Origin of the sequence: Streptomyces sp. NPDC058637 (assembly GCF_042717325.1) — a bacterium.
Lineage (GTDB): Bacteria > Actinomycetota > Actinomycetes > Streptomycetales > Streptomycetaceae > Streptomyces.
On record NZ_JBHXRD010000001.1, the window covers coordinates 1 to 49,471 of the forward strand.

Genomic DNA, 49,471 nt, shown 5'->3' on the forward strand with positions numbered 1-49,471 from the left:
CGGCTCCCCCCCCGCTCCGGCGCCCCGGGCCCCCCCCACCCTGCGGGGGCTCCGCCCCCCCGCCGCTCGCGGGTCCCGGGCCCCACCCGGTTTCGCCACTCAAGGGGGGTGGAGCGACTGGCGGCCGGAGCAGATCGCCCTCCTCGCACCGATGTCCTGCCGCTGCACGTCGACGCGTGCTCGGCCCGCTGCCTCGACGCGCTCCCCGCTCCGGCGCAGGGCTACGTCCCGCACCGTGGCGGGCCGGAGGCCGTCCAGCCCGCCACCCGCCACCCGCCACCCGCCACCCGCCAATAGTGTTCCGGCATACCTTTCGGAAGGGGAGAGCGTGCCGCCCGCACCGGAACCGGTCAGCAAGCCCGACTACTTGACCGAGGAGCAGTGGGCCCGCCTGACCCTGGCCGTCCTCGTCGGCGTCGCCGAGGGCACGGACCAGGCCGGGCTGCGGTGGGCCTCGGATCTGGGGGTGACCGCGGTGAGTGCGGTTCGGACGCGGCTGGACGAACTGTGGGCGGCGGAGGGCGCGCCGGAGGGATGAGCCGGTCCGGAGCCCACGGGCGCGGCGAACGGGCGGGCGGCGAGCTGAGCCCGAACGGCCGCTCGGCGCCCGTCCGTTGTCAGCTCAGCCCGCCAGTAGTTCGCGCAGTTCCGCGACGGCCTCGCGGAGGCGGTCCACGAAGGCGTGCATCTGGTCGGCGACCGGCTGCGGGGTGCTCAGGTAGAGGTTGAAGCGGTCGGGCAGCAGGACGTAGGCGATGCCGATGCACTTGCTGCTCGTGGAGCCGAAGCCGAAGTACTGGATGTTCTCCGACGGCGCCGAGCTGGTGCTCAGGTAGTCGTCCCGCATCGTGACCCAGCCCGGTGAGCGGTACAGGGCGGGCTGTCCGGTGATCCCGAGCTCGGCGCCCCGGCGGCGCTGGATGAGTTCCAGCTCCCACAGGTGCTGCTCGGGGGCGTTTCCGGCCTGGCATTCCTTCGCACGGGTCACATGGGCGGTCGCGGCGGCGCGGAAGGCGGTGCGGCGGGTGTCGCGGTCGGCGGCGGGGTCGTCCATCGCCGCCACGAAGGCCGTCATCCCGGGGGTGACGACACGCATCGCCTCGGTGCGGCCGTGCCGGAACTGGCGGGTCGCGATCGACTCGTACGTGGCGCCGAGGTGGCCCTTGGCGCGCTGGTGGGCCAGCTGGTAGGCGGCCTGGACGAACGCGTCCGGGGACACCCCGAGGGCCTTGGCCGCGGTGCTGCCGAAGTCGTCGAAGGAGACCGTGCTGGTTGCCGTGGCGGCACCGTACGCGGCGAACGACTCGGCGGCGGACCGCACCTGGGCGCGCAGGGTGTCGTCCAGCTCGAACGCGAGGGGCCGCGGGACGGGCTGTCCCTGCGGGCGGGCGCCGGACAGGCGGGCGTGCTCCTCGGGCTCCGTGCCGAGCAGTGCGTCGGTGAAGCTGAGGATGGTGGTCCCGTCCAGCTCGCAGTGCTCGACGTTGATGCCGGCCCGGCCGTTCGCGTAGACGACGAAGGAGACGGCCTTGTCGAACCAGCGGTTGCCCCGGTCCCCGTACAGCAGTTCGTCGCAGGTGGCCTTGGTGTCCTCGGGGGCGAGGTCCTCCAGGCAGACGCAGAAGAGCGCGGTCTCGATGTCGTCCAGCGTCCCGGCGTTGCGGGGGTGCCGGGCGATGAGGGCGTCCCTGGCCGCCGCCCATTCCGCGCGCGCCATCGTGGTGAGGTGGCCGGCCCGGTCGGCCTCGTCCGTGTGCACGTCGGCCTTGGTCACGGCGCGCAGCCCGGCCTCGATCTCGTCGAGGCTGTGCGGGGCGCCGTCCTCACCGAGCACGTCAAGCCGGAACATGCTTCCCCGGAAGAACACCACGATGTGCCGGGCCGTGGACGGGCCGGGCGCACGGTCGCCGTAGGGGGCGCGGACGGTGTCCAGCGGGACGCCGGGGATACGGGTCGTGGAGAACAGGTACTTGTTCTGCACCATCGACTGGGGCACTCCGCGCTGCTCCACCGGCGCGATGAGGCCCTCGTCCAGCTGCCGCTTGTAGTGGAGCGCCCCGGCGACCAGTCCGGCCGCCCGGTCCAGCTGCCCCTGGCCGGTGTCCTGGAAGAGGAAGAAGAAGTTGGCGTTGAGCGCGATCCGGTCGCGGCGGCCGAGGTAGCGGTACGGCCAGAAGGTGTCGAGCCAGCTGTGCACGCCCTTGGTGGCGTCGTACTCCTCCAGCGCCGCGTGCAGGACGCGGCCGGGGCCGTCGGGCTGGAGGAAGGCCGCGACCTCGGCCTCGGTCGCGGCCCGTTCCTCGGCGGTCAGCAGCGGTGCGCACCAGGCGAGGAACCTCTCGCAGCTGGCTTCGAGCGTGGGCAGCGGCACGCGTGGCAGATCACCCTCCCGGGCGAAGGTGGCGCTGACCGCTGCTTCCTGGCTGACGTTCAATTCGGCTCTGCTTTCGGTCGGTGGGTGCGGGTGCTCGGGCGGGCTGGGGTCAGCGGGCGGGGTCCTGGTGCGGGCGGGAGACGTACAGCTGGGCGTACATCCAGCCTTCCTCCTCCAGGCCCCGCGCATCCACTCCGGCCGCCGCCATCCTGTCGAGGACGAGTGCCTGTTCCTGCGGGTCGGCGAACCTGCGCTGCTTGAAGACGTCGTCGACCCGCACGGTGCGGTATCCGAGTCCGTCGAGGGCTTCCTCGACGGGGTCGAACGAGAACATCCTGAGCACGAAGTGCGCCATCCAGGGGCGGCGTTCGCCCTGGGCGTGCACGACGCGGGTGAGGGTGCGTTCGGTGACGTAGCCGATGCAGCCCGTCGAGATCACGAGGTCCGTCCCGGTGAGCAGGGCGTGCTGCTCCGGTGTGGGGTCGTCCGCCTCCAGGTCGGCGTGGACCGTGTCGTCGAGGAATCCGGCCTCGCGCGCGTAGGCCAGGGCGCCGGTGGAGGCGTCCAGGCCGGTGAAGCGGAGGCCGTGCGCGGGTCTGCGCGAGCGGGAGAGCTCGCGGTCGCGGGCCAGGAGTTCCTCGCGGGACATCCCGGCGGCGTCACCGTAGCGGGCGTACAGCTCGTCCATCGTCGCGTCGTACTTCAGGAGGGCGGCGTTGATCCCGTAGGAGCAGCCGATGTCCAGGATCCTGGGGGCCTCGACCTGTTCGGACTCCCGGTACTCCTTGACGATCTTCTCGAAGTAGGGCTTGGCCTGCTGCGGGACGCAGTAGCCGAGGGGGCGGAGCACCTCGAAGTACGTGCGCGGGTCGGGCGCGGTGTAGATGTGGTCGAGGGAGACTTTTCCGGTCGCGTCGAAACGCAAGGGGCCTACTCCTTGGTGGATGGCGTGCGGGGCAGGATCTGTCTGCGCGGGCCGCCCGTCAGTCCAGCAGGCGGTCGCTCCGTACGGCCCGGCCTTCGGCGGCCAGGTGTTCGGGCAGGACGCGGCCGAAGAGCTGCCTGGTCCGTGCCACGCTTCCGATGACGCCGGGGCGCTCGCTGTAGGCGAAGATCGCGGAGTGGCGTGCCACGTCGCCCTGTACGGGGCTGACGCGGTGCAGTGAGTAGCGGCCCTTGAACAGCTGCAGGTCGCCCGGTCTGAGCGGCAGCCGTTCGCCCCGGGCGGTGCCGTCGAGCACGTCGCGGACGGCGTCGAAGCGCTCGTCCTCGGCGGACCTGATGTTCGGGCAGTACTCGAACTCGCCGCCGGTGTCGGCCCGCTGGGTGAGCATGCTGACCGTGTACTCGTTGGTGTCGAAGTGCCAGGGGTGCTCCATCCCGGGGCGTACGACGTTGAGCACGAGCCCGGAGAGCGGGTCGGCGAGCTCGTGCAGCCGAGGCAGCCCGAAGCAGTCGGCGACGAAGCGCTGGAACATCGGGTGCCCGTGGAGCCGGGCGATGAGGGCGCCCTCGGGGATGCGGTCACGTGCCACGAACGCGTTGCCGCGCCGGAGCGTGCGCCGGCCCGGATGGCCGTCCGGGAGGTCCGCGTCCACGGCGATGTTGTAGACGTTGACCGTCTCGACGTCGTAGTACGCCTGGGGGGCGAGGGCCGCGCACTCCTGGCGCAGCATCTCGTGGAGCGACGGGCGGACGAAGTCCGGAAGGACGGTGCAGCCGACCGTGGCCAGTTCGTGCCCGGCCCGTGCCACCACGGCCCGGGCCTCGTCGCTTCCGGGGTCCGACAGGGGGTAGCGGTCGGTGTCGACCACCTGGTCGAGCGTGATGGCTTGCAGAGTGCTCATGACGACCCTCTCCACGCGCGCGTCGGTAACTCAACTGAGGAGTAGCAGAGTTGAAGTTCCCACAGTGACGCTGTGTTGTCTGTGACACGTCACACTCGGTGTGCCGGTCACTCCAGATCGATGACCGGGCGGACGTTGAAGTCCTCGAACACGTCCTCGCCCTCCGGGCCGTCGAGGAAGTCCGCCATGGACGGGTTGTGGTTGGCGGTGGCCAGTGGCAGCCACTCCAGGAAGGTGCCGTAGCCGCCGCAGACCGCTTCGCCGCCGTCGCCGCCGTATACGGAACCCGGGTCGGACGTCATCTCGGCGGTGTCGTAGACGTCGTAGGCGATGTGCAGTCCGAAGGCGTTCGGGGCGTGGTGCGGACCTGTTCCCTCCGTGCCGTACGGGGCGCCGGGCGGGCAGTGGTTCCCCCAGCGGAACAGCGTCGTGGCGCCGGCACCGCAGGCGTGCTCCCAGGCGTCGGGGTCCGGCAGCCGCAGTCCGCGCCCGGCCAGCAGGGCGGGGACCAGTGCGGGGAGATCGGGGAGCTTCAGGGGCTCGACCGCCACCAGCACGGCGGGCAGCGGGACGGTGCGCCGCGGGGTCAGCGTCTGCGCCAGGTGGGCCCGCGGGTCCTCGTCGAAGCCGAAGCCGCCGGCGACACCCTCCTCGCGGTACGAGGCGAGCTGGCCGGGCAGCGGCTGCCAGGCGTCGGCGTCGAAGCCGATGGTCACCTCGCCGCCGGGTATCAACGCGTAGTGCGCACCGGCCCGTTCGACGAGCGGCCGGTACGGGGCGCCGGCCTGCCGGACGAGCCTGCCGTCCACCGTGCGGGCGGCCTCCTCCACGTACCGCGCGGCGGTGTCGCGGCCGAGGGTGCGCCAGTGGTCGAGGGTCAGGTCTGCGAGTGACATCCGGGCAGTCTGGCACCGCCCTCCGACATCACCGGACGCGCCTGTGCCCCCGGGCTTCCCGGAGGCACAGGCGGCGGGTGTCAGCGGCCGTAGCGGATCAGCGCGCGGACCATGCGGCAGGTGGTGTCGGACGGCGGGTGGATGGCGAGGCGGTCGGCTGTCGCACGGATCCTGTGGTTGTCGGCGCTCGACGGCTGGTAGACGCCCGTGTCGAGCAGGGCGATCGCCAGGCGCATGGCCTTGAGGCGGCGGTTGTGCGAGACGTACCACTCGCGGGGCCGTCCCGCGGGCAGCGGCTTCTTCCGCAGGGGCTGGTGGAGCGGCTCGGTCGTGGCTGTGGCAACGGCCATCGGCAAACCTCCTGGCACAGTGGTGGAACCCTCACGAACTCCCTCCATTTTACTGCCCCCCGCTGACAATCACCCCTGGCCAGAGGCTATTTCGGAGATCCCTCCCGTACCCTTGGCCCCATGGAGATCTGGATCGATCCCGCCTGTTCCAAGTGCCGCGGCGCGGTGGATCTGCTCGATGCCGAGGGCGCCGAGTACACGGTCCGCCGCTACCTGGAGGACGTGCCCTCCCCGGACGAGATCCGGGCCGTGCTCGACCGGCTGGGGCTGGAGCCGTGGGACATCACCCGGACCCAGGAGGCGGACGCGAAGGAGCTGGGGCTCAAGGAGTGGGCGAAGGACGCGGGTTCGCGCGAGCGGTGGATCTCGGCACTGGCGGAGCACCCGAAGCTGATCCAGCGGCCGATCATCACCGCGCAGGACGGGACGGCCGTGGTGGCCCGGTCGGAGGAAGCCGTACGGGACGCCCTCGGGCGGTGACCCGGCGTGCGCCGGACGCCGGGACACGCGGGTGCGTACCCGGCGGGATCAGGGCCCGCCGCGCCGCGGGGTTCAGCGCTCGTCCGTGCCCGCGCGCTTCGCCGTGGCGAGGGCGATGCGGTTCCAGGTGTTGATCGTGAGGATCAGGGCCAGGAGCTGGGCCAGTTCCCGCTCGTCGAAGTGGGCCGCGGCGCGCTCATAGACGGCGTCGGGCACTCCGGCGTCCGCGACGCGGGTGACGGCGTCCGTGAGGGCGAGGGCCGCCTGCTCCTTCGGCGTGAAGAAGTGTGCCGCCTCCTGCCACACGGCGACCATGTGCAGCCGCTCCTCGCTCTCCCCCGCCTTGCGGGCGTCGGTGGTGTGCATGTGGAGGCAGTACGCGCAGTGGTTGAGGTGCGAGGAGCGGATCTGGACCAGCTCCACCAGGGCGGGGTCCAGGCCCTCGCGGGCCGCCGCGTCCAGTCCGATCACGGCGCGGAAGACCTTGGGCGCGGCCTGGGCGAAATTGAGCCGGACGGTGGAGGCGGCGGTGGCCGTGTCGGTGCCGGACTTGATCTCTGTCGTCGTCATGGGTACGAATCTAGAAGGTTCGGTGACCGGCGACGGGGTGCATTGCAGTGACGGATTCATGGGTCAATTCGGCAGAGATCCTGGGCAGTGACCTGCAGCTGGAACTCTCCGGCACGGGCAGTCGGCGGGCCGTCCTGATGCGGGCGCTGCGCGACGCGATCAGGAGCGGACGGCTCGCTCCGGGGACCCGGCTGCCGCCGTACCGTTCGCTCGCCGCCGACCTCGGGCTGGCCCGCAACACGGTGGCCGACGCCTATGCCGAACTCGTCGCCGAGGGCTGGCTGGCCGCCCGCCAGGGTTCGGGCACCCGGGTCGCGGAGCGGGCCGCCCCGCTCGCCGGCGCCCACCGTCGGCGCACCCCGGAGCGGGCCACCCGCCCGGTCCACGATCTGGTGCAGGGGAAGCCCGACCCGTCCGCCTTTCCCCGGAGCGCCTGGGTGGCCTCGGCCCGGCGGGCGCTGGCCCGGGCCCCGCACGACGCGTTCGGGCCCGGTGATCCGCAGGGGCGGCCGGAGCTGCGGGAGGCGCTGGCCGGCTATCTGGCCCGGGTGCGCGGTGTGCGGACCTCGGCCGAGCGGATCGTGCTCTGCTCGGGCGCCGCGCACGCGCTGCGGCTGCTGGCCGAGGTGGTGGGCGGGCCGTGGGCGGTGGAGGCGTACGGGCTGCCCTTCCACCGGGAGCTGCTGACCGGCCTGGGGGTCCGGACCCGGCCGGTCTCCGTCGACGGGGACGGGGCGCTGGTACGGGAACTGGGGCGGGCGGAGCGGGCGGCGCTGCTCACCCCCGCGCACCAGTTCCCGACCGGCGGCCCGCTGCACCCGGAGCGCCGTGCTGCCGTCGTCGACTGGGCGCGGGCGACGGGCGGCCTGGTCGTGGAGGACGACTACGACGGGGAGTTCCGCTACGACCGGCAGCCGGTGGGCGCCGTGCAGGGGCTCGATCCGGAGCACGTGGTGCTGCTGGGTTCCGTGAGCAAGAGCCTCTCGCCGACGCTGCGGATCGGCTGGATGGTGCTGCCCGAACGGCTGGTGGACGGTGTTCTCGCGGCGAAGGGCGAGCGGGAGCAGTGGTCGAGCGCCACGGAACAGCTGACCCTGGCGGACTTCGTCGAGTCGGGCGCGTACGACCGGCAGGTGCGCCGGATGCGGCAGCGTCACCGGCGGCGCCGCGACCAGCTCGTGGCGGCGCTGGAGCGGCGCGCCCCGCGGGTCAGGGTGTCCGGGATCGCCGCGGGGCTGCACGCCGTGCTGGAACTGCCGCGTGGCACGGAGCGTTCCGTGGTGCGGGCCGCGGCCTGGCAGGGGCTGGCGGTGGAGGGGCTCGCCGGGTATCTGCATCCGGCCGCCGTCACGGCCGGGGCCGCGCGGGACGGGCTGGTCGTGGGGTACGCGACCCCGGCCGAGCACGCGTACGCGCCGGCCCTGGAGGCGCTGTGCCGGGCGCTGCCCCCGGAGTGACACGCGGCAGGAACGCCCGTCGGAACGAAGCGGCCCGTCACCGGTCTCAGGCCCGCACCGGTCCCAGGGCCGCCTCGGCCCGCGCCAGGACCTCCGTGAGCCGCAGCCCGAACCGTACGTCGCAGGGGTGCGCCACCCCCGTACGCGCCGCGTCGATCAGCGCGTCCAGCGCCACCCGGAACGCGGCGAGCGCGTCGTCGTGGCCCGTGGGCAGGAGGCTCGTCCCCCGCTCGCCCCTGAATTCGACCTCCGTCCCCGCCGCGCCCACCGGCGCGTCCAGCGCGAGCGTCACCGTGCTGGACGCGCCGGAGGTGTGCCTGAGCAGCAGGTGCGTGGCGTCGGCCGGGCCGCGGGCCGCCGTCACCTCCGTCACGTCGCCCAGCACCGGGATCAGCACGGAGAGCGCGTGCGGGCCCACGTCCCACAGCGCTCCCCTCTCCCGGCGCCAGGGCGAGGCGGCGAACTCGTTGCTCGTGCCCGGTGCGTACAGCGCCCCGATCCACTGGGCGCGGGCCGTGAACCAGCCGCCCGACGCGGCCTGTTCGGCGATCCATCCGGCTGTCCCGGGCGCGAACCGGAGCGTGCAGAAGACCACGGAGGCGACCTGGGCCCGCTCGGCGGCCTCGGCGACCTCGCGCGCGCCCGCCACCGTGGTGGCGACCGGCTTGTCCATCAGGAGGTGGCATCCGGCGGCGGCTGCCCGCGCGGCCAGCGGCGCCTGGATGTCCGGCGGTACGGCGAAGGCCACCGCGTCGCTGGCGGCCAGGAGCGCGTCGAGGCCCGCCTCGCCCGTGCGGGCCCGGGTGCCGTGGGCGGCGGCGAGCGCGTCCGCGGCCTCGGGCCTGCGGCCCCAGACCCCGCTCAGCTCGACATCGGGGTGGGCCGCGAGGGCGGGGGCGTGGGTCAGGCGGGCCCAGGGGCCGGCGCCGACGAGGCCGATCCGCATCGGGGTGCGGGAGGCAGCGGGTGTGGTCATGCCACAAGTGTCCCCCGGCCGGGTCCCGGCGCGGACCGTATCCGGTGCGCCGCAGGGTGAGACGCCCCGGGACCGCGGGGACCTGCCGTCCGACACTCCCGGGAAACCTCGGTAACACGGGGTTCACATTCGGGCAACGGACGGGAAATCGCGTCTTGCGAAGCTGCGCACCATAGACCGCAGCACCCGCAAAGGATGGCGTCCGTGACGTTCAAGGCTGAGTACATCTGGATCGACGGCACCGAGCCGACCGCCAAGCTTCGCTCCAAGACGAAGATCATGACCGATGGCGCGGAGCTGCCCATCTGGGGCTTCGACGGTTCGAGCACCAACCAGGCCGAGGGCCACGCCTCCGACCGGGTTCTGAAGCCGGTCTTCTCGTGTCCTGACCCGATCCGCGGCGGTGACGACGTCCTCGTCCTGTGCGAGGTCTTCAACATCGACATGACGCCGCACGAGTCCAACACCCGCGCCGAGCTCCGCCCGGTCGCCGAGCGGTTCGAGGGCCAGGAGCCGATCTTCGGCATCGAGCAGGAGTACACCTTCTTCGACGGCCACCGTCCGCTGGGCTTCCCCGAGGGCGGCTTCCCGGCCGCGCAGGGCGGCTACTACTGCGGTGCGGGCTCGGACGAGATCTTCGGCCGCGACATCGTCGAGAAGCACCTCGACAACTGCCTGAAGGCGGGCCTGGCCATCTCCGGCATCAACGCCGAGGTCATGCCCGGCCAGTGGGAGTTCCAGGTCGGACCGGTCTCGCCCCTGGAGGTCTCCGACCACCTGTGGATCGCGCGCTGGCTGCTGTACCGCACCGCCGAGGACTTCAACGTCTCCGCGACGCTGGACCCGAAGCCGGTCAAGGGCGACTGGAACGGCGCGGGCGCGCACACCAACTTCTCCACGAAGGCGATGCGCGAGGGCTACGAGGCGATCATCACCGCAGCCGAGTCGCTCGGTGAGGGCTCGAAGCCGATGGACCACGTCAAGAACTACGGCGCGGGCATCGACGACCGTCTGACCGGCCTGCACGAGACCGCCCCGTGGAACGAGTACAGCTACGGCGTCTCCAACCGCGGCGCCTCGGTCCGTATCCCGTGGCAGGTCGAGCAGGACCAGAAGGGCTACATCGAGGACCGTCGCCCGAACGCCAACGTCGACCCATACGTCGTCACGCGGCTGATCGTCGACACCTGCTGCACCGCGCTGGAGAAGGCCGACCAGGTCTGACCCGCGACACCGTTCCATCAGTGAGGGCGCCCACCGGCCGCGGTGGGCGCCCTCGTTGTTCGGCGCGGGATCCCTGTGGGCCGAGTGGCCACGGGCGAGCAAGTGGCAGGTGAGGAAGGTAACTCGGCAGGACCGTATCGACGGGTGAGAGGACTCTGACGCACAGCCACGATCTCTGCTTCAATGGGGACATGGCCAGCTTCCAGTACACCTCGTCGGGTCGCAGCGACCTCGAGCCGTTCTGGCCCTCTCGTCAGCATCATGACTTCGACCGGGTGTGTTGCCGCGCGTGGAACGCGCAGGCCCTCTAAAGCCGCCTCACCCCCGGCCTTCGGCCCGCGCGCACGACGTACGTCCCTCGACGACCTCTCGCGCGAAAGAGCTGACCCTCATGGCGAACACTCGCACCTTCTCCACCGCGTCCGCCGCCACCGCGGCGTCCACGGTGTCCGCTGCGGCCACCACCACCGCCCGTACCGCCCTGTCTCCGAACCGACCCCGGCTGCGCGCCGTCGAGCGTGACGAGGTCGCCGACCTGACCGACGTGGCCGGCTTCCTGCCGCCGGGTGCCACCTGGCTGCCGGCCCCGCAGCACACGCTGCCGGTGCTGCCGGGCCGGCCGCCGATGGTCGGCTACCTGGTGCTCGTCCCCGCCGACCAGCAGCCGGCTCTCGCCGGGGCCGTGGCCACCGCCCAGGACCGGCAGCTCGTGCCGGAGCCGGCCCCCGAGGCCCCGGCGGGCGGTCCCGTACGGATCGACTCGACCCGGCGCACCGCCGCCGTGGACGGTGTCGTGCTCGACCTCACGTACCTCGAGTTCGAGCTGCTGGCCCATCTGGTGGCGCACCCGCACCGGGTGCACACCCGTGATCAGCTGGTGACGACGGTCTGGGGTTACGGGCACGTGGGCGACGGGCGCACCGTCGACGTCCATGTCGCCCGGCTGCGCCGCAAGTTGGGCGCGGAGCACCGCCGCTCGATCCAGACCGTCCGGCGTGTGGGCTACAGGTACGCGCCCTGATCCTGTTCCGCGGACACGCGGGAGGCCCCGGGTACCGGGGCCTCCCGCCGTTCCGGGGTGGTTCCGCGTCAGCCGCGTGATCCCGCCTGCACCGGCTCGGCACCCGTCGTGTCCGTCGTGTCCGTCGTGACGGCCTCGCTGTGCTCCAGGCTCGGCAGCCGGGAGAGCATGCGCGGCACCCGCCAGTTCCGCTCGCCCAGCAGTGCCATGACGGAGGGCAGCAGGACCATCCGTACGACCGTGGCGTCCAGCAGTACCGCGACGGCGAGGCCGACGCCCATCTGCTGCATGTCCTGCATGGACAGGGTCCCGAAGACCGCGAAGACGGCCACCATGATCGCCGCGGCGCCCGTCACCGCTCCGGCGGTGCGCCTGATGCCCATGTCGATCGCCGCCCGGGTGTCCAGGCCGCTGTCCCGGGCCTCACGGATCCGGGAGACCACGAAGACGTGGTAGTCCATCGACAGGCCGAACAGGACGACGAGGACGAACAGCGGCATCCAGGACTCGATCGCGCCTACGCCCTCCGAGCCGATCAGCCCGGCGCCCCAGCCGTGCTGGAAGACGGCGGTCATCACCCCGTACGCGGCGGCGACGGAGAGCAGGTTGAGCAGGATGGACGTCACCGCGATGACGTAGCTGCGGAAGCAGAACAGCATCAGCAGGAAGGTCACGGTGGTGATGAACGCGAAGACGGGGACGATGCCGCGCTTCAGCTGGTCGTTGAAGTCGGTGGACGAGGCGAGCTCACCGGTGACGTAGGCCTCGGCGCCCGTGCCGTCGAAGGCGTCCGGCACCCGGTTCTCGCGCAGTTCGGCCAGGTCGTCCTCGCCGTGGGGCAGCGGGACCTCGATCTCCGCGATGTCCTGTGCCGTGTGGACGGTGACCCGGTCGAAGGTGCCGAGGGCCGTACGGATCTCCGGTGCGCCGATGTCGTCCGCCCGGACCACGACGCGGGCCGGGTCGGGGCCGCCGGGGAAGCTCTCGGAGATGGCGCGGTGGGCGGTCGCGAGCGGCGATCGGGAGCCGAACTGCTTCTCCAGGCCGAGCTGTTCGGTCTTCATCCCGAGTGCGGGCGCGGCCAGGGCGAGCAGCACGACGACGGAGCCGAGGGCGAAGAGCTTCGGTGCGGCCAGGACGGGCCCGATGACGGTGCCGACGATGCCGCCGCTCGCCTTCGTGCCCCGCTCGCCGCGGCGGTTCAGGAACGGTACACGGCCAGCGTCGATGCGGTCGCCGAGCCAGGACAGCAGCGCGGGCAGCACGGTCACGGAGCCCAGCATCGCGATGAACACGACGATGATCGTGGCGAGCGCGAAGCCCTTGAACAGCAGCAGCCCGGACAGGAACATGCCGGCCATGGCCACCATCACCGTGAGCCCGGAGACGAGCACGGCCCGGCCGGAGGTGGCCGCCGCGATGCGCAGCGCGGTCTCGGCGTCACGTCCCGCCGCCCGTTCGTCGCGTTCGCGCCGCAGGTAGAAGAGGCAGTAGTCGACGCCGACGGCGAAGCCCATCAGGAACATCACGGAGTACGTGGTCTGGAAGAGGTGCAGCTGGTGGCTGGCGAGCGAGAGGAGACCGAACGCGGCCATGCAGGCGGTCAGCGCGAGTCCGACCGGCAGCAGTGCGGCCACGACGGCGCCGAAGGCGACCAGCAGGATGCCCAGCGCCAGCGGTACGGCGGTGAATTCGGCCCTCCTGAAGTCCTCGGAGAGCAGATCACCGAGCCACTTGCCCGCACTGGCCTCGCCGAACTGGTGGATCTCGACGTCCGTCCGCGCCTCCCGTACCCCGGAGACCGCGTCCAGGACCGGCTGCACCCGGTCGGCGGAGGTGGCCGCTTCGCCCTTCATCCCGAAGGTGATCAGCGCCTCCTTGCCGTCCTTCGACACGACCGGGTCCGCGAGGCCGCGCACCTCTCCGGTCGCTTCCAGTGCGGCGGCGAGCTCACCGGCCGCGGTGCGCCAGCCGTCGGGGCGGGCGGCGGACACCATGACCAGCTCACCCGCGGGGTGGCCGAGTCCGGCTTCGTCGAGGATCTTCTCCGCCCGCGCGGAGTCGCCGGCGCCGTTCTCCGACGTGGACATCTCGACCATGCCGGACGCCCCGCCGATGCCCGTGGCGAGCACGACGAAGAGCAACCAGCCGAGAACGGCCGTCTTTCGGTGGTGTGTGCTCCACACACCGATGCGTGCCGCGAGGTTGCGCCTCATGCGGTTTCGCCCCCTGGGGAATGACTCGGAAAACGCCTCGGACGAGGCACCTACGAATCTAGGAAGCCAAGGCCGGCCGCCCCAGCCGTCAAGACCCCCTCCCCGGGGAGGCGCAGGGCGAGCCCCCGGGGGTGGTGCCAGGTGTACCCCGGCCGGGTGGCGGGACGGCTGTCGCCCGCCGCACACGGCGGGCGACACTGGTCACCGGACGGGATCCGACGGGGGTCCGGCGAGGGGAGAGACGGTCATGGCTGCGACGAAGAGCCGGATACGCGAAGGGCTGCTGGCCGCCGGAAGGGCGTTCGTCCTGTCGTTCGCGAGCATCGTGGGCTCGGTCACCCTGTTCGTACTGTCGGTGCTCTCCATCACCCTCGTCCTGCTGGGCGTGGGTCTGGTCACCACCCCGTGGGTGCTGGAGGAGGTGCGCAAGCACGCCAACCGGCGCCGGCTGCTCGCGATGACCTGGTCGGACGTCCGTATCCCGGTCGCCTACCGGCCCTTCCCGCCGGATCTGCGCACCGGTTTCGCCGGGCAGGTGGAGCGCACGACGCTCCTGCTGAAGGACCCGGCGACCTGGCGGGACCTGCGGTGGCTGCTGGTCGACATGTCGGGCGGCTACGCGCTGCTGGCCGTGTCCTTCGCGCTGATGGTCTACCCGGTGGAAGGTCTCGTCCTGGCGGCGGGGCTGTGGCGGGTGTTCGAGGACAGCACGTACTGGTACGGGTTCGTGCCGGTCAGCAGCCAGGCGACGGGGCTGGCCGCCGCGGCGCTCGGCATCGTGCTCTTCCACGTCGGCCTGTGGGCGAGCCGGCCGCTGCTGCGGCTGCACTTCGTGCTCGCCCGGTCGGTGCTGGCACCCACGCAGGAGCAGGAGCTGGCGCTGCGGATCGACCGGCTCACCGAGACCCGGCACGAGGCGGTCGACACCGCGGCCTCCGAACTTCGCCGCATCGAGCGGGATCTGCACGACGGGGCGCAGGCCCGGCTGGTCGCCATGGGCATGAATCTGGGCACGATCGAGGCGCTCGTCGAGAAGGACCCGGCGCAGGCGAAGAAGCTGCTGGCCATGGCCCGCGCCTCCTCCGCCGAGGCACTGACGGAGCTGCGCGACCTCGTACGGGGCATCCACCCGCCGGTCCTCGCGGAGCGTGGGCTGGGCGACGCGGTGCGGGCCCTGGCACTGCGGCTGCCCGTGGAGTCCGAGGTGGGCGTGGAACTCACGGGCCGGGCCGAGGCGCCCGTCGAGTCGGCCGCGTACTTCGCCGTCAGCGAGACCCTGACGAACGTGGTGAAGCACGCGGACGCCGACCGCGTCTGGGTGGACATGCACCACGCCGAGGGCATGCTGCGGATCTCCGTCACGGACAACGGCAGGGGCGGTGCGGCGATCGGGGCCGGCTCGGGACTGAGCGGAATCGAACGCCGACTGGGTACATTCGACGGCGTACTGGCCGTCAGCAGCCCTGCGGGCGGTCCCACCATGGTGACCATGGAGATCCCTTGCGCGTTGTCCTAGCCGAAGACCTCTTCCTGCTCCGCGACGGTCTGGTGCGGATGCTCGAGGCCTACGATTTCGAGGTCGCGGCAGCAGTGGAGACCGGGCCCGAACTGACCAGGGCCCTGGCCGATTTGGAGCCGGACGTCGCCGTGGTCGACGTCCGGCTCCCGCCGTCCCACACGGACGAGGGCCTGCAGTGCGCCCTGGCGGCCCGGCGCAGCCGGCCCGGGCTGCCGGTGCTCGTCCTGTCGCAGCACGTGGAGCAGTTGTACGCACGGGAGTTGCTGGCCGACGGCAACGGCGGGATCGGCTACCTGCTGAAGGACCGGGTGTTCGACGCGGACCAGTTCATCGACGCGGTGCGCCGGGTGGCCGCGGGCGGTACGGCGATGGATCCGCAGGTGATCTCGCAGCTGCTGTCCCGGCGGGCCCAGGACAAGCCGATGGGCGGGCTCACGCCCCGGGAGCGCGAGGTCATGGAGCTGGTGGCGCAGGGTCGTTCGAACGTGGCGATCGCCTCGCAGCTGGTGGTCACGGAGCGGGCGGTGGCCAAGCACACGTCGAACATCTTCGGCAAGCTCGGCCTGCCGCCGTCGGACGACGACAACCGCCGGGTGCTGGCCGTACTGGCCTACCTCGACCGGGGCTGATCCGGTCGCGCACACGGGCGGACGGGACGGCCGGCCCGGGCCGGTGCGACCTTCGGGTCGAGTGCCCCGGACCCGTCGGCGCGCGAGGTGGCCGTCACGACGAGGGCCATCCGCGACGCGCGTCACCCTGGACGTGCTTCCGGCACCGGCGCGTACACGATGTCGACGCCGGATGACCGGCCGACCGGATGACCAGGGCTCCGGTGGATGACGAATCGGCCGCTTCGCCCGGGAGACCGGGATTGACCGTTCCGGGCGTTGGGGCCGTTCCGGCCATGGGGATTCCCACGAATTCCCCGGCGTGCTGAACGGGCCGGCCGCCCGGCCCGTATGGGACGTCACGCTTCTCCCTCGAAGCAGAGGAGTTCCATGGGACGCACATCACGCAAGAAACGTTCGACACTGGCCACCCGGGCGATCGTCGCCTCGGTCGCATTGGTTCTGGGCGGAGGTGGGCTGGTCGCGGTCAATGTCTACGCGAGCGCGGGAGAAGGATCGTCCGGTTCACCGCCTGACCGGTCCTTGGACGCGGGTCGCCGGATGTCCACCATCGACTGCCCCGACGCGGGAATCGCCCTCCCTGACGTGCCCGACCGGGCACGTCCCGAGGTCGACCGCGAACTGGCGGCCATGGATACCCAGATCACGGACGCCTACCGGCAGTTCGCGGACCGGAAGGAGCAGATCGCCCGCGATCCGAACCTTGCCGAGAACGCGGTGCTCGGCCCGCTGAAGAACAAGCGGGCGGCGAGTCTCGACCGGATCGGCATCGCCATCGAGCGCGACGCGGCCGAACGGCCGCGGAACCTGGACGGGCTCGCCCCGTGCAGCCTGCGGGCCGACGACGGTGACGGTGACGGCGGCGGGAACGGCGACGACGGCAACGGCCGGGGCGGCGACAGCGGCCAGGACGGTGAGCAGGGCGACGGCCAGAACCCCGGCGAAGGAGCCGACCAGGGTCAGGACGGCGGCCAGGGCGACCAAGGTGGCGGAGACGGCGACCAGGGCGGCGGACAGGGGCAGGGCGGCAACGGCCCCGAGGCCTCCGACTTCGTCGACATCCGGTCCGTCGAACCCGATGCCGACCGCCCCCGCAATCGCCGCGGCGCCTCCCGCGGTACGTTCTCCACCGACTGCGGCCGTAATGAGAACGGCAAATTCAATCCGGACAACGTCATCGCCGCACCCGGTGTGAGCAACGGCGCTCACCATATGCACGACTACATCGGCAATCAGGCCACCGACGCATTCTCCAGTGACGACGATCTGGCCGGCGGTGCGACGACCTGCCGGAATCAGGGCGACAGATCCACGTACTACTGGCCGGTCCTGCGCCTGCAGAACGGACAGGACGAGAACGACGTGGACGCCGACGGCGGCGGCAGGGACCAGAATGTCGGGGAGATCCAGACCCCGTCGCGGGTAACGCTGAAATTCGTCGGTTCCCCGGTCGGGAAGGTGACGGCCATGCCGCGCTTCCTGCGGATCATCACCGGCGACGCCAAGGCGTTCACCAATGGCGACGCGAACGCCAACGCCTCCTGGAGCTGCACCGGTTTCGAGGACAGGCAGCTGAAGGACAAGTATCCGATCTGTCCTGAAGGCAGCCAGGTGGTGCGTTCCTTCGCCTTCCAGAGCTGCTGGGACGGCCGGAACACGGACAGTGCGAACCACCGCACCCATGTGGCCTTCGCCCAGGACGACGGGCGCTGCCCGAACGGCTTCAGGGCCATTCCGCAGCTGGTGCAGCGCATCGTGTACGACGTCCCGCCGGGCCCCGGCTTCGCCGTCGACTCCTTCCCGGAACAGCTGCACAAGCCCGGGACCGATCACGGCGATTTCATCAACGTCTTCGACGACCGGGTGATGAAGAAGGTGGTGAGCTGCGTCAACGGCGGGCGCCGGTGCCGCTGACGCGGCCCTGACACCCACCCCTCCTACCTGCGCGGTCAGCTCCCGTGGTGACCGGAGTGCCCGTCCTCGCTCCCCCCACCCCCACTGCTCCCCGAGTGGTGGGGCGAGGCGGTCTCCACCGTCCCCCCGAGCCGGCCGCGCAGCGCCGCGACCACCTTCGCGTCACCGACCGCGACCCACTTCCGGCCGACCAGGTACGAGCCGCCGTAGTCGTTGGCCTCGTTGATCCACTCCCGCTGGCCGCGGTCGGTGGCGAAGGTGGCCAGCACGTAACGGCGCTCGCCCATCGCGCAGTTGGCCTGCCGGATCTCCTGGGCGTCGGTCTGCAGATTCGGCTCGCAGTCAGCCTTGGACGCCAGCTGCTCCAGGGTTCCGGTCGCGGTCGGCGGCACGGCGGGCTTGTGGTCGCCGTCCGCTCCGCCGCCGCACGCGGTGAGCAGGGCCAGCCCCGCCAGTACGGCCGCGGCGGCCCTGAGGCCGTGTCCTCGTCGCCACTCCAGCTGCTTCACCATGCGGCCATCGTGCCCCGTGGGTCCCGACCGGCGCGGGGAAACCACGGATTGCCGCAGAGGGTTCAGCAGCGTGCGACGGCCAGGCTCACCGCGTAGGACTCCTCGACCACGCCGTCCGGGAAGACCGCGGCGAGCAGCTCGCGTTCCGGGGCGAGGAAGCGGCGGGCCGCGTCCTGTCCGATGACCAGGAAGTCGGAGTGGCTGCCGATGTTGGCGAGGTGCGCGTCGAGCGGCACGCGCCGGCTCCAGCGCAGCCGGCGGGTGGCGAAGTCGAGCCCGGCGGGCAGTCCGCGCGTGAAGCCCTCGGCGTCGGGCTCCGTTTCCTCGGCCCCGAGGAAGCGCCGCAGCCGGGCGTCCTGTGCGGCGATCCACGGCACGTCCGCGTCGGAGTCGTTCCACCAGAGGGCGAGCGCGCCGCCCGGCCGCAGCACCCGCCGCACCTCCGGTACGGACCGGTCCGGGTCGGTCCAGTGCCAGGCCTGGGCGTACGTCACGAGGTCGGTGGAACCGGACCGCAGGGGCAGATGGTTGCCGTCGCCCCGCACGAGCGGAACTCGGGGGAGGGACCTGCGGAACTCCGCGGCCATGCCGTCGCCCGGCTCGACCGCCGTCACCCGGGCGCCACGGGCGTGCAGCAGGGCGGTGCCGAGGCCCGTGCCCGCCCCCACGTCCGCGACCCGGGCGCCTTCCAGGGCGAATCCGGCAAGCTCCTCGATCGCGTCCATGAGGGCGGGTGGGTAGGAGGGGCGGTTGGCCGCGTAGACGGCCGCGGCCGCATCGAAGGACCGGGCGCGCGAGGTGGTCGTCATCCCCTCATCATCGCCGTCCGGGCGCGGAGGTGAGCCGGTCGTGGCGAGAATCCCGCCCCGGGAGGCGTGCGCCCCGGGGCGTGCCGGAGTGACCATCGCACCATTCCCTCGTTCTGCTGAACGTGCCCCCACTGCGAGCAGTACCGTCGTCCGCCGGCCGCCCCGTCGGGGAGCAGACCGACGCGGAGCGGGCCGAGGCCGCCGTCACCGAGCACTACGCGCGGCTGGTGCGGATCGGGTATCTCGTCCTGCCGACCTCGCTCGGCCGCAACCGCCGTGTGCTGACCGCGCACTGGCTCGCCCAGCGGTCCCTGCCCCGCGTGCACACCACGCCACCGGAGGCCGTGCTCCCGGCGGCCCCGGCGGATCCGGGGTGCGCGTACGCGTACGTGCGGCTGCGGGTGGTGCGCTCCGCCCTGGAGGCCGGGCTGCCCCTGTGGCGGTTCGCCCGGCCGCGGCGGGGGCAGCTGCCGCCCCTGCTCCCCCAGGTGTGGGGGCTGCGGCTCTTCCCGCACTCCTGCGGTGCGGACGAACTGGCTCTGGAGCAGGCGCTGTCCGAGGTGTCGGGGCCCTGCCGGGCCGCCCATGTGCTGCGGGGTCTCGAAGGACTGGCGGACGACGAGGTGTGCCGGGTCCTCGCCGCGGCGGGCGTCGCGGACCCGGAGACGGCGCTGCTGGAGGCCGACGGGATCACCGCGCCGCACGCCCTGCTGGCCTCACCGGAGTTCGATCCGTGTTCGCTGCAGGCCCGGCCGGCCGACCTGCCGCGCCGCGGCAGGCGCGGGCGGACCGTCCTCGCCGGGCTCGGCGCCCTCCTGGTGTGCGGGACACTGCTGCTGCTGCCGGGGGACGGCCTGGGCGGTCCCCACAGCGCCGCGGCGCCGCCGTACTCCCGTAACCCGGCCGCCGAACAGGCTCTGGATCCGGCGGCGTTGCGCCGGGTACCGGACGGTTTCTGGCGGAGTGCGGACCGTACCGGCTTCGGTGCCTGGCCCACGCGGGGCGACCGGACCGAGGACTCCGGGCTGCTGGGCCGCGCCCTCGCCGCGTGGGCGCGCCCCGGTCCCGGGGTGACCTCGTCGGCGACGCCCGGGACTCCGGTCGGCCCGCCGATGGGCCCGCCGCAGCTGTTGTACGCGGGCGAGTCCGGCAGTGCGGTGGTGGTGCTGTTCCACGACGGGTTGCGCGTCGTGCGCTACGCCGAGCCCCGCGACGCCGACCCGGCGGGCGGTGCCGCGCTCGACTTCGCCCGGGTGGACGGCGCGGACGCGGTGGTGGCGAGCGCCCTGGTCGTACAGCGCCGGAAGGGACGGATCCGCTATCTGACCGCTCCGTGGGCGCGCGAGGTCCTGGTGCGGGACCTGCTGGCACCCCGTGCCCCGGCACGGCCGCTGCGCCGTGACCGGCACGGGGTGACGGAGGCGCTGACCGCTCCGGGCGGCGGGGCGGACTGCCGCTCCTGGCAGGCCCTGGAGGTGCGGGACGGCACGGCGGTGCGGCTGCTGACGGACCTCGGCGAGCTGGCTCCGGCGCACCTCACCTCCGGCAGACCGTCCGCTCCGCACGAGGTGTCCGGCCGGTCCGACCGGGAGAGCTGGGCGCGCACCGCGTGCCTCCTCCCGGCGGTGCGCTCCCACGGCGTCCGGTCGGTGAACTCCTGGCCGTACGCGAAGCAGCCGCTGCCCGAGGGAGACGGGGACGCGCTGTGGCTCTGCACCCGGGCGGAGACCTGGCGGGGTACGGGAAGCAGGGTGCTGGCGCAGTTCCAGGCGCCGCCCGAGCTGTCGGGCGGCGCCGGCGCGCCGGGCGCGGTCGCGGCCCGCGCCGAGGGCTCGCCGGACTGCGGGATACGCAGACCGCGGGTGCTGGCGGGTGTGCTGTGGAAGTCGGACGGCGGGCGGTGGTACGTACTCGCGGCGGGCTCCCGGCAGTTCGCGTCCCTGTCGGCGACGGGCGGTGTCGAGGGGCGTGCGGACGGGCGGCTGCTGGCGGTGCGGGCCAGGGCGGGTGACCGGGCCAGGCTCGACGGGCTGCTGGCCGACGGCAGCCGGGTGGGGGCGCTGCGCTGACCGGACGGTGGCCGGAAGGCCTGTGGTCCGCTCCCGTTAGGCTGGGGGTATGACGACCGGTGTACGGCGCAGGATGGGCGTCGGCGAGCGCAGGCAGCAGCTGATCGGCGTCGCCCTGGAGCTGTTCAGCCACCGTTCGCCCGACGACGTGTCGATCGACGAGATCGCCACCGCGGCCGGTATCTCGCGTCCGTTGGTCTACCACTACTTCCCGGGGAAGCAGAGTCTGTACGAGGCGGCGCTGGGCCGGGCCGCCGACGATCTGGCCGGGCGTTTCCTGGAGGCGCACGAAGGGCCCCTGGGAGCGAGGCTGCTGCGGGTGATGGGCCGGTACTTCGACTTCGTCGAGCAGCACGGGCCCGGTTTCGCGGCGCTGCTGCGGGGCGGCCCGGCGGGTGGCTCGTCCACGGCCAACGCCCTGATCGACGGGGTGCGCCGGACCGCGTACGAGCAGATCGTCGCGCACCTCGGGGTGGTGTCGCCGCCCGCCCGGCTGGAGCTCGTCGTCAGGTCCTGGGTGTCGCTGGCCGAGTCGACGGCCCAGCTCTGGCTGGAGGGGCGGCGCCGCATCCCGCGCGGCGAACTGGAGTTGCAGCTGGTCCACGACTTCGCCGCACTGGCCTCGGTGAGTGCCGCGTACGACCAGGAGATGGCCGCCATCATGCTGCGGGTCTTCGCGCGGGAACCGGCGGACGGCCCGTTCGGTGAACTGCTCGCGCGGCTCACCGCCCTGGCGCCCGCCGCACCGGCCGTCCCGGCGCAGCGGCTGCCGTAGGCCCTACCGCTTGCGGTAGGACGGGTCGAGGTCCCTGGTCTCGGCGGAGGTGTGGACGACGAGGTCGTCGACGGGCTTCAGATGGCCGGCCAGCAGCTCCAGGACGGCCTCGGTCAGCCGCTCCTTGACCTGCGGGGTGCGTCCGGCCAGCAGGGCTATCGAGACGTGCACGATCGCGTCGCCCGTCGGGGCGTCCCCGACGACGGACTCCTCGACCCGCCGGAACCTGGTCTTGCAGTTCGGGATCTTCGTGGTGACGGTCTCGGCGACCAGCGGGTGCAGGGCGAGGGCGAAGCCACGGCGGTCGAAGCTGTCGTCGAGCTCGGCGGAGTAGTCGACGGTGATCTGCGGCATCAAGCGCTCCTGGATGCGGGGTGGGTGCGGTGTCCGGCCTCAGCCTTTCCTGATCGGCGCGACGGCACAAGGGAGTACCGGCCCGGGCCGGTACGGGGTGCCGGCCGACGAAGCTGGTCGTCTCGTCGGGGAGGTTTCCGGGAGGGTTTCCGGGAGGTTGTGCCGCCGTGGTCATCGTCACCGTCCGGGCGTGCTGGGGCATGGTCCGCCGGTCCTGGCAGCAAGCCGGGGCCGGCCGCCTTGCTGCCAGGACCGGCCGGCCCCGGCTCCGGTCCCCGGCAGGGGGTACGGAGCCGTGACCGGCCGGTGTGGACAGGACGTACGCGCAGGGTGTCCAGCTGTTTCGGCTCCATCGCCGACGTCTGCGGTCACCGTGGCCCGACAGGGGTCAGCGCAGCGAGAACACCGCGACCGTGCGTCCCGGGACGGTGAAGCTGCCCGTTTTCCCCTCGTACGAGGCCTTCTTGACCGTAATATCCGCACCCGCGGCCTGGACGGGGTGCAGGGCGTACTTCTTTCCGGCCAGTCCGGGAACGCTCTGGCTCTCGGTGCCGGGGGTGGCGTTCATGACGACGACGAGCTCGCCCAGCCGCATGGTGATGACCCCGGGCGTCTCGTCCTTGCCGGAGAGCGGGAAGGACAGGGTGTCCTGGACCTGCTGCGTGGTGGCGAGGGCGAAGTCCTCCTCGGTGGTGCGGATGGTGAGCAGGTCCTGGTACGCGGCGGACGCGCCCGTGATCTGCGCGCACCCGGGGGTGAGCGCGGGGGCGGTCAGCAGCGGCTTCGCGTAGGACCACTTGTCCTTGTTGTCGGCGGCCGGCGGCAGCCCGCGGCCGAAGCCGTTGCCCTTGCGGCAGTCCCAGTGCAGGGCGTTGAACCAGTCGCCGCTGTCGTAGGAGTTGCGGTCGAGCGACTTGGAGCGGAGCAGGTCGGTGCCGGCCTGGGAGAGCGACGGGCCCTGCGAGAGTACGGAGGTCGCCATCGCCAGGACCTGCATGCGGGCCCGCTCGTCGGCCGTGGTGCCCGCCGGGAGCTTGAACGCGAGGGTGTCGTACAGGGTTTCGTTGTCGTGGGCGTCGGCGTAGGCGAGCGCGTCGCCGGGCACCGCCGCGTATCCGGCGGGGGCGCCGTTGTAGTCGACGGCCGAGCCCTTGACCTCGCGGCCCTGGGTGTCGGTGAAGGTGTAGTCGGCGAGGTTGCCGGTGAGGCCGACCTTGATCAGGTCCTGGTAGTGGAGGAGGCGGGCCTTCTGCTCGGCCTCGGTGCCGTTGGCGGGCGAGGTGTTGGGGTCGGTGTAGAGGCCGGAGGCGAAGCCCTGTATGCGGGGGTCCTCGTCGAAGGGGCTGCCGCCGCGCGCGGCGTCGCGGGCCCGGTCGGAGAAGGTGGCGATGCCGGTGCCGGCCATGTTCTTCTGGGTGGCCTGGACGAAGCGGGCGTCGTCGGCGATCTCGCCGAAGTTCCAGCCCTCGCCGTAGAGGATTATCTTCTTGCCGTCGACGCCGTCCTCGGCGACGGTCAGCTCGTCGAGGGCCTCACGGACGGCGAGGATGTTCGCCTTGGGGTGGTGTCCCATCAGGTCGAAGCGGAAGCCGTCGACCTTGTACTCCCTGGCCCAGGTGACGACCGAGTCGACGACGAGCTTGCCCATCATGGTGTTCTCGGGCGCGGTGTTGGCGCAGCAGGTGGAGGTGGCGACGGTGCCGTCCTCCAGGAGCCGCTGGTAGTAGCCGGGCACGATCCTGTCGAGCACGGACTTGTCGTCCTGGCCGGAGGCGACGGTGTGGTTGTAGACGACGTCCATGACGGTCCGCAGCCCGGCGCCGTTGAGGCCCTGCACCATCCGGCGGAACTCGACGGTGCGCTCGGTGCCGTCGGGGTCGGAGGCGTACGAGCCCTCGGGGACCGTGTAGTGCAGCGGGTCGTAGCCCCAGTTGAATCCGTCCTTCGCCGCGGCCTTCGCGACGCAGGCCTGCTGCTCCTCGGAGTCGGGGGCGTAGACGGAGAGGTCGCAGGCGGGTGTCTGCCGACCGGACTTCTTCTCGGGGATCGTCCCGATGTCGAAGGCGGGCAGCAGGTGGACGTAGCTGGTGCCGGAGCCGGCGAGCTCCTTGAGGTGCTTCATCCCGTCGGAGCGGGTGTCGGTGAAGGCCAGGTACTCACCGGGGTGCCGTGAGGTCCTGTCCGTGATCGAGAAGTCGCGGACGTGGAGTTCCTGGATCTGCGCGTCGCGCAGCGGGGTCGCGGCGGGCTTCTTCAGGCCGGACCAGCCGCGTGGGGCGAGCTTCGGGTCGTCGAGGTCGACGACGAGGCTGCGTGCGGAGTCGGCGGTCAGGGCGGTGGAGTAGGGGTCGGTGACCTTGTTGGTGACGGTCTTCTGGACGGTGGGCGCCCAGACGTCCACGGCGTAGCGGTAGGGCTTGCCGTTCCAGCTCTTCTTCCCGGTGACCGACCAGACGCCGGTGCGGTCGTCGCGGCGCATCGGGACGGTCTTCCCGTCGAGTTCGAGTGCGACGGTACGGGCGGTGGGTGCCCAGACGGAGAGCGTGGGGGTGCCCCTGCGGAAGACCGGGCCGAGATCGGCGCCGCTCGCGGCGTTCCCGTACAGGCTGTCCAGGATTCCGGCGGTCTGCACCCCGGTGGCGGCGAGCAGGGCGCCGTTGGCGGCGCGCTGGGTCGCGATCAGCTGGCCGCGCAGCGACTCCTTGACCCTGTCCCGGTCCCGGGTGTCGACGGTGAACGCGGGGTAGTCCTTGAGGTGCGGGTACTTCGCCTTCTGCGCGTCGGTGAGCTCGGTGGCGTCGAGCCGGAGCCACCGGCCCTCGTCGGACAGGGCGCCGTCGACGACGGAGATCCCGCCGTTCCTCGCGTACACGAGCTGCTGGCTGGTGGCGTCGTTGGTCTTCACCTTCCAGGCGACGGTGTTCGCGTCGATCCACTGGGCCTCGGCCTTGGTGAGGTCGGGTGTGGGGGCGCCGCCGGTCTGGGGCAGCAGGTAGCCGGACTTCCCGCCGAGCATCCAGACCTCGTGCCCGTAGGAGGCGATGTCCAGGGACTGGTCGCTGGGGAGGTCCTTCTCGTCGCCCTTGTGCAGGATGTAGCTGAGCGAGGTGGCGCCGTCGGTGAGCGGCACCTCGAAGGTCGCGCCGTAGGCGTCGGTCCGCACGGGCGGCAGGGGCTTCGCCCAGTCCGTGGGTGCTGCGGCCCCGGTCCAGGTGTGCAGGCCCCAGCCGTCGTAGTTCCCGTCGGCGCGGTGGTAGTGCAGGACGGCCTTGGAGGTGTCCTGCGGCGGGGTCTCGGGGGCCTCGGTGGCCTGTCCGTCCTTGCCCTCCTCGACCCAGACCTGCCCGGTCCTCGCGAGGTCGACGGTGCGCTCGGGGCCGTCGGCGGTGCCGTCCTTCTCGACGGTGTAGGGGACGGAGGAGGCTCCTTCGGCGAGGTCGATCCAGGCGAAGGCGCCGTAGGCGTCCCGCCCGATGAAGTCGGCGGTCCGGTCACCGGACTTCAGCTGCCAGCCCTCGTAGTCGCCGTCCGCGCGCTTGTAGTGGACGACGGCGTGGTCGCGTTCGACGGCGACGGGCTTCGGGGCCGGCGGTGCCTGGCCCGCGGTGGTCGAGGCGAGGGTGCTCGCGGTACGGCCGGTGCGGTCGACGACCACGGCCTTGTAGCGCAGCGGGGTCCCGGCCTTCACCGAGTCGTCCAGGTGCTGGGTGACCTTGTAGGGGGCGTGGTCGGCGGAGCCGAGGGTGCGCCACTCGCCGTTGCCGGTCTGCGCGGCGAACACCACCCGGTTGAGCCCGCCGCCGTCCACGTCCGCGGTGATCTCGACGGTGCCGGTGGCTCCGGCGGCCGGGGCCTTCAGGGTGACGGAGGGCTTGGTGGCGGGACTGCCGACCGTCCTGTCGGCGCGGAGCACGACGCTGGACAGCGCGGGCACCGTGACCTTGACCTTCTTGTCCGACCCGCTGCGTACGCCGCCCGAACCGCCGTACAGCGTACGGAAGTTCATGCCGGCGGACTCGGTGGCGACCTCGACGGTCCTCGGTCCGGTGCCGTTGTTGGTGGCGACGACGTACTCGTACGGGCGCTTGGTGTCCGTGCGGGAGTAGGCGTGGACGGAGCCTTCCGCGTACCGCTCGGTCTGGGTGCCGTCGAGCAGGGCCGGGTGGTCGCGGGTGAGCTCGGCGAGGTCCGCTATGGACCGGTACAGCGGGTGCTTCGGGTCGTACGCGTCAAGGGCGTGCGTACGGTCGGTGCCCAGCTGGTCGTCGTCGAGGTAGTCGGCGGTCTTCGAGGCGAAGAGCGTCTGGCGGGCGTCCTTGTCGCCGCCCGCTCCGGTGAAGCCCTGCTCGTCACCCGCGTAGATCACCGGGTTGCCGCGGCCGAGGAACATCAGCTCGTTGGCCAGGCGGGCGCGGTCGACGAGTTCGGCGTCGCCGGCCTTCGGGTTGTCCTGCTTCAGGAGCCCGCCGAAGCGGCCGATGTCGTGGTTGCCGAGGAACGTCACCTGCTCGTAGGCGTTGGCCTTGTCCGTGGTGTAGCGGTAGTCGTCACCGTAGACCGCGGCGAGCTTCGAGGCGGGAGCGCCCTGGGAGGCGTACTGCCGGGCGGCTTCCTGGAAGGGGAAGTCGAGGGTGGCGTCGAGCCGGCCCCGGGTGACGTAGGGCGAGGTGATGGCGGTGTCGGCGGAGAAGACCTCGCCGAACATGAAGAAGTCGTCGCGGCCGCGCTTCGCCGCGTAGTCGTCGAGCGCGGTCGCCCACCGGGTCCAGAAGTCGAGGTCGACGTGCTTGACGGTGTCGATGCGGAAGCCGTCGATGTCGAAGTCGCGGACCCACTTCTCGTAGATCTTCTCCATGCCGTCGACGACCTCGGGACGCTCGGTCCACAGGTCGTCGAGACCGGAGAAGTCGCCGTACTCGGTGGACTCGCCGGCGTAGGTCGAATCGCCCCGGTTGTGGTACATCGTGGTGTCGTTGAGCCAGGAGGGGACCTTCTTCCCGGCGTTCACCGGGCTGTACGGGAAGGAGTCGGCGTCCACCTCCTCGACGCCCTCGCGGTCGTCGAAGGGGCGGCCGTCCTCGTCGAGGTACGGGAAGGCGCCCTTGGGCTTGTAGCCGTACTTCTTCTCGGTGTAGTCGACGGTGTCGGCGGTGTGGTTGGTGATGACGTCGAAGAAGACCTTCATGCCCTTGCCGTGGGCCTTGTCGATCAGCTTCGTCAGGTCGGCGTTGGTGCCGAAGTGCGGATCCACCTGGGTGAAGTCGGTGACCCAGTAGCCGTGGTAGCCGGCCGACGCGTTGTCCCCGGTGCCCTGGACCGGCCGGTTCTTGAAGATCGGGGCGAGCCAGATGGCGGTGGTGCCGAGGCCCTTGATGTAGTCGAGCTTGCCGGTGAGCCCCTTGAGGTCACCGCCCTGGTAGAAGCCCTTGTCCGTGGGGTCGTAGCCGGTCTCCAGCCGCGAGCCGGTCAGCCCGCCCCGGTCGTTGGAGGTGTCGCCGTTGGCGAAGCGGTCGGGCAGCACGAAGTAGAACTGCTCGCGGGTCAGGTCGTGCCGGGCCGGCTCCTTGGCGAGCTCGGCGTCCGAGGGCGGCGACGGGGGTCTGGGCGCGGCAGCCGCTGAGGCCGCCGGGACGACGGGCAGCAGCGCCGCGCACAGTGCGGCAACGGCTCCCCGCCGAAGGGTGGTTCGGGACACGGGCGGGTTCTCCTCGACTTTCAGGGGTGGGTCCTGGTGGAGCGGGTGCGGGCCGGGGACGCACCGCCGCGCGTCCCCGGCCCGCCGGTGGGTGTGCTCAGCCGCGCCAGACGTCGGCGGTCAGCAGGACCTTGCCGGAGGCCGGCACGGTGCCGGTGCGGTTGGCACCGCTCTCCCAGGTGACGTTGCCGGCGGCGTCCTTGCGGATGTACTTGTACTCGAACGCCGTGCCGGCGGGCAGGCTGACGTCGAGCTTCCAGACGGGGTACGTCGCGGGGTCGAGCTTCAGCGCGCTGCCGGGGGCCCAGCTGCCGAGTGCGGCCTGGTTGCCGGTGACGTAGATGTTCTGGCCGAGCTGGGTGGTGGCGTTGACGCCGAAGGAGGCGCCGGACACGCCGGTACCCGGGCCGGGGGCGGTGCAGGTGCGGGCGTTGACGTGCAGGGCAACGGCGGTGCCGGCGGCGACCGTCGCGGTGAACTGTCCCGAGCCGTTGACGGTGACGCCGTTGCCGGACTGGACGTCGCAGTAGTCACCGGCGGGCAGCGACGTCTGGAACGTGCGGGTCAGCGAGGAGCCCTCGTGGTTGATCGCGACGTACGCCTTGGAGCCGCGGCCGAAGGCGATCCGGTCGCCGCCGTTGTCCCACCAGTTCGAGACGCCCTGACCGCGGGCGGCGTTGCGGAAGCCGACCATGGAGGAGATCTCGCGCCAGGTGTGCTGGCACTTCCAGCCGTCGCTGTAGCAGGCGTTCACCTGGCCGCCGTTGGGCGGGCCGGCGTCGTGGCTGCTGAACTCGTAGCCGGAGTGGACGTCCGGGGAGCCGTAGGGGTAGGCCAGCATGAAGACGCTCGCCAGGGTGTACTTCGAGCCGTCCTTGTAGTTCAGGGTGTCACCGCCGCGCTCGGTGTCGTGGTTGTCGACGAAGACCGCCGACTTGCCCGACTCCATGAAGCCCCAGCCCTCGCCGAAGTTCTTGAGGTTGGCGAGGTTCTCGTTGTTGAAGACCTGCTTGAGGCCGCGGCCGTAGCGGAACTCCTGGACGTCACCGCTGCCGAGGTATTCGGACGGCGAGACGGCCTCGCCCGCCCCGTGGATCGCCTCGTGCTTCCAGTAGACGCCCGGGTTGCTCAGCCGGGACTTGATGTTGGCGAGGTCACCGGCCGGCATGTGCTTGGCGGCGTCGACGCGGAAGCCGTCGACACCGAGCGAGAGCAGGTCGTTGAGGTAGCCGGCGATCCGGCCGCGTACGTAGTCCTCACCGGTGTCCAGGTCGGCCAGGCCGACCAGTTCACAGTTCTGGACGTTGCCCCGGTCGCCGTAGTTCGTGATCTGCGACTGGCAGTCGTTCATGTCGTTGACCGAGTAGATGCCCGGGTAGTCGTACTTGCCGTACGAGGACCCGCCCGTGCCGGTGCCCGAGCCGGCCGACATGTGGTTGATGACCGAGTCGGCTATGACCTTGACGCCCGCGCCGTGGCAGGTGCTGACCATGTTCGCGAAGGACGCGCGGTCACCGAGCCGGCCGGCGATCTTGTAGCTGACGGGCTGGTACGAGGTCCACCACTGGCCGCCCTGGATGTGCTCCTGGGGCGGCGAGACCTGGACGTAGCCGTAGCCGGCCGGGCCGAGGCTGCTGGTACACGCCTGGGCCACGGAGTCGAACTTCCACTCGAACATCACCGCGGTGACGTCCTTGTCGCCGGGGACGGCGGCCTGCGCGGTACCGGCGGTGCCGAGACCGGCGGGCACGGCGAGGACGGCTGCGCCGGTGGCGAGCGCGAGTGTGGCGGACAGGGGTCTGCGTGCCATGACTTTCCTCCTGCGGTGGGGGAAGAACTGGGGATGGCGGAGCAACCTCACATGGCAACGCGCCGTGCCCTCAAGGCTCATGAAGGTTCTTGCAGCAAGAATGCAAAACCAGCATGCGCAGCAGACCGTACGAGCCCGACCTCCCCCGGTCAACCCCCTGGACATGACGCGATCACATCCCGCTCACATCCGCGAAATCTTGGAGATTTCTTCCTGCAAGGCCTTACGCAAAATATTGCGAGGCTGTTAAATTCATCCCGACTCCGGCCCGGCCGGCCGGGGGACCCGATGCGTCGGGCCCCACGCGCCCGGCCGACCGGGCCGGTCACGGCAAGGAGAGACCCCGACGTCGCCTCCCCGCCGGCCCATCCTGGGCCGACCTCGGGGCCTCTCCTGCATCGTGGCACCGGTCATGCCCCTGAAACCAGGTCATGAGGAAGCCACGGACGGCTCAGCCCCCTTCAGGGGCCTGATTTCCGTCCGTGGCTTCCCTATGACATTTCTCCGGGCCTCTCAGGCGCCGGGCACCGCCGCGGTGGAGCCGCGTACCACCAGCTCGGGCTGGAACACGTACTCCGTGCGCTGCACGGGGCTTCCGCCGATCTCCTCCAGCAGCGCCCCCACCGCCGCCGCGGCCATCGCCTGCACCGGCTGGCGCACCGTGGTCAGGGGCGGGTCGGTGAACGCGATCAGCTGCGAGTCGTCGAAGCCGACGACGGAGACGTCACGCGGGACGTCCAGTCCTCTCCCCCGGGCCGTCCTGACCACGCCCAGCGCCATCAGGTCGCTGCCGCAGACGATGCCGGTGCAGCCCGCGTCGAGCAGGGCGCCCGCCGCGACCTGGCCGCCCTCGACGCCGAACAGCGTCGAGCACACCAGGAGTTCGGCCTCGCTCCGGTCCATCCTCAGCACGGAGACGGCCGCGTCGACGAAGCCGTCCCGCTTGCGCCGGGACGGCACGTAGCGCTGCGGCCCGATCGCCAGGCCGACCTTGCGGTGGCCCAGCTCGGCGAGGTGCGACACGGCCATCCGTACGGCGGCCGCGTCGTCGGGCGAGACGAACGGGGCACTGATGCGCTCGTTGTAGCCGTTGATCAGGACGAACGGCACGCCGCGGTCGGTGAGCGCGGCGTACCGTGCCGGGTCCGCCGACGTGTCGGCGTGCAGCCCGGAGAGGAACACGATCCCGCCGACGCCACGCTCGACGAGCTGTTCGACCAGCTCGTCCTCGGTGGCGCCGCCGGGCAGTTGGGTGCAGAGCACGGGTGTGTAGCCGTGCCCGGCGAGGACCTGCTCCACGGACTGCGCGAACGCGGGAAAGATCGGGTTGGTGAGCTCAGGGGTCACCAGCCCGATCAGTCCGGCGCTGCGCTGCCGCAGCCGTACGGGACGTTCGTAGCCGAGGATGTCGAGCGCCGCGAGCACCCGCTGACGCGTGGTGTCCGCGACGCCCGGCTTCCCGTTCAGCACCCGGCTGACGGTGGCCTCGCTGACCGCGGCCTGACCGGCGATGTCGGAGAGCCGCAGCGCCGGCCCGGTCCTGGGTGCGGGGACGGTCACACCGTCCACCACACCGTGGTGTCCGCGGGCAGGTCGAACGTGCCGCCGTCGACGGTGACCGGCGTGCTGGCGAGCAGCAGGGTGCCGGGTGCCGTCATCCGCACGGGGGCGCCCGTGGTGTTGACGGTGCAGACGAAGCCGGGGCGGCCGAGGACGATGACGCCCTCGGGGGCGTCCAGCCAGGTGACGTCCGTGCCGGCGCCGAGGCCCGGGTGCTCGCGGCGGGCGGCGATCGCGGCACGGTACAGCTCCAGAGTGGAGCCCTCCGTACCGGTCTGCGCCTCGACGGACAGCTCGCCCCAGCTGTCGGGCTGCGGCAGCCAGCTGCCGCCGTCACCGAAGCCGTACGAGCTGCCCTCGCGGGTCCACGGGATCGGCACCCGGCAGCCGTCGCGGAAGCCGTCCTGGCCCTCGGCGCGGAAGAACGACGGGTCCTGGCGGGCCTCGTCGGGCAGATCGGTGACGTCCGGGAGGCCCAGTTCCTCGCCCTGGTAGACGTAGGCGGAGCCGGGGAGCGCCAGCATCAGCAGGGTCGCGGCGCGGGCCCTGCGCAGTCCGGCCACCCGGTCGCCGGCGGTACGGATCTGGGTGCCCAGGCCCGCCGGGTTGGCGAAGCGGGTGGAGTGCCGGGTGACGTCGTGGTTGGACAGCACCCACGTGGTGGGGGCGCCCACCGGACGCATCGCGTCGAGCGAGGTGTCGACGACCTTGCGGAGTTCGTCGGCGTCCCAGGCGGTGGACAGGTACTGGAAGTTGAAGGCCTGGTGCATCTCGTCGGGGCGCACGTAGTTGGCGGTGCGCTCGACGGTGGGGGTCCATGCCTCGGCGACGGCGATGCGCTCGCCGGGGTACTCGTCGAGGATGACGCGCCAGCTGCGGTAGATCTCGTGCACACCGTCCTGGTCGAAGAACGGCATGACATCGTTGCCCAGCAGTTTCAGCTGGTCGTGCGCGCCGAGGTCCGGCAGCCCCTCGGCCTTGACCAGGCCGTGGGCGACGTCGACGCGGAAGCCGTCGACGCCCATGTCGAGCCAGAAGCGCAGGATCGAGCGGAACTCGTCGGCGACGGCCGGGTGCTCCCAGTTGAAGTCGGGCTGCTCCGGCGCGAAGAGGTGCAGGTACCAGTCGCCGGGGGTGCCGTCCGGGTCGGTGGTGCGGGTCCAGGCCGGGCCGCCGAAGATCGACTCCCAGTCGTTGGGCGGGAGTTCGCCGTCGGCGCCCTTGCCGGGGCGGAAGTGGTAGCGCTCGCGCAGTGCGGAGCCGGGGCCCTCGGCCAGGGCGCGCTTGAACCACTCGTGCTGGTCGGAGGAGTGGTTGGGGACCAGGTCGACGATGATGCGCAGGCCCAGGTCGTGGGCCTCGCGGATCAGGGCGTCGGCGTCCAGCAGGGTGCCGAACATCGGGTCGATGGCCCGGTAGTCGGCGACGTCGTAGCCCGCGTCCGCCTGCGGGGAGGCGTAGAAGGGGCTGAGCCAGACGGCGTCGACGCCGAGGTCCCTGAGGTAGGGGAGCCGGGCGGTGATGCCCGCGAGATCGCCCATGCCGTCGCCGTTTCCGTCGGCGAAGCTCCGTGGATAGACCTGGTAGATCACCGCATCCTGCCACCAGCCGGTGCGAGGGCCCGGGGCATCGTCGGACGTGCCGGTGGAGGGGGCAGCGAGGTGCTGGGTCATGTCGTCCCTGGGGTGTCTGGGTGGGGAGCGGCGCCGGGGCCGGGTCGGGGATCCGGCGCCGCCGTGACGGGGTGCGGTCGTGCGGGTCGAACGCGCGGTCAGCCCTTGACCGCTCCGGCGGACATGCCGGTGACCAGGTGCTTCTGCGCGAAGAGGAACACCAGTGCGGCCGGGATCGCGATGAGCACGGACGCCGCGGTCATCGGGCCCCACTGGGCGCCGTACTGGTTGACGAACTTCTGCAGTCCGCCGGCCAGGGTGAGGTTCTCGTCACCGACCATGAAGGCGGAGGCGTACGCCACTTCGCCCCAGGCGGTGATGAAGGAGTAGAAGGCGGTGACGGCCAGGCCGGGCTTGGCCAGCGGCAGGATCAGGCGCCAGAACGTGCCGAACGGGGTGAGGCCGTCGACCATTCCCGACTCGTCGATCTCGCGCGGGATCGTGTCGAAGAAGCCCTTCATCATCCAGGCGCAGAAGGGCACCGAGATGGTGAGGTAGGTGATGACGAGACCGGCCGGCTGGTTGAGCAGGCCCATGGTCGCCATGATGTTGTAGATCGGCACGATGAGGACGGCGACCGGGAACATCTGGGTGACCAGCAGCGTCCACATCAGTCCGCGCTTGCCGGGGAACCGGAAGCGGCTGACGGCGTAGCCGGTGGTGGCGGAGACGAAGACACCGATGAGGGTGGTGAGTCCCGCGATGATCACCGAGTTGCCGAACCAGGTCAGGAACTCGGTGTCCTTGATCAGGTTCGTGTAGTTCTCGAAGGTCGTGTCCTTGAAGAAGTCCGAAGTCGTGGCGAACTTGGCGGGCTTCAGCGAGGTCAGCAGTACCCACAGCACCGGGAAGACCGCGATCACGGACGCGGCGATCAGCGTGAGGTGCAGGGCCACGGAGGCGACCGGGGAGCGGTCACCGCGCTTCCGGGGCTTGCGGACGGCGTGCCGTGCGGTGGTTTCGGTGAGGGTGGTCACCAGTTGTCTCCCTGCGTGCGGAGCACTCGCCGGTAGACCACGGCGAAGAGCATCAGGAGTACGAGGATCAGCACGCCCCAGGTGGAGGACTGCGCGAAGTCGCGCGGGCTGATCTCGAAGGAGAATTTGTACGCCTGGGTGACCAGGATCTGGGTGGCCTCACCGGGTCCGCCGCGGGTCAGCAGGAAGATCACCGGGAACATGTTGAAGGTCCAGATGGTGGAGAGCAGGATCACCGTGGTGGACACCGGGCGCAGTCCGGGGAGCGTGACGTGGCGGAACCGCTGCCAGGCGGTGGCGCCGTCCATCTCCGCGGCCTCGTACTGCTCCGAGGGGATCGACTGCAGTCCGCCGAGCAGGGCGACCATGATGAACGGGACGCCGAGCCAGACGTTGACGGCGATGACGGAGACCTTCGCCCAGGTGGGGTCGTCCAGCCAGGCTATGCCCTCGAAACCGCTGCCGGTGAGGATCTTGTTGAGCAGCCCGCGGTCCTCGTTGTAGAGGAAGCGCCAGGCGAAGACCGAGACGAAGCCGGGGATGGCCCAGGGCAGGATCAGGGCCATGCGGTACGCGGAGCGTCCGGCGATGCGGCGGTTGAGGATGTTGGCCAGGGCCATGCCGAGGCAGAAGGTGATGCCCACGCAGGAGACCGTCCACACCAGCGTCCAGCCGAGTGTGCCGAGGAACTGGCCGCCCGTCAGGGCTTCGACGTAGTTCTCCACACCCACGAACTCGTAGGTGGCGGGGATCTCGTTGACGCCGATCGACCGTGCCACGTTGCGCTCATCGGCGTTGGTCAGCGACAGCCAGATGCCGCGGAACAGCGGATAGCCGATGATCACGCCGATCACGATCACGACGGGGGCGATCATGGTCCAGGCGTACCAGTGGACCGAGAGGGCCCGCCGGAGCCTGCTCGGCGGCGGGGGGTTACCAGTACCGCGGCTCCGGCCGCGGGCGACGTCGTCGCCCGCGGCCTTCGCCACCGACTGGCTGGTGTGGACAGCCATCAGCCGGCCTGCCTTCCTGGGTTACTTCCAGCCCTCGAGGAGCTTGCGGTAGGAGTCGCCGGTCGCCTTGGCGCCCTTCTCGGGCGTGGTCTGGCCGGTGAGGACCTTGGTGTACTCGGTGCCGAGCGGGGCGAAGAGGCTGCCCGCCTCGGGGATCCAGGGGCGCTCGACGGCGGTCTCGACGACGGGCTTGAAGAACTGGACGATCTCGCTGTCCGCGGCCTCCTGCTTGGAGTACACCGAGGTGCGGGTCGGGAGCAGGTTCAGCTCGCCGGCGGTCTGCGCCTGGCTCTCCACCGAGGTCATGTACTCGACGAAGGCGTACGAGGCGTCCAGGTTCTTGGAGCCCGCGTAGACGGCGAGGTTGTGGCCGCCCTGCGGGGCGCCCTGCGCGACCGAGCCGGCCGGCACCGTGGAGATGCCCAGGTTCGCCTTGTCGGTGAACTCCTTGCCGGTCAGCGTGTCGCCGACGGCCCACGGGCCGTTGATCATCATCGCGACGTCGCCGTTCTTGAACGACTGCATCATGTTCTCCCAGCCGTCCGTGGCATCCGTCTTCGCGGTGCCGGAGTCGACCAGGTCCTTGACGACCTTGAACGCCTTGACGCCCTCGGGGCTGTCGACCGTGACGGCCTTGCCCTTGGCGTCGACCAGGTCGCCGCCCTCGCCGTACAGGAAGGAGAGGAAGTAGTACGGGTCGTCGCCGCGCAGGTAGAGACCGGTCTTGCCGGTCTTGTCCTTGATCTTCTTGGAGATCGACTTCAGGTCCGCGATGGTCGCGGGCGGCTCGACGCCGGCGTCCTTGAAGATCTTCTTGTTGTAGAAGATGCCCATGGAGTCGATGACCTGCGGGACGGCGTAGGTCTTGCCGTCGTACTCGGTGGACGCGGCGGCCTGCGGAAGGAAGTCGCTCTCGTCCTTCAGCGCGCTGGTGCCGTCCAGCGGGGCGAGGTATCCGAGGTTCGCGAAGTCCGGGGTCCAGGCGACCTCGGAACGGATGACGTCCGGGGCGCCGGAGCCCGCCTGCGCGGCGTTCTTGAACTTGTTCTGCGCGTCGCCGAAGGGGACACTGACGTACTTGACGTCGACCTTCGGGTGCTTCTTCTCGAAGCCCTCGGCGATCTTCTTGAAGACCTTGTCCTCGCTGCCGACGTTCGAGGTGTCCCACCACGTCACCGTGCCGGAGAGCTCGCCCGAGCTCTTGCTTCCGCCGGTCTCGTCGTCACTGCCGCAGGCGGTCGCCGCGAGCGCCAGGGCCGCGACCAGGGCGGTGGCCGTTATGCCACGTCGCATCTGAACTCCTTCAACTGCCGTACCGCTCCGTCGCGGCGCCGGGTCGACGTGAACGTAACAAGGATGAAAGACGACCGAAAGACTTTGCGGAAGATTTCTGCAAGCCCCGGCGATCGTTACATTGGCGTGTCCTCAAGGTTGCCGTCAAGCCTCTTGACGGAACACGCTTGAGCCTGCCCACACCAGGCCAGGCCGCCTTCTGTGGCGGTACGACGATCAGATCGCGTCCGACCGGCTGCGCCCGCAAGGTGTTGCAAGATGTTGCCGAAGGAGGCCGAAGGAAGGCCGAAGGGCCAGTACCGCCGGGGACGACTGCCCGAATACCGCGCGTGGTGGGCAATACGGGACGCGCCCGGTACAGTCCACTTCCATGACCGCACGGCTTGCCGATATCGCAACTCAGGCGGGGGTCAGCGAAGCGACGGTCAGCCGCGTACTGAACGGCAAGCCCGGTGTAGCAGCGACCACCCGTGAATCCGTCCTCGCGGCACTCGACGTCCTCGGCTACGAGCGTCCGGTCCGGCTGCGCAGGCGTAGCGCCGGCCTGGTCGGCCTGATCACCCCCGAGCTCGAGAACCCCATCTTCCCGGCGCTGGCCCAGGTCATCGGCCAGGCGCTGACCCGGCAGGGCTACACGCCGGTGCTGGCGACCCAGACCCCCGGCGGCTCCACCGAGGACGAGCTCACCGAGATGCTCGTCGACCGTGGCGTCTCGGGCATCATCTTCGTCTCCGGACTGCACGCCGACACCTCCGCCGACATGCAGCGATACGAGCAACTGCGCGCACAGGGCGTCCCCTTCGTCCTGGTCAACGGCTTCTCGCCCAAGGTGCAGGCGCCGTTCATCTCGCCCGACGACCGGGCCGCGATGCGGCTCGCGGTGACACACCTGGTGGCGCTGGGACACCAGCGCATCGGTCTCGCGGTCGGTCCCAAGCGCTTCGTGCCGGTGCTCCGCAAGATAGAGGGGTTCCACGCCACGATGCGGGAGCAGCTGGGTCTGGACCCGGACGCGGTGGAGGAACTGATCCAGCACTCCCTGTACACGCTGGAGGGCGGTCAGGCCGCCGCCTCGGCGCTGATGGAGCGCGGCTGCACGGCGGTGGTGTGCGCGAGCGACATGATGGCGCTCGGTGCGATCCGGGCGGCCCGCCGGCTGTCGATGGAGGTTCCGCGCGACCTCTCGGTGGTCGGTTACGACGACTCGCCCCTCATAGCGTTCACGGATCCGCCGCTGACCACCATCCGGCAGCCGGTGACCGCCATGGGCCAGGCCTCGGTGCGCACGCTGCTGGAGGAGATCGGCGGCACGCCCGCTCCGCACAGCGAGTTCGTCTTCATGCCTGAACTGGTCGTTCGTGGTTCAACGGCCTCGGGTCCCGGTCCCTCCGCAGGACCTCGTCCTCGTCTTTAGGGTGGAGAACGTGCGACCCGGACCCGACCGGAGGATGATCGGGCGGAGGGGGACGTATCTGGCAGACTCTGCGCCTATGGGTGAATCGCACGTGACCACACAGGAAGACCGCACCGCGGCCGACCCGTCATCCGTCACGGACGAACCGACGGCCACCGGTTCCACCAGAACCGTCAGGCACGGCCGACTGCGCTCACTGCGCTCCCCGCGCCGGCCCCGTCTCTGGTTCGAGATCCTCCTCATCGCGGTCAGTTACTGGCTGTACTCGCTCGTACGCAACGCCGTGCCCGAGCAGAAGGCGGCGGCCCTGCGCAACGCCGACTGGATCTGGTCGCTGGAGCACACGGCGGGGCTCGCGTTCGAGGAGAGCTTCAACCAGGCCGTCAACTCGGTGACATGGCTGATCGTGTCGATGAACTACTACTACGCGACGCTGCACTTCGTGGTCACCATCGGGGTGCTGGTGTGGCTGTTCCGCCGTCACCCGGGCCGGTACGCGGCCTCCCGTCTGATCCTCTTCGCCACGACGGCCGTGGCCCTGCTCGGCTACTACCTCTTCCCGCTGGCCCCGCCCCGGCTGATGAACGGCGGGAGCTTCATAGACACGGTGATGGTGCACCAGACCTGGGGTTCGATGGCCTCGGGCAACTTCAAGCACATGTCGAACCAGTACGCGGCGATGCCGTCGATGCACATCGGCTGGTCGCTGTGGTGCGGTCTGACCATCTTCGCGCTGGCCTCCGCGCCGTGGGCGCGGATCCTGGGCCTGCTGTACCCGGCGGCCACGCTGGTCGTGATCGTGGCGACGGCGAACCACTTCTGGCTGGACGCGGTGGGCGGGATGGCCTGCCTCCTGTTCGGCTACGCGGTGTCGTACGCGTGGTACGGGGCGTTGCCGCACCGGCTGCCGAGGCGGGTGCCTTCGGCGGGGGGTGGGGGGTGGTGGCTGCCCGGGCGGGGGCGTGCGTCTGTGCCCGTGCCGTCTGCGCCCCGTCCCGCGCCCCGGACGGAACCGGCCCCGGCGCACTCGGCCCCGCCCGGCTCCCCCTGACCCACCCGGGGCTCCGCCCCTGACCCACCCGAGGCTCCGCCCCGGACCCCGCTCCTCAATCGCCGGAGGGGCTCGATCTGGCCGCTTCCCCCCACGCCGAAACAGGGGCGGACCAGCCGGCCTACCCGGGGACACCGCCCAAGCCCGCCCGGCGTTAGAGGGCCACCACTCAGCCCGGCCGCACGCCACACCAGCCCGTCCGGCGCTCGAGGACAGGCGTTCAGCCCGCCGCCCCGTAGAACCGCTCATCCACCACCGCCCGAGCCCGCCGCGTGATCCGCCGGTAGTCCTCCAGCATGTCCCCCGCGTGCCCGGGCCCGTACCCCAGGTAGCGGCCGACCGCCGTCAGTTCCCGCGGGTTGGAGGGGAACGTGTCGCTCGGCCGTCCCCGGACCAGCATCACCGCGTTCCGCACCCGGGCGGCCAGCACCCACGCCTCGTCCAGGGTCTGTGCCTCCTCCGCGGGGATCAGCCCGGCCGCGCAGGCCGCGGCCAGTGCCTCGCGGGTGCGGGTCGTGCGCAGGCCGGGTTCGGCCCAGCCGTGCTGCATCTGCATCAGCTGCACGGTCCACTCGACGTCACTGAGGCCGCCCCGCCCGAGCTTGGTGTGGAGCGTCGGGTCGGCGCCCCGCGGCATCCGTTCGGACTCCATCCGCGCCTTGAGCCGCCGTATCTCGCGGACCGCGTCCTCCCCCAGCCCTTCGGCCGGGTAGCGGAGCGGGTCGATCAGTTCGACGAAGGCACGCCCCAGCTCCTCGTCCCCCGCCATGGGCTCGGCGCGCAGCAGTGCCTGGCTCTCCCAGACGAGGGCCCAGCGCCGGTAGTAGGCCTCGTAGGACTTCAGGGTGCGTACCAGCGGCCCGCTCTTGCCCTCCGGGCGCAGGTCGGCGTCGATGAGGAGCGGCGGGTCGGCCGTCGGCAGCTGCAGCAGTCTGCGCATCTCCGTGATGACGGTGTTCGCGGCCCGGGCGGCCTCCTCGTCGCTCACGCCCTCGCGGGGCGCGTGCACGAACAGGACGTCCGCGTCGGAGCCGTAGCTCAGTTCGTGGCCGCCGAAGCGGCCCATGCCGATGACCGCGAACCGGGTCGGCAGGGTGTCGCCCCACTGTTCGCGTACGGCCGCGCGCACGGCGCCGGAGAGCGTGGCGGCGTTCAGGTCGGTGACGGCGGAGCCGACCCGGTCGACGAGCGCGCCCGGGTCCTGTTCGGCGGGGTAGTCCTCGGTGCCGTACGAGCCGATGAGGTCGGCCGCCGTCGTGCGGAACAGCTCGCGCCGCCGCATGCCGCGTGCGACCGCGACGGCCGCCTCGGCGCCCTGCGCACGGCCCACCGCCGCCAGCACCTCCTGGTCCAGGTGCTCCCGGGTGCGCGGCTTCAGCCCTTCCGGGTCGCCGAGGATGGCGACGGCCTCGGGGGCGCGCATGAGCAGGTCGGGGGCGAGCCGGCCGGCCGACAGGACCCGGGCGAGGTTCTCCGCCGCCGCCCCCTCGTCCCGCAGGAGCCGCAGGTACCAGGGGGTCTTGCCGAGCGCGTCGGACACCTGGCGGAAGCCGAGGAGCCCGGCGTCCGGGTCGGCGGAGTCCGCGAACCAGCCGAGCAGCACCGGCAGCAGGGTGCGCTGGATGGCCGCCTTGCGGGAGACCCCCGACGACAGGGCCTCCAGGTGCCGCAGGGCCGCTGCCGGGTCGGCGTATCCGAGGGCCTCAAGCCGTACGACGGCGGCCTTCGCGCTGAGCCGGCTCTCGCCGGGCGCGAGCTGCGCCACGGCGTCGAGCAGCGGCCGGTAGAAGAGTTTCTCGTGCAGCCGGCGCACCACGGAGGCGTGCCGCCGCCACGCCCTGTTGAGCTCGGCGACCGGGTCCGTACGCAGCCCGAGGGAGCGGCCCAGCCGTCGCAGGTCCGCCTCGCCCTCGGGGACGAGGTGGGTGCGGCGCAGCCGGTAGAGCTGGATGCGGTGTTCCATGGAGCGCAGGAAGCGATAGGCGTCGTCGAGCTGCGCCGCGTCCGCCCGCCCGACGTACCCGCCGTCGGCGAGCGCCCGCAGGGCCGTCAGGGTGGAGCCTGAGCGCAGGGTGCTGTCGCTGCGGCCGTGGACGAGCTGGAGGAGCTGTACGGCGAATTCGACGTCCCGCAGCCCGCCGGGGCCCAGCTTGAGCTCGCGGTCGACGCGGTCGGCGGGGATGTTGTCGACGACGCGGCGGCGCATCTGCTGGACGTCAGCGACGAAGTTCTCCCGGTCGGCGGCCTGCCAGACCAGGGGCGAGACTGCCTCGACGTACTCCGCGCCGAGCTCGGCGTCCCCGGCGACCGGCCGGGCCTTCAGCAGTGCCTGGAACTCCCAGGTCTTGGCCCAGCGCTGGTAGTAGGCGAGGTGCGAGGACAGGGTCCGCACCAGGGGTCCGTTGCGGCCTTCGGGGCGCAGGTTGGCGTCGACGGGCCAGATGGTGCCTTCGACGGTGGTGTCGGAGCAGATCCGCATCATGTGGGCGGCGAGCCGGGTGGCGGCCTGGACGGCCCGGTTCTCCTCCGCCCCTTCCACCGGCTCCCCCACGAAGATCACGTCGACGTCGGAGACGTAGTTCAGCTCGTGCCCGCCGCATTTGCCCATCGCGATGACCGCGAGCCGGCACTGGGCGGCGTCGGCGGGCGCGGCGGTGCGGGCTATGGCGAGGGCGGCCCGCAGCGTGGCCGTCGCCAGGTCCGCCAGCTCGGCGGCGACCTGCGCGAGGTCCGTCGTCCCGCACACGTCGCGGGCCGCTATCGACAGCAGTGACCGGCGGTAGGCGACCCGCAGCGAGTCCGGGTCGACGGCGTCGGCGAGCAGGTGCTCGAATTCCGCGACCCCGGGGTGCAGGTCGGTGGCTTCGTACGTGACGAGCGCCTGCCAGTCGCGCGGGTGGCGCGCGAGGTGGTCGCCGAGGGCCTCGGAGGCGCCGAGGACGCCGAGGAGGCGGTCCCGCAGCGGCTTGGCGGCGACGAGTGTGTCCAGCAGGATCTGCCGCTCCTCAGCTTCCTCGGCCTCGACGAGCCGGACGAGGCTGCGCAGGGCGAGGTCGGGGTCGGACGTCGCCCCGAGGGCGTCGAAGAGGACCGGATCGGCCCGTACCGAACCGAGCTCGGGGAGGTCGAGCAGTTGTTCGGCGGCGGACGGATCGGTGAAACCGTGCCGCAGCAGTCGGGTGAAGGTACTGCTTCTGCGTCCCGGCACCGTCGTCATTACGTGTTCTCCTGCCTGCCGACCACACTTGCCCGCTCTACGAGCCTAGCCCCGCACCGATGAATCGGGCGCGGAGGCAGAGTCCCTGCTTCGCAGACACGATGACCTGAACGCCCACGCACGACACTTCCAGGAGGATCGCCATGCCGGACGACCACAAGGACGAGGACACCGCCGCTCCCGGCACCACCCCCGAAACGGCGTTGGACGCCCGCTACAGCAGTGAGGGGGCCACCGCACGCCCGTGGCAGGAGGCGGTCGCGCTCCTGAGCGGCGCGGAGCTGTACTGGCTCTCCACGGTCCGGCCGGACGGCCGCCCGCACGTCACCCCGCTGATCGGGGTGTGGTCGGACGGCGCCCTGCACTTCTGCACCGGCCCCTCGGAACGCAAGGCGCGGAATCTGGCCGAAAATCCGGAAGTCGTCCTGACCACCGGCGCCAACAGCCTCGAAGAGGGCTTCGACGTGGTGGTCGAGGGCAGGGCGGCCCGGGTGACGGACGAGAAGCGGCTGATCGCGCTGGCCGAGGCGTGGGAGGAGAAGTACGGCGCCGACTGGCACTTCGGTGTCACGGACGGCCTGTTCTCCAACGGTGCCGGCGGCCGTGCGGAGGTCTTCGCGGTGGCCCCCCGCACGGCCTTCGGCTTCGCCAAGGGCGACCCGTTCGGCCAGACGCGCTGGCTGTTCGCCTGAGCCGGGAACCCCGGACCCGCGGACAGCGCAACCGAGCCGGACGCCGGCCCCCCGGCCGGCCACCGGCGGCTGAGCCGGACGCCGGCCCCGTCGTCGACGGGGCCGGCTGCCCCGCCCCCGTCGCCTACCGGGGCCGGGTCCCGATGACGACGGTGGCGTACAGCTCCTCGGAGACGACGACGCGCGCGCCGAGTCCGCGGCTCCCCACCGTCTCCTCGGCACGCGCGGCCTGCCGTTCGCTGGTCTCGACCAGCAGGCTGCCGCCCGGGGCCAGCCAGTCGGCCGCCTCGGCCACGACGCGCCGCATCACGTCGAGGCCGTCGCCGCCTCCGTCGAGCGCGACCCGGGGTTCGTGGACGCGCGCCTCCGCGGGCAGCAGGGCGACGTCACCGGTGGGCACGTACGGCACATTGGCGAGGAGGGCGTCGACCCGCCCGCGCAGCGATCGGGGCAGGGGTGCGAAGAGGTCGCCCTCGTGGACCGTGCCGAGACCGCCCACATTGCGCCGGGCACAGCGCACGGCGGCGGGGTCGACGTCGACGGCGTGCAGTTCGACGCCGTCCAGCGCCGAGGCCAGCGCCGTACCCAGCGCCCCGGACCCGCAGCAGAGGTCGACCACGACCGCCGGAGCCGGGCTGAGCGCCGCGGCCTGCCGGACGAGGAATTCGGTACGCCGCCGGGGCACGAAGACCCCGGGGTCGACGGAGATCCGCAGCCCGCAGAACTCGGCCCAGCCGAGAACGTGTTCAAGCGGCAGGCCGGCTGCCCGGCGTTCCAGCATGGTGGCGAGCGCGGCGGGGTCGGCCGCCGTGGCCTGGAGGAGTTCCGCCTCGTCCTCGGCGAAGACACAGCCGGCGGCGCGGAGCGTGGTGACGAGGGCCGAGAAGGTGAGCGGTGGGGCGAATTCCTGCACGGTGCGGAGCCTTTCGGATGAACCGATGGGCGCTCCGCGGTCGTTCAGGCCCGGTCGGCCACACGACGGCGAGGAGTGAGCGCCCAGCCTGCTGAAGCGGTAATGGGTCTCACCTCCTGGGTCGGTCCCGGTCTCGGGACGCGTCACACTACCGGAATGCTCCTGTCCGCCGCACGGGCTGGACGGGCCGGGCCCCGCGCGGTCCTGGGCGGGGCGTGGCGCGGGGTGCGGTCGCCGTGGCTGGAGTACGGCTGCCGCCCCGTGTATCAACCGCAGTTCGTCGCGGACCGCATGCCGTACCGCTCGGCGCGGGGCCGGTGGAGCCGGACCGGTCGACGCCGGAACCCCTGCCGCCGATGTGCGAGGGCCGGCGTAGTTCGTGTACGAGCCGTGGTCGTCCCCGCCGTGCTCCCTGGCCGGCGAACTGGCATCCCGCGTGGACGTGTCCGGCTCCGCAGGCGCCGTCGTACGCCGGGGAAGGTACGCGCGGGTACTCCCTCGGCAGCGCTGTCGCACCGGGATCAGGAAGATAATGGCGGCATGGAGAGCTCTGTGGGACTGCGGGAGCGCAAGAAGGAAGCCACCCGGCAGGCCGTGCACGAGGCGACACTTCGCCTCACCATCGAGCACGGCTTCGAGCATGTGACGGTGGAGGCAGTCGCCGACGCGGCCGGGATCTCCCGGCGGACGTTCTCCAACTACTTCACGAACAAGGAGGACGCGCTCCTGTACGGCGAGGAACAGCACATCGGGGCGCTGGTCCTCGCGGTCCGCGACCGTCCCCCCGAGGAGCACGCCTGGACCGCGCTCCGGGCTGCGGTGGCCGAATTCTCGCGGCGCATCGCCCCGCCGGAACGCGAGTGGGCCGTCCGCACCCAGCTGGCCATGCGTCACCCCTCGCTGCTCGCCCGCCAGCTCGCCAACCACGCGGCCCTGGAGCGGGACCTGGCCGAGGCGGTGGCCTCCCGCCCGGGTCCGGTCGCGGGGGACGTACGGCCCATGGTCCTGGCCGCGGGCTTCCTGTCGTCGCTGCGGATCGCGATGCGGCTGTGGATCGAGGAGGACCAGGCACGGGGGCCGGGCGCGGTGATCGACGAGATCCTCGACGAGATGGGGCGCGGCTTCGCCTGAGACGCCGGAGGGGGTGACGGAGGCACGTCGGCGTGTCCCGACGCAGCAAATGCCTCCGGAAGTGGTCCTTCTCGACGCCCTCCCGGACCCGGGCGGCGGGCGCCGACCGGCACGGTCCTGGCCGGCACGGTCCTGACCCGCACGGTCCTGACCCGCATCACCGCGCGGGACCCCCTGCCGTGGGGGTCGGCAGCAGGGCGCCCAGCACCCGGGGCATCTTCTTCCTGGAGGTGACGATCAGCACCGGTACGCCGTCGTCGTCGCATTCCAGGACCAGCCCCCTGGGGTCCGATCCCTCCGGATCCGTCCGGTACGGCGGGCGGACCCGGACCGGTCTGAGGCTGCGCGGCACCTCGCGGCGGAGCGTGGCGCCGGTCATGTCGGGGGTCGACGCGAGATATCCGGGACCTGCCACCAGGAAGCCGCCGCGCCCCTCGTAGGGGACGTCCCCGAGCACCCCGCCCGGGAAGCATGCCTTCCCGGTGGCCTCGAACGGCGTCATACGGATGGTGTCGTCGCCCCGCTGACGACGTGCCATGACCAGCGCGACCACCGCGCAGACGGCCAGGATCACCGGGACGCACAGTCCGACGGCCTTGATCGCCCCGCCCGGACTGTCGGTGACCCATGGCGCGAACGCTCCGGCCGCGGTGAGGCCCAGGGCGCCGAGGACCGGGACGACGACGTGCCACGGTGAGGCCCTGACCGAGAGGCGGCTGAGCCGGGCCCACCAGAACCAGGTCCACAGGAAGACCAGGCTGTAGAAGGCGAGGCCGAGGCCCCAGGCACAGTAGAGCTTGTAGGCGCCGCGTGGGTCCGCCATCGTGTGGAACCGCTCGGCCCCGAAGTCGACGTACCGGATCTGGTCCCGCCAGTACGTGACGCGCAGGCTCTCCCCCGCCTCGGCGTGGGGCGGATCCTGCGTACCGCCTTCGAGACGGGTGCGGGTGGACCTCCCGTCCGCCTCGGTGACGTACAGCCAGTACGACTGCGTCTTGCGCCCCGTCACCCTCTCGGTGCGGTCGATCCGCGCCGCCGTGGTCCGGAGGCAGTCCTCGTCTCGGCCGGCCGCCGGGTCATCGCCGGGAGCGCAGACAGCGGCGGCCCGGAAGTCCCGTTCGGCGTCGAGGGCTCCGCCCATGGGGATCAGCAACAGGAGCACACCCCCCAGCAGCAACCCGCAGCCGGTAAGGGCGCTGACGGTCTTCGCCACGCGGTTTCCCGGGCGGGTCACATCGGTCTTCTCGGCGATCACCGACGCATTGTGCGGCGGCGGGCCTCCCGAGGTCCACGGAGCACCCACGCACCCTTGGCCCACCCCTCGTTGCCGGAACCCGGCACCCGGTCCCTCACCGGCCCACCCCGCGAAACGGCTTCGGGCCGACGGCGTGTGACCGTCGGCCCGAAGCCGCGCGCGTGTACGGGAGCCTGCGCCTACAGCACCGGCAGGAGCGCCTTCAGCTCGAAGGCGGTGACCTCGCTGCGGTACTCCTCCCACTCCTGCTTCTTGTTGCGCAGGAAGAAGTCGAAGACGTGCTCGCCCAGCGTCTCCGCCACGAGCTCGCTCTTCTCCATCAGCGCGATCGCCTCGCCGAGGTTCTGCGGCAGCGGCTCGATGCCCATCGCGCGGCGCTCCGCGTCGGAGAGCGCCCAGACGTCGTCGTCCGCGCCGGCCGGGAGTTCGTAGCCCTCCTCGATGCCCTTGAGGCCCGCGGCGAGCAGCACCGCGTACGTCAGGTAGGGGTTGGCGCCGGAGTCGATGGAGCGGACCTCGACGCGGGCCGAGCCGGTCTTGCCCGGCTTGTACATCGGGACGCGGATCAGCGCGGAGCGGTTGTTGTGGCCCCAGCAGATGTACGAGGGGGCCTCGCCGCCGGCACCGGCGGAGCGGGAGGAGCCGCCCCAGATGCGCTTGTAGGAGTTGACCCACTGGTTGGTCACGGCGGAGATCTCCGCCGCGTGCTTCAGGAGGCCCGCGATGAACGAGCGGCCGACCTTGGAGAGCTGGTACTCGGCGCCGGACTCGTAGAACGCGTTGCGGTCGCCCTCGAAGAGGGAGAGGTGGGTGTGCATGCCCGAGCCCGGGTACTCCGAGAACGGCTTGGGCATGAAGGTCGCCTGGACGCCCTGTTCCAGCGCGACCTGCTTCATGACCAGCCGGAACGTCATGATGTTGTCGGCGGTGGAGAGCGCGTCCGCGTACCGCAGGTCGATCTCCTGCTGGCCGGGCGCACCCTCGTGGTGGCTGAACTCGACCGAGATGCCCATCGATTCGAGCATGGTGATCGCCTGGCGGCGGAAGTCCATGCCGACGTTCTGCGGCGTGTGGTCGAAGTAGCCGGAGCTGTCCGCCGGGGTGGGGCGGGTGCCGTCGACCGGCTTGTTCTTCAGCAGGAAGAACTCGATCTCCGGGTGGGTGTAGAAGGTGAAGCCCAGGTCGGAGGTCTTGGCGAGGATGCGCTTCAGCACGTAACGCGGGTCGGCGAAGGACGGCGAACCGTCCGGCATGAGGATGTCGCAGAACATCCGGGCGGTCCCCGGGGCCTCCGCACGCCACGGCAGGATCTGGAACGTGGCCGGGTCGGGCTTGGCGATCATGTCCGATTCGTATACGCGGGCGAAGCCCTCGATGGCCGAGCCGTCGAAGCCGATGCCCTCGTCAAAAGCCTGTTCGAGCTCGGCGGGGGCCACGGCGACGGACTTGAGGTAACCGAGAACATCGGTGAACCACAGCCGTACGAAGCGGATGTCGCGCTCCTCAAGCGTCCTGAGGACGAATTCCTGCTGCTTGTCCATAGAGCCACATCCTTGCAGTTCAGACGGTCCGTGCACCACCGCCCGGAGTAGGGGAGACACCTCAGTATCACGACCCGGGATTTCACCCAGATTACGCACTCGGTGTGAGAGAGAGCACGCGGCCACCCACTACGATCGGCGCCCATGGTGTGCAAGGGGCGGGACGGCGGTCCCGAGGCCCCGCGCGCACCCGCTTCCGGCCCGTTCCGTCCCTCCCTACTCCTTGGCAGAAGGACCCGACGACATGAGCTTCGACAGCAGGACCCCCGTGGACCAGACGCACGGCGCCGACGGTGCGCGAACCCGCCGCAACCGCGTCGTCGCCATAGGCCTGGGTGCCGTCGTGGTCGCCGGACTGCTCGGTTTCGGCACGTACACGCTGCTGGAGAGGACCGCGTCGAAGGATTCGGGTGCGGCCTCCGGGACGCAGGACGCCAAGCAGGGCGAGCCGACCGGGCAGACCGGGCAGGAGAAGCAGGAGTCGGCCGCCGGGCCCGTCGAGGGCGAGAAGACGTGGGACGCGAAGAAGCTGACCCGCGACCACGTCGCGACCGACGTCACGTACCCCATGGAGCCGCCGGTCGGCGGGAACCACGCGCAGGCATGGCTGAACTGCGACGGCGTCGTATACGAGAAGGCCGTCCGTGACGTCAACGCCGTACACGCACTGGAACACGGGGCGGTGTGGGTCACGTACAACGACCGGGCGGCCGACGCGGAGGTGCGCGAGCTCGCGTCGCGGGTCGGGAGCACCCCGTACACGCTGATGAGCCCGTACCCGGGCCAGGACGGGGCGATCATGCTGACCGCCTGGGGCAAGCAGGTCACGGTGGACAGCGCGGACGACCGGCGGGTGGCCCAGTTCCTGGCGAAGTACGTCCAGGGCGCGCAGACACCCGAGCCGGGTGCGCCCTGCACGGGCGGGATCGACGGGTGAGCGCCTCGCGCACCCGGCGTACGCGGTGGGTGGCGGGCTCCGCGGTGGCGCTCGCCCTGCTGTTCGCGGGGGCGGCGGCGATCGCCTCCGCGCGGGGTGACGCGGCGGCTCCCGCGCCCCGTACCCCCTCGGCGGAGTCCGCGGACGCGGGATTCGCCCGGGACATGGCCGTCCACCATCAGCAGGCCGTGGAGATGTCCTTCCTGGTGCGGGACCGCACGCGGGACGAGGACGTACGGCGGCTGGCGTACGACATCGCCAACACGCAGGCCAACCAGCGGGGCATGCTGCTCGGCTGGCTGGACCTGTGGGAGCTGCCGAAGACGGCGCCCGACGGGCAGGGGCCGATGGCGTGGATGTCCGGCAGCAACGGCGACGGGCACGGCTCGCACGGCTCGCACGACACGGAGGGCATGCGGGACACGGCCGGGGCGGCGGGCGGGGGTACGGAGCACGGGGTGGCCGGATTCGAGGCCCACGACGGGGCCCTCATGCCGGGCATGGCCACCAGGACGGAGCTCGCGCGGCTCGGCGACGCCGAGGGGAAGCGGGCCGAGATCCTCTTCCTGCAACTGATGACCGACCACCACGAGGGCGGCGTCGAGATGGCGCGCGGCTGCGCCGAGCGGTGTGCGGTGAGGGTGGAGAAGCGGCTCGCCCGGGGCATGGTCGAGGGGCAGCGGTCCGAGCTGGACCTGATGGCCGACATGCTCGCGGCGAGGGGTGCGCAACCCCGCCCCTGAGGGGCCGGCCCTGACCACGTACACCCGAACGGGTGACAGCGGTCGCTGCTCCGTACGGTCCCGAGGACCATGGGTTGCGCTCGGGACCGTACGGCTGTGCCCACCGGCACGCAGGAGGAATCCCCATGACGACCGCCAAGGACATCATGCACACCGGGGCCCACTGGATCCCGGCCCACGAAACGCTGGACCGTGCCGCGCAGATGATGCGGGACCACAAGGTGGGAGCGCTGCCCGTCTCCGCCAACGGTGAGCGGGACAAGATGGTCGGCATCATCACCGACCGCGACATCGTGATCAGGTGTGTGGCGTCGGGGCACGATCCGTCGAAGGTCACGGCGGGCGAGCTCTGTGACGGAACGCCGCGCTGGATCGAGGCGACCGCCGATGTCGACGCGGTGCTGGAGGAGATGCAGAGCCACCGGATCCGCCGGCTGCCCGTGGTCGAGAACAAGAGGCTCATCGGCATGATCAGCGAGGCCGATCTGGCGCTCCACCTCTCGGACGAGCAGGTCGCGGGGTGGGCGGAAAAGGTCTACTCCCGCTCCTGACACGCTCCCGGCC

Annotated in this window: 39 protein-coding genes; 17 read left to right on the forward strand and 22 right to left on the reverse strand. The window is 71.5% G+C overall.

Features of this window, described 5'->3' with window-relative positions:
• Window positions 1–328: 328 nt before the first annotated feature.
• The gene (locus ACFWVP_RS00005; protein ID WP_384492632.1) at window positions 329–538 is read left to right on the forward strand and encodes a hypothetical protein; all 210 of its coding nucleotides are present in this window, start codon (window positions 329–331) and stop codon (window positions 536–538) included.
• An 84-nt stretch (window positions 539–622) separates the two neighbouring features.
• Here the strand turns inward: ACFWVP_RS00005 and ACFWVP_RS00010 are convergent, their stop codons facing one another.
• The 5 genes from ACFWVP_RS00010 to ACFWVP_RS00030 all read right to left on the reverse strand — a co-directional run bounded on the left by ACFWVP_RS00010 (window position 623) and on the right by ACFWVP_RS00030 (window position 5,467).
• Window positions 623–2,434, reverse strand: a complete 1,812-nt coding sequence (locus ACFWVP_RS00010; RefSeq protein WP_384492633.1) for a choline/carnitine O-acyltransferase — start codon at window positions 2,432–2,434, stop codon at window positions 623–625.
• Between the two features lie 49 nt (window positions 2,435–2,483).
• Complete coding sequence (locus ACFWVP_RS00015; protein WP_384492634.1) at window positions 2,484–3,299, reverse strand: class I SAM-dependent methyltransferase; 816 nt, start codon at window positions 3,297–3,299, stop codon at window positions 2,484–2,486.
• A gap of 58 nt (window positions 3,300–3,357) precedes the next feature.
• Window positions 3,358–4,221 (reverse strand): arpA protein, encoded by an 864-nt coding sequence (locus tag ACFWVP_RS00020; RefSeq protein ID WP_384492635.1) that lies wholly within the window; start codon window positions 4,219–4,221, stop codon window positions 3,358–3,360.
• A gap of 107 nt (window positions 4,222–4,328) precedes the next feature.
• On the reverse strand, window positions 4,329–5,117 hold the full coding sequence (locus ACFWVP_RS00025) for a hypothetical protein (protein ID WP_384492636.1): 789 nt from the start codon (window positions 5,115–5,117) through the stop codon (window positions 4,329–4,331).
• Between the two features lie 80 nt (window positions 5,118–5,197).
• On the reverse strand, window positions 5,198–5,467 hold the full coding sequence (locus ACFWVP_RS00030; RefSeq protein ID WP_384492637.1) for a hypothetical protein: 270 nt from the start codon (window positions 5,465–5,467) through the stop codon (window positions 5,198–5,200).
• Window positions 5,468–5,587: 120 nt separating this feature from the next.
• On the opposite strand from ACFWVP_RS00030, the gene ACFWVP_RS00035 reads away from it, so the two are divergent.
• The gene (locus ACFWVP_RS00035) at window positions 5,588–5,947 is read left to right on the forward strand and encodes an ArsC/Spx/MgsR family protein (RefSeq protein WP_384492638.1); all 360 of its coding nucleotides are present in this window, start codon (window positions 5,588–5,590) and stop codon (window positions 5,945–5,947) included.
• Window positions 5,948–6,019: 72 nt separating this feature from the next.
• On the opposite strand, the gene ACFWVP_RS00040 is transcribed toward ACFWVP_RS00035, so the two are convergent.
• The gene (locus tag ACFWVP_RS00040; protein ID WP_384492639.1) at window positions 6,020–6,517 is read right to left on the reverse strand and encodes a carboxymuconolactone decarboxylase family protein; all 498 of its coding nucleotides are present in this window, start codon (window positions 6,515–6,517) and stop codon (window positions 6,020–6,022) included.
• Window positions 6,518–6,564: 47 nt separating this feature from the next.
• On the opposite strand from ACFWVP_RS00040, the gene ACFWVP_RS00045 reads away from it, so the two are divergent.
• Window positions 6,565–7,974, forward strand: a complete 1,410-nt coding sequence (locus ACFWVP_RS00045; RefSeq protein WP_384492640.1) for a PLP-dependent aminotransferase family protein — start codon at window positions 6,565–6,567, stop codon at window positions 7,972–7,974.
• Window positions 7,975–8,020: 46 nt separating this feature from the next.
• Here ACFWVP_RS00045 and ACFWVP_RS00050 read toward each other — a convergent pair whose 3' ends face one another.
• Window positions 8,021–8,950 carry a Gfo/Idh/MocA family protein gene (locus ACFWVP_RS00050; protein WP_384492641.1) on the reverse strand — a complete coding sequence of 310 codons (930 nt, stop codon included), beginning with the start codon at window positions 8,948–8,950 and terminating at the stop codon, window positions 8,021–8,023.
• A 204-nt stretch (window positions 8,951–9,154) separates the two neighbouring features.
• Between ACFWVP_RS00050 and glnII the strand changes: the two genes are divergently transcribed.
• Window positions 9,155–10,174, forward strand: a complete 1,020-nt coding sequence (gene glnII / locus ACFWVP_RS00055; protein WP_384492642.1) for a glutamine synthetase — start codon at window positions 9,155–9,157, stop codon at window positions 10,172–10,174.
• A 391-nt stretch (window positions 10,175–10,565) separates the two neighbouring features.
• Entirely contained in the window at window positions 10,566–11,195 is a 630-nt protein-coding gene (locus ACFWVP_RS00060) for a winged helix-turn-helix domain-containing protein (RefSeq protein ID WP_384492643.1), read from the forward strand.
• Window positions 11,196–11,263: 68 nt separating this feature from the next.
• On the opposite strand, the gene ACFWVP_RS00065 is transcribed toward ACFWVP_RS00060, so the two are convergent.
• Window positions 11,264–13,411 carry an MMPL family transporter gene (locus ACFWVP_RS00065; RefSeq protein WP_384492644.1) on the reverse strand — a complete coding sequence of 716 codons (2,148 nt, stop codon included), beginning with the start codon at window positions 13,409–13,411 and terminating at the stop codon, window positions 11,264–11,266.
• A gap of 247 nt (window positions 13,412–13,658) precedes the next feature.
• On the opposite strand from ACFWVP_RS00065, the gene ACFWVP_RS00070 reads away from it, so the two are divergent.
• From ACFWVP_RS00070 to ACFWVP_RS00080, 3 genes are all read left to right on the forward strand, one after another.
• Complete coding sequence (locus tag ACFWVP_RS00070) at window positions 13,659–14,927, forward strand: sensor histidine kinase (protein WP_384492645.1); 1,269 nt, start codon at window positions 13,659–13,661, stop codon at window positions 14,925–14,927.
• Entirely contained in the window at window positions 14,912–15,559 is a 648-nt protein-coding gene (locus tag ACFWVP_RS00075; RefSeq protein WP_384492646.1) for a LuxR C-terminal-related transcriptional regulator, read from the forward strand. The genes ACFWVP_RS00070 and ACFWVP_RS00075 overlap by 16 nt, the downstream gene beginning before the upstream one ends.
• Before the next feature lie 369 nt (window positions 15,560–15,928).
• Window positions 15,929–17,473, forward strand: coding sequence for a DUF1996 domain-containing protein (locus tag ACFWVP_RS00080; RefSeq protein WP_384492647.1), 1,545 nt, complete (start codon window positions 15,929–15,931; stop codon window positions 17,471–17,473).
• Between the two features lie 35 nt (window positions 17,474–17,508).
• Here ACFWVP_RS00080 and ACFWVP_RS00085 read toward each other — a convergent pair whose 3' ends face one another.
• Together ACFWVP_RS00085 and ACFWVP_RS00090 are read right to left on the reverse strand one after the other, a co-directional pair.
• Window positions 17,509–17,985, reverse strand: coding sequence for a hypothetical protein (locus ACFWVP_RS00085; protein WP_384492648.1), 477 nt, complete (start codon window positions 17,983–17,985; stop codon window positions 17,509–17,511).
• Window positions 17,986–18,047: 62 nt separating this feature from the next.
• Complete coding sequence (locus ACFWVP_RS00090) at window positions 18,048–18,794, reverse strand: class I SAM-dependent methyltransferase (protein WP_384492649.1); 747 nt, start codon at window positions 18,792–18,794, stop codon at window positions 18,048–18,050.
• A gap of 122 nt (window positions 18,795–18,916) precedes the next feature.
• Between ACFWVP_RS00090 and ACFWVP_RS00095 the strand changes: the two genes are divergently transcribed.
• Window positions 18,917–20,863 (forward strand): hypothetical protein, encoded by a 1,947-nt coding sequence (locus tag ACFWVP_RS00095; protein WP_384492650.1) that lies wholly within the window; start codon window positions 18,917–18,919, stop codon window positions 20,861–20,863.
• Window positions 20,864–20,912: 49 nt separating this feature from the next.
• Window positions 20,913–21,638, forward strand: a complete 726-nt coding sequence (locus tag ACFWVP_RS00100; RefSeq protein WP_384492651.1) for a TetR/AcrR family transcriptional regulator — start codon at window positions 20,913–20,915, stop codon at window positions 21,636–21,638.
• Window positions 21,639–21,641: 3 nt separating this feature from the next.
• On the opposite strand, the gene ACFWVP_RS00105 is transcribed toward ACFWVP_RS00100, so the two are convergent.
• The 8 genes from ACFWVP_RS00105 to ACFWVP_RS00140 form a co-directional block, all read right to left on the reverse strand.
• Window positions 21,642–21,992, reverse strand: coding sequence for a 5-carboxymethyl-2-hydroxymuconate Delta-isomerase (locus ACFWVP_RS00105; protein WP_384492652.1), 351 nt, complete (start codon window positions 21,990–21,992; stop codon window positions 21,642–21,644).
• A 388-nt stretch (window positions 21,993–22,380) separates the two neighbouring features.
• Window positions 22,381–27,687: a pullulanase-type alpha-1,6-glucosidase gene (gene pulA, locus ACFWVP_RS00110; protein WP_384492653.1), complete on the reverse strand. Its 5,307-nt coding sequence runs from the start codon at window positions 27,685–27,687 to the stop codon at window positions 22,381–22,383.
• 97 nt (window positions 27,688–27,784) lie between these two features.
• Window positions 27,785–29,497 carry a carbohydrate-binding module family 20 domain-containing protein gene (locus ACFWVP_RS00115; RefSeq protein ID WP_384492654.1) on the reverse strand — a complete coding sequence of 571 codons (1,713 nt, stop codon included), beginning with the start codon at window positions 29,495–29,497 and terminating at the stop codon, window positions 27,785–27,787.
• 513 nt (window positions 29,498–30,010) lie between these two features.
• Entirely contained in the window at window positions 30,011–31,069 is a 1,059-nt protein-coding gene (locus tag ACFWVP_RS00120; RefSeq protein WP_384492655.1) for a LacI family DNA-binding transcriptional regulator, read from the reverse strand.
• Window positions 31,054–32,730 (reverse strand): glycoside hydrolase family 13 protein, encoded by a 1,677-nt coding sequence (locus ACFWVP_RS00125; RefSeq protein ID WP_384492656.1) that lies wholly within the window; start codon window positions 32,728–32,730, stop codon window positions 31,054–31,056. Before ACFWVP_RS00125 ends, ACFWVP_RS00120 begins: the two co-directional genes overlap by 16 nt.
• A gap of 98 nt (window positions 32,731–32,828) precedes the next feature.
• Window positions 32,829–33,707: a sugar ABC transporter permease gene (locus ACFWVP_RS00130; protein ID WP_384492657.1), complete on the reverse strand. Its 879-nt coding sequence runs from the start codon at window positions 33,705–33,707 to the stop codon at window positions 32,829–32,831.
• Complete coding sequence (locus tag ACFWVP_RS00135) at window positions 33,704–34,720, reverse strand: carbohydrate ABC transporter permease (RefSeq protein ID WP_384492658.1); 1,017 nt, start codon at window positions 34,718–34,720, stop codon at window positions 33,704–33,706. The genes ACFWVP_RS00130 and ACFWVP_RS00135 overlap by 4 nt, the downstream gene beginning before the upstream one ends.
• Before the next feature lie 21 nt (window positions 34,721–34,741).
• Entirely contained in the window at window positions 34,742–36,013 is a 1,272-nt protein-coding gene (locus ACFWVP_RS00140; protein ID WP_384492659.1) for an extracellular solute-binding protein, read from the reverse strand.
• A gap of 370 nt (window positions 36,014–36,383) precedes the next feature.
• Here ACFWVP_RS00140 and ACFWVP_RS00145 point away from each other — a divergent pair, with 370 nt between their 5' ends.
• Window positions 36,384–37,427, forward strand: coding sequence for a LacI family DNA-binding transcriptional regulator (locus tag ACFWVP_RS00145; protein WP_384492660.1), 1,044 nt, complete (start codon window positions 36,384–36,386; stop codon window positions 37,425–37,427).
• A 76-nt stretch (window positions 37,428–37,503) separates the two neighbouring features.
• Complete coding sequence (locus ACFWVP_RS00150) at window positions 37,504–38,478, forward strand: phosphatase PAP2 family protein (protein WP_384492661.1); 975 nt, start codon at window positions 37,504–37,506, stop codon at window positions 38,476–38,478.
• A gap of 220 nt (window positions 38,479–38,698) precedes the next feature.
• On the opposite strand, the gene ACFWVP_RS00155 is transcribed toward ACFWVP_RS00150, so the two are convergent.
• Window positions 38,699–41,695 carry a bifunctional [glutamine synthetase] adenylyltransferase/[glutamine synthetase]-adenylyl-L-tyrosine phosphorylase gene (locus ACFWVP_RS00155; protein ID WP_384492662.1) on the reverse strand — a complete coding sequence of 999 codons (2,997 nt, stop codon included), beginning with the start codon at window positions 41,693–41,695 and terminating at the stop codon, window positions 38,699–38,701.
• Between the two features lie 143 nt (window positions 41,696–41,838).
• Here ACFWVP_RS00155 and ACFWVP_RS00160 point away from each other — a divergent pair, with 143 nt between their 5' ends.
• Window positions 41,839–42,387, forward strand: a complete 549-nt coding sequence (locus ACFWVP_RS00160; protein ID WP_384492663.1) for a pyridoxamine 5'-phosphate oxidase family protein — start codon at window positions 41,839–41,841, stop codon at window positions 42,385–42,387.
• A gap of 124 nt (window positions 42,388–42,511) precedes the next feature.
• Here ACFWVP_RS00160 and ACFWVP_RS00165 read toward each other — a convergent pair whose 3' ends face one another.
• Window positions 42,512–43,300, reverse strand: a complete 789-nt coding sequence (locus ACFWVP_RS00165) for a putative protein N(5)-glutamine methyltransferase (RefSeq protein WP_384492664.1) — start codon at window positions 43,298–43,300, stop codon at window positions 42,512–42,514.
• A gap of 540 nt (window positions 43,301–43,840) precedes the next feature.
• Between ACFWVP_RS00165 and ACFWVP_RS00170 the strand changes: the two genes are divergently transcribed.
• Window positions 43,841–44,431: a TetR/AcrR family transcriptional regulator gene (locus ACFWVP_RS00170; protein WP_384492665.1), complete on the forward strand. Its 591-nt coding sequence runs from the start codon at window positions 43,841–43,843 to the stop codon at window positions 44,429–44,431.
• Between the two features lie 157 nt (window positions 44,432–44,588).
• Here ACFWVP_RS00170 and ACFWVP_RS00175 read toward each other — a convergent pair whose 3' ends face one another.
• Window positions 44,589–45,686: a hypothetical protein gene (locus ACFWVP_RS00175; RefSeq protein ID WP_384492666.1), complete on the reverse strand. Its 1,098-nt coding sequence runs from the start codon at window positions 45,684–45,686 to the stop codon at window positions 44,589–44,591.
• 179 nt (window positions 45,687–45,865) lie between these two features.
• Window positions 45,866–47,227, reverse strand: coding sequence for a type I glutamate--ammonia ligase (gene glnA / locus ACFWVP_RS00180; protein WP_384492667.1), 1,362 nt, complete (start codon window positions 47,225–47,227; stop codon window positions 45,866–45,868).
• Window positions 47,228–47,471: 244 nt separating this feature from the next.
• Between glnA and ACFWVP_RS00185 the strand changes: the two genes are divergently transcribed.
• From ACFWVP_RS00185 to ACFWVP_RS00195, 3 genes are all read left to right on the forward strand, one after another.
• The gene (locus ACFWVP_RS00185; protein ID WP_384492668.1) at window positions 47,472–48,164 is read left to right on the forward strand and encodes a DUF3105 domain-containing protein; all 693 of its coding nucleotides are present in this window, start codon (window positions 47,472–47,474) and stop codon (window positions 48,162–48,164) included.
• Window positions 48,161–48,907, forward strand: a complete 747-nt coding sequence (locus tag ACFWVP_RS00190) for a DUF305 domain-containing protein (RefSeq protein WP_384492669.1) — start codon at window positions 48,161–48,163, stop codon at window positions 48,905–48,907. The genes ACFWVP_RS00185 and ACFWVP_RS00190 overlap by 4 nt, the downstream gene beginning before the upstream one ends.
• A gap of 125 nt (window positions 48,908–49,032) precedes the next feature.
• A complete protein-coding gene (locus tag ACFWVP_RS00195; RefSeq protein WP_384492670.1) occupies window positions 49,033–49,458 on the forward strand; it encodes a CBS domain-containing protein in 426 nt (141 codons plus the stop codon).
• The last annotated feature ends 13 nt before the right edge of the window (window positions 49,459–49,471 follow it).

Bases quoted from the DNA above. Each gene is read 5' to 3' on its own strand.
- ACFWVP_RS00090 (WP_384492649.1), bottom strand. From the start codon at position 18,794: ATGACGACCACCTCGCGCGCCCGGTCCTTCGATGCGGCCGCGGCCGTC.
- ACFWVP_RS00155 (WP_384492662.1), bottom strand. From the start codon at position 41,695: ATGACGACGGTGCCGGGACGCAGAAGCAGTACCTTCACCCGACTGCTG.
- ACFWVP_RS00115 (WP_384492654.1), bottom strand. From the start codon at position 29,497: ATGGCACGCAGACCCCTGTCCGCCACACTCGCGCTCGCCACCGGCGCA.
- ACFWVP_RS00105 (WP_384492652.1), bottom strand. From the start codon at position 21,992: ATGCCGCAGATCACCGTCGACTACTCCGCCGAGCTCGACGACAGCTTC.
- ACFWVP_RS00145 (WP_384492660.1), top strand. From the start codon at position 36,384: ATGACCGCACGGCTTGCCGATATCGCAACTCAGGCGGGGGTCAGCGAA.
- ACFWVP_RS00170 (WP_384492665.1), top strand. From the start codon at position 43,841: ATGGAGAGCTCTGTGGGACTGCGGGAGCGCAAGAAGGAAGCCACCCGG.
- ACFWVP_RS00150 (WP_384492661.1), top strand. From the start codon at position 37,504: ATGGGTGAATCGCACGTGACCACACAGGAAGACCGCACCGCGGCCGAC.
- ACFWVP_RS00040 (WP_384492639.1), bottom strand. From the start codon at position 6,517: ATGACGACGACAGAGATCAAGTCCGGCACCGACACGGCCACCGCCGCC.
- ACFWVP_RS00185 (WP_384492668.1), top strand. From the start codon at position 47,472: ATGAGCTTCGACAGCAGGACCCCCGTGGACCAGACGCACGGCGCCGAC.
- ACFWVP_RS00100 (WP_384492651.1), top strand. From the start codon at position 20,913: ATGACGACCGGTGTACGGCGCAGGATGGGCGTCGGCGAGCGCAGGCAG.
- ACFWVP_RS00050 (WP_384492641.1), bottom strand. From the start codon at position 8,950: ATGACCACACCCGCTGCCTCCCGCACCCCGATGCGGATCGGCCTCGTC.
- ACFWVP_RS00070 (WP_384492645.1), top strand. From the start codon at position 13,659: ATGGCTGCGACGAAGAGCCGGATACGCGAAGGGCTGCTGGCCGCCGGA.
- ACFWVP_RS00195 (WP_384492670.1), top strand. From the start codon at position 49,033: ATGACGACCGCCAAGGACATCATGCACACCGGGGCCCACTGGATCCCG.
- ACFWVP_RS00065 (WP_384492644.1), bottom strand. From the start codon at position 13,411: ATGAGGCGCAACCTCGCGGCACGCATCGGTGTGTGGAGCACACACCAC.
- ACFWVP_RS00060 (WP_384492643.1), top strand. From the start codon at position 10,566: ATGGCGAACACTCGCACCTTCTCCACCGCGTCCGCCGCCACCGCGGCG.
- ACFWVP_RS00025 (WP_384492636.1), bottom strand. From the start codon at position 5,117: ATGTCACTCGCAGACCTGACCCTCGACCACTGGCGCACCCTCGGCCGC.
- glnA (WP_384492667.1), bottom strand. From the start codon at position 47,227: ATGGACAAGCAGCAGGAATTCGTCCTCAGGACGCTTGAGGAGCGCGAC.
- ACFWVP_RS00035 (WP_384492638.1), top strand. From the start codon at position 5,588: ATGGAGATCTGGATCGATCCCGCCTGTTCCAAGTGCCGCGGCGCGGTG.
- ACFWVP_RS00080 (WP_384492647.1), top strand. From the start codon at position 15,929: ATGGGACGCACATCACGCAAGAAACGTTCGACACTGGCCACCCGGGCG.
- ACFWVP_RS00135 (WP_384492658.1), bottom strand. From the start codon at position 34,720: ATGGCTGTCCACACCAGCCAGTCGGTGGCGAAGGCCGCGGGCGACGAC.
- ACFWVP_RS00020 (WP_384492635.1), bottom strand. From the start codon at position 4,221: ATGAGCACTCTGCAAGCCATCACGCTCGACCAGGTGGTCGACACCGAC.
- ACFWVP_RS00140 (WP_384492659.1), bottom strand. From the start codon at position 36,013: ATGCGACGTGGCATAACGGCCACCGCCCTGGTCGCGGCCCTGGCGCTC.
- ACFWVP_RS00160 (WP_384492663.1), top strand. From the start codon at position 41,839: ATGCCGGACGACCACAAGGACGAGGACACCGCCGCTCCCGGCACCACC.
- ACFWVP_RS00125 (WP_384492656.1), bottom strand. From the start codon at position 32,730: ATGACCCAGCACCTCGCTGCCCCCTCCACCGGCACGTCCGACGATGCC.
- ACFWVP_RS00030 (WP_384492637.1), bottom strand. From the start codon at position 5,467: ATGGCCGTTGCCACAGCCACGACCGAGCCGCTCCACCAGCCCCTGCGG.
- ACFWVP_RS00085 (WP_384492648.1), bottom strand. From the start codon at position 17,985: ATGGTGAAGCAGCTGGAGTGGCGACGAGGACACGGCCTCAGGGCCGCC.